This is a genomic window from Terrisporobacter petrolearius (assembly GCF_020748185.1).
Taxonomy (GTDB): domain Bacteria; phylum Bacillota; class Clostridia; order Peptostreptococcales; family Peptostreptococcaceae; genus Terrisporobacter; species Terrisporobacter petrolearius.
Genome location: NZ_JAHZMO010000020.1, coordinates 1 through 55,705, shown reverse-complemented (window position 1 = coordinate 55,705; position 55,705 = coordinate 1). Strand labels below are relative to the sequence as shown.

General features: G+C 28.2%; 55 protein-coding genes and 1 pseudogene. 47 read left to right on the top strand and 9 right to left on the bottom strand.

Going from position 1 to position 55,705, the window contains the following annotated elements; genetic code table 11:
* Positions 1 to 354 precede the first annotated feature (354 nt).
* Both K0040_RS12335 and K0040_RS12330 read right to left on the bottom strand, forming a co-directional pair.
* A complete protein-coding gene (locus tag K0040_RS12335) occupies positions 355 to 1,722 on the bottom strand; it encodes a YjiH family protein (RefSeq protein WP_228109088.1) in 1,368 nt (455 codons plus the stop codon).
* A 13-nt stretch (positions 1,723 to 1,735) separates the two neighbouring features.
* The gene (locus tag K0040_RS12330) at positions 1,736 to 2,671 is read right to left on the bottom strand and encodes an L-lactate dehydrogenase (RefSeq protein WP_228109087.1); all 936 of its coding nucleotides are present in this window, start codon (positions 2,669 to 2,671) and stop codon (positions 1,736 to 1,738) included.
* Positions 2,672 to 2,849: 178 nt separating this feature from the next.
* On the opposite strand from K0040_RS12330, the gene K0040_RS12325 reads away from it, so the two are divergent.
* The 13 genes and pseudogenes from K0040_RS12325 (at position 2,850) to K0040_RS12265 (ending at position 15,258) form a co-directional block, all read left to right on the top strand.
* Positions 2,850 to 3,632 carry an IclR family transcriptional regulator gene (locus K0040_RS12325; RefSeq protein WP_228109086.1) on the top strand — a complete coding sequence of 261 codons (783 nt, stop codon included), beginning with the start codon at positions 2,850 to 2,852 and terminating at the stop codon, positions 3,630 to 3,632.
* 264 nt (positions 3,633 to 3,896) lie between these two features.
* A complete protein-coding gene (locus tag K0040_RS12320) occupies positions 3,897 to 4,280 on the top strand; it encodes a VOC family protein (RefSeq protein ID WP_228109085.1) in 384 nt (127 codons plus the stop codon).
* A gap of 25 nt (positions 4,281 to 4,305) precedes the next feature.
* Complete coding sequence (locus tag K0040_RS12315) at positions 4,306 to 4,614, top strand: DUF1905 domain-containing protein (protein ID WP_228109084.1); 309 nt, start codon at positions 4,306 to 4,308, stop codon at positions 4,612 to 4,614.
* 12 nt (positions 4,615 to 4,626) lie between these two features.
* Positions 4,627 to 4,764 (top strand): annotated as a pseudogene (locus tag K0040_RS21490) (YdeI/OmpD-associated family protein); the annotation flags it as partial.
* A gap of 323 nt (positions 4,765 to 5,087) precedes the next feature.
* Positions 5,088 to 6,956 (top strand): sensor histidine kinase, encoded by a 1,869-nt coding sequence (locus K0040_RS12305; protein ID WP_228109083.1) that lies wholly within the window; start codon positions 5,088 to 5,090, stop codon positions 6,954 to 6,956.
* A 257-nt stretch (positions 6,957 to 7,213) separates the two neighbouring features.
* Positions 7,214 to 9,172, top strand: coding sequence for a hypothetical protein (locus K0040_RS12300; protein WP_228109082.1), 1,959 nt, complete (start codon positions 7,214 to 7,216; stop codon positions 9,170 to 9,172).
* 242 nt (positions 9,173 to 9,414) lie between these two features.
* Complete coding sequence (locus tag K0040_RS12295) at positions 9,415 to 9,846, top strand: MarR family winged helix-turn-helix transcriptional regulator (RefSeq protein ID WP_228109081.1); 432 nt, start codon at positions 9,415 to 9,417, stop codon at positions 9,844 to 9,846.
* A 113-nt stretch (positions 9,847 to 9,959) separates the two neighbouring features.
* The gene (locus tag K0040_RS12290; protein ID WP_228109080.1) at positions 9,960 to 10,436 is read left to right on the top strand and encodes a glutathione peroxidase; all 477 of its coding nucleotides are present in this window, start codon (positions 9,960 to 9,962) and stop codon (positions 10,434 to 10,436) included.
* A 15-nt stretch (positions 10,437 to 10,451) separates the two neighbouring features.
* Positions 10,452 to 11,324: an NAD(P)/FAD-dependent oxidoreductase gene (locus tag K0040_RS12285; RefSeq protein WP_228109079.1), complete on the top strand. Its 873-nt coding sequence runs from the start codon at positions 10,452 to 10,454 to the stop codon at positions 11,322 to 11,324.
* Positions 11,325 to 11,350: 26 nt separating this feature from the next.
* Positions 11,351 to 11,665: a thioredoxin gene (gene trxA / locus K0040_RS12280; protein WP_228109078.1), complete on the top strand. Its 315-nt coding sequence runs from the start codon at positions 11,351 to 11,353 to the stop codon at positions 11,663 to 11,665.
* Between the two features lie 234 nt (positions 11,666 to 11,899).
* Positions 11,900 to 12,619 (top strand): response regulator transcription factor, encoded by a 720-nt coding sequence (locus tag K0040_RS12275; RefSeq protein ID WP_228109077.1) that lies wholly within the window; start codon positions 11,900 to 11,902, stop codon positions 12,617 to 12,619.
* Positions 12,620 to 12,621: 2 nt separating this feature from the next.
* Complete coding sequence (locus K0040_RS12270; protein ID WP_228109076.1) at positions 12,622 to 14,019, top strand: sensor histidine kinase; 1,398 nt, start codon at positions 12,622 to 12,624, stop codon at positions 14,017 to 14,019.
* Between the two features lie 213 nt (positions 14,020 to 14,232).
* On the top strand, positions 14,233 to 15,258 hold the full coding sequence (locus tag K0040_RS12265) for a helveticin J family class III bacteriocin (protein WP_228109075.1): 1,026 nt from the start codon (positions 14,233 to 14,235) through the stop codon (positions 15,256 to 15,258).
* Between the two features lie 202 nt (positions 15,259 to 15,460).
* Here the strand turns inward: K0040_RS12265 and K0040_RS12260 are convergent, their stop codons facing one another.
* Entirely contained in the window at positions 15,461 to 15,970 is a 510-nt protein-coding gene (locus tag K0040_RS12260) for a hypothetical protein (protein WP_228109074.1), read from the bottom strand.
* 506 nt (positions 15,971 to 16,476) lie between these two features.
* Between K0040_RS12260 and K0040_RS12255 the strand changes: the two genes are divergently transcribed.
* Positions 16,477 to 16,782: a DUF1540 domain-containing protein gene (locus tag K0040_RS12255; RefSeq protein WP_228109073.1), complete on the top strand. Its 306-nt coding sequence runs from the start codon at positions 16,477 to 16,479 to the stop codon at positions 16,780 to 16,782.
* A gap of 100 nt (positions 16,783 to 16,882) precedes the next feature.
* Here K0040_RS12255 and K0040_RS12250 read toward each other — a convergent pair whose 3' ends face one another.
* The gene (locus K0040_RS12250; protein ID WP_228109072.1) at positions 16,883 to 17,563 is read right to left on the bottom strand and encodes a Crp/Fnr family transcriptional regulator; all 681 of its coding nucleotides are present in this window, start codon (positions 17,561 to 17,563) and stop codon (positions 16,883 to 16,885) included.
* A gap of 427 nt (positions 17,564 to 17,990) precedes the next feature.
* Here K0040_RS12250 and K0040_RS12245 point away from each other — a divergent pair, with 427 nt between their 5' ends.
* From K0040_RS12245 to K0040_RS12140, 22 genes are all read left to right on the top strand, one after another.
* A complete protein-coding gene (locus K0040_RS12245) occupies positions 17,991 to 18,803 on the top strand; it encodes a class I SAM-dependent methyltransferase (RefSeq protein WP_228109071.1) in 813 nt (270 codons plus the stop codon).
* A gap of 11 nt (positions 18,804 to 18,814) precedes the next feature.
* A complete protein-coding gene (locus tag K0040_RS12240; RefSeq protein WP_074919427.1) occupies positions 18,815 to 19,339 on the top strand; it encodes an FmdE family protein in 525 nt (174 codons plus the stop codon).
* 43 nt (positions 19,340 to 19,382) lie between these two features.
* The gene (locus K0040_RS12235; protein ID WP_228109070.1) at positions 19,383 to 20,480 is read left to right on the top strand and encodes an iron ABC transporter substrate-binding protein; all 1,098 of its coding nucleotides are present in this window, start codon (positions 19,383 to 19,385) and stop codon (positions 20,478 to 20,480) included.
* A 4-nt stretch (positions 20,481 to 20,484) separates the two neighbouring features.
* Entirely contained in the window at positions 20,485 to 21,555 is a 1,071-nt protein-coding gene (locus K0040_RS12230; protein ID WP_228109069.1) for a FecCD family ABC transporter permease, read from the top strand.
* Positions 21,555 to 22,310: an ABC transporter ATP-binding protein gene (locus K0040_RS12225; protein ID WP_228109068.1), complete on the top strand. Its 756-nt coding sequence runs from the start codon at positions 21,555 to 21,557 to the stop codon at positions 22,308 to 22,310. Before K0040_RS12230 ends, K0040_RS12225 begins: the two co-directional genes overlap by 1 nt.
* A gap of 762 nt (positions 22,311 to 23,072) precedes the next feature.
* Complete coding sequence (gene adhE, locus K0040_RS12220; RefSeq protein ID WP_228109067.1) at positions 23,073 to 25,745, top strand: bifunctional acetaldehyde-CoA/alcohol dehydrogenase; 2,673 nt, start codon at positions 23,073 to 23,075, stop codon at positions 25,743 to 25,745.
* 457 nt (positions 25,746 to 26,202) lie between these two features.
* Positions 26,203 to 26,367: a hypothetical protein gene (locus tag K0040_RS12215; RefSeq protein WP_175487696.1), complete on the top strand. Its 165-nt coding sequence runs from the start codon at positions 26,203 to 26,205 to the stop codon at positions 26,365 to 26,367.
* A 416-nt stretch (positions 26,368 to 26,783) separates the two neighbouring features.
* Positions 26,784 to 27,899, top strand: a complete 1,116-nt coding sequence (locus K0040_RS12210; RefSeq protein WP_228109066.1) for a hypothetical protein — start codon at positions 26,784 to 26,786, stop codon at positions 27,897 to 27,899.
* 194 nt (positions 27,900 to 28,093) lie between these two features.
* Positions 28,094 to 28,420, top strand: coding sequence for a hypothetical protein (locus tag K0040_RS12205; protein ID WP_228109065.1), 327 nt, complete (start codon positions 28,094 to 28,096; stop codon positions 28,418 to 28,420).
* Positions 28,421 to 28,451: 31 nt separating this feature from the next.
* Positions 28,452 to 28,688 (top strand): hypothetical protein, encoded by a 237-nt coding sequence (locus K0040_RS12200; RefSeq protein WP_228109064.1) that lies wholly within the window; start codon positions 28,452 to 28,454, stop codon positions 28,686 to 28,688.
* A 165-nt stretch (positions 28,689 to 28,853) separates the two neighbouring features.
* The gene (gene acpS / locus K0040_RS12195; RefSeq protein ID WP_228109063.1) at positions 28,854 to 29,237 is read left to right on the top strand and encodes a holo-ACP synthase; all 384 of its coding nucleotides are present in this window, start codon (positions 28,854 to 28,856) and stop codon (positions 29,235 to 29,237) included.
* 181 nt (positions 29,238 to 29,418) lie between these two features.
* Positions 29,419 to 30,396: a beta-ketoacyl-ACP synthase III gene (locus K0040_RS12190; protein WP_228109062.1), complete on the top strand. Its 978-nt coding sequence runs from the start codon at positions 29,419 to 29,421 to the stop codon at positions 30,394 to 30,396.
* A 143-nt stretch (positions 30,397 to 30,539) separates the two neighbouring features.
* Positions 30,540 to 30,761: an acyl carrier protein gene (locus tag K0040_RS12185; protein WP_265588877.1), complete on the top strand. Its 222-nt coding sequence runs from the start codon at positions 30,540 to 30,542 to the stop codon at positions 30,759 to 30,761.
* Between the two features lie 24 nt (positions 30,762 to 30,785).
* The gene (gene fabK, locus K0040_RS12180; RefSeq protein WP_228109060.1) at positions 30,786 to 31,721 is read left to right on the top strand and encodes an enoyl-[acyl-carrier-protein] reductase FabK; all 936 of its coding nucleotides are present in this window, start codon (positions 30,786 to 30,788) and stop codon (positions 31,719 to 31,721) included.
* Positions 31,714 to 32,664, top strand: a complete 951-nt coding sequence (fabD, locus tag K0040_RS12175; protein ID WP_228109059.1) for an ACP S-malonyltransferase — start codon at positions 31,714 to 31,716, stop codon at positions 32,662 to 32,664. Before fabK ends, fabD begins: the two co-directional genes overlap by 8 nt.
* A gap of 25 nt (positions 32,665 to 32,689) precedes the next feature.
* On the top strand, positions 32,690 to 33,430 hold the full coding sequence (gene fabG, locus K0040_RS12170) for a 3-oxoacyl-[acyl-carrier-protein] reductase (protein ID WP_228109058.1): 741 nt from the start codon (positions 32,690 to 32,692) through the stop codon (positions 33,428 to 33,430).
* 9 nt (positions 33,431 to 33,439) lie between these two features.
* Positions 33,440 to 34,675: a beta-ketoacyl-ACP synthase II gene (gene fabF, locus K0040_RS12165; RefSeq protein ID WP_228109057.1), complete on the top strand. Its 1,236-nt coding sequence runs from the start codon at positions 33,440 to 33,442 to the stop codon at positions 34,673 to 34,675.
* 13 nt (positions 34,676 to 34,688) lie between these two features.
* Positions 34,689 to 35,189: an acetyl-CoA carboxylase biotin carboxyl carrier protein gene (gene accB, locus K0040_RS12160; protein WP_228109056.1), complete on the top strand. Its 501-nt coding sequence runs from the start codon at positions 34,689 to 34,691 to the stop codon at positions 35,187 to 35,189.
* The gene (fabZ, locus tag K0040_RS12155) at positions 35,190 to 35,612 is read left to right on the top strand and encodes a 3-hydroxyacyl-ACP dehydratase FabZ (protein ID WP_074919416.1); all 423 of its coding nucleotides are present in this window, start codon (positions 35,190 to 35,192) and stop codon (positions 35,610 to 35,612) included.
* Positions 35,613 to 35,620: 8 nt separating this feature from the next.
* Complete coding sequence (locus tag K0040_RS12150) at positions 35,621 to 36,973, top strand: acetyl-CoA carboxylase biotin carboxylase subunit (protein WP_228109055.1); 1,353 nt, start codon at positions 35,621 to 35,623, stop codon at positions 36,971 to 36,973.
* On the top strand, positions 36,966 to 37,838 hold the full coding sequence (gene accD / locus K0040_RS12145) for an acetyl-CoA carboxylase, carboxyltransferase subunit beta (protein ID WP_148557212.1): 873 nt from the start codon (positions 36,966 to 36,968) through the stop codon (positions 37,836 to 37,838). Before K0040_RS12150 ends, accD begins: the two co-directional genes overlap by 8 nt.
* Complete coding sequence (locus tag K0040_RS12140) at positions 37,828 to 38,628, top strand: acetyl-CoA carboxylase carboxyltransferase subunit alpha (RefSeq protein WP_074919413.1); 801 nt, start codon at positions 37,828 to 37,830, stop codon at positions 38,626 to 38,628. Before accD ends, K0040_RS12140 begins: the two co-directional genes overlap by 11 nt.
* A 176-nt stretch (positions 38,629 to 38,804) precedes the next feature.
* Here K0040_RS12140 and K0040_RS12135 read toward each other — a convergent pair whose 3' ends face one another.
* The gene (locus K0040_RS12135; RefSeq protein WP_206925323.1) at positions 38,805 to 39,860 is read right to left on the bottom strand and encodes an NAD(P)H-dependent flavin oxidoreductase; all 1,056 of its coding nucleotides are present in this window, start codon (positions 39,858 to 39,860) and stop codon (positions 38,805 to 38,807) included.
* Positions 39,861 to 40,032: 172 nt separating this feature from the next.
* On the opposite strand from K0040_RS12135, the gene K0040_RS12130 reads away from it, so the two are divergent.
* From K0040_RS12130 to K0040_RS12115, 4 genes are all read left to right on the top strand, one after another.
* On the top strand, positions 40,033 to 40,455 hold the full coding sequence (locus K0040_RS12130) for a DUF1284 domain-containing protein (RefSeq protein WP_228109054.1): 423 nt from the start codon (positions 40,033 to 40,035) through the stop codon (positions 40,453 to 40,455).
* Positions 40,456 to 40,675: 220 nt separating this feature from the next.
* Positions 40,676 to 40,990 (top strand): hypothetical protein, encoded by a 315-nt coding sequence (locus K0040_RS12125; RefSeq protein ID WP_148557216.1) that lies wholly within the window; start codon positions 40,676 to 40,678, stop codon positions 40,988 to 40,990.
* Positions 40,991 to 41,118: 128 nt separating this feature from the next.
* The gene (locus tag K0040_RS12120) at positions 41,119 to 42,258 is read left to right on the top strand and encodes a DUF362 domain-containing protein (RefSeq protein ID WP_228109053.1); all 1,140 of its coding nucleotides are present in this window, start codon (positions 41,119 to 41,121) and stop codon (positions 42,256 to 42,258) included.
* Positions 42,259 to 42,437: 179 nt separating this feature from the next.
* Complete coding sequence (locus K0040_RS12115) at positions 42,438 to 43,565, top strand: DUF5808 domain-containing protein (RefSeq protein ID WP_228109052.1); 1,128 nt, start codon at positions 42,438 to 42,440, stop codon at positions 43,563 to 43,565.
* Between the two features lie 98 nt (positions 43,566 to 43,663).
* Here K0040_RS12115 and K0040_RS12110 read toward each other — a convergent pair whose 3' ends face one another.
* Entirely contained in the window at positions 43,664 to 45,238 is a 1,575-nt protein-coding gene (locus K0040_RS12110; protein ID WP_228109051.1) for a BCCT family transporter, read from the bottom strand.
* A 284-nt stretch (positions 45,239 to 45,522) separates the two neighbouring features.
* Between K0040_RS12110 and glyA the strand changes: the two genes are divergently transcribed.
* Positions 45,523 to 46,764 carry a serine hydroxymethyltransferase gene (glyA, locus tag K0040_RS12105; RefSeq protein ID WP_074919407.1) on the top strand — a complete coding sequence of 414 codons (1,242 nt, stop codon included), beginning with the start codon at positions 45,523 to 45,525 and terminating at the stop codon, positions 46,762 to 46,764.
* A gap of 80 nt (positions 46,765 to 46,844) precedes the next feature.
* On the opposite strand, the gene K0040_RS12100 is transcribed toward glyA, so the two are convergent.
* Positions 46,845 to 47,531 carry a lysoplasmalogenase gene (locus tag K0040_RS12100; protein ID WP_228109050.1) on the bottom strand — a complete coding sequence of 229 codons (687 nt, stop codon included), beginning with the start codon at positions 47,529 to 47,531 and terminating at the stop codon, positions 46,845 to 46,847.
* A 66-nt stretch (positions 47,532 to 47,597) separates the two neighbouring features.
* On the bottom strand, positions 47,598 to 48,215 hold the full coding sequence (locus tag K0040_RS12095) for a GNAT family N-acetyltransferase (protein WP_228109049.1): 618 nt from the start codon (positions 48,213 to 48,215) through the stop codon (positions 47,598 to 47,600).
* 227 nt (positions 48,216 to 48,442) lie between these two features.
* Here K0040_RS12095 and K0040_RS12090 point away from each other — a divergent pair, with 227 nt between their 5' ends.
* The 3 genes from K0040_RS12090 to K0040_RS12080 are packed head-to-tail and all read left to right on the top strand — an operon-like array spanning position 48,443 to position 51,804.
* The gene (locus tag K0040_RS12090) at positions 48,443 to 49,258 is read left to right on the top strand and encodes a hypothetical protein (protein WP_228109048.1); all 816 of its coding nucleotides are present in this window, start codon (positions 48,443 to 48,445) and stop codon (positions 49,256 to 49,258) included.
* A gap of 12 nt (positions 49,259 to 49,270) precedes the next feature.
* Positions 49,271 to 50,398, top strand: coding sequence for an ATP-binding protein (locus K0040_RS12085; protein ID WP_228109047.1), 1,128 nt, complete (start codon positions 49,271 to 49,273; stop codon positions 50,396 to 50,398).
* 2 nt (positions 50,399 to 50,400) lie between these two features.
* On the top strand, positions 50,401 to 51,804 hold the full coding sequence (locus K0040_RS12080) for a vWA domain-containing protein (RefSeq protein ID WP_228109046.1): 1,404 nt from the start codon (positions 50,401 to 50,403) through the stop codon (positions 51,802 to 51,804).
* A 61-nt stretch (positions 51,805 to 51,865) separates the two neighbouring features.
* Here K0040_RS12080 and K0040_RS12075 read toward each other — a convergent pair whose 3' ends face one another.
* Complete coding sequence (locus K0040_RS12075) at positions 51,866 to 53,074, bottom strand: MFS transporter (protein WP_228109045.1); 1,209 nt, start codon at positions 53,072 to 53,074, stop codon at positions 51,866 to 51,868.
* Positions 53,075 to 53,210: 136 nt separating this feature from the next.
* On the opposite strand from K0040_RS12075, the gene K0040_RS12070 reads away from it, so the two are divergent.
* From K0040_RS12070 to K0040_RS12060, 3 genes are read left to right on the top strand one after another with little or no spacing between them, the layout of a single operon-like run.
* Positions 53,211 to 53,864, top strand: coding sequence for an ABC transporter permease (locus tag K0040_RS12070; protein ID WP_331476303.1), 654 nt, complete (start codon positions 53,211 to 53,213; stop codon positions 53,862 to 53,864).
* A 32-nt stretch (positions 53,865 to 53,896) separates the two neighbouring features.
* Positions 53,897 to 54,814 (top strand): glycine betaine ABC transporter substrate-binding protein, encoded by a 918-nt coding sequence (locus tag K0040_RS12065; RefSeq protein ID WP_228109044.1) that lies wholly within the window; start codon positions 53,897 to 53,899, stop codon positions 54,812 to 54,814.
* Positions 54,815 to 54,827: 13 nt separating this feature from the next.
* Entirely contained in the window at positions 54,828 to 55,559 is a 732-nt protein-coding gene (locus K0040_RS12060) for an ATP-binding cassette domain-containing protein (protein WP_228109043.1), read from the top strand.
* Positions 55,560 to 55,705 lie beyond the last annotated feature (146 nt).

Here is a 55,705-nt window from a genome sequence, read left to right as displayed (position 1 = left end):
TTTCTTTTTTATTTTTCATTTTAATACCTCCAAAAGTTTAATATGAATATTATTCCAAACTTACCAGTTTTACATACAAAAAAGACTGTAGGTAAGTTTGTTTTACACAAATCTACCTACAGTCCCTAGGATAAAGACTAATTTCATATTAAACATAAGAAGAGTATATCCGACTATTTTTAGTGAGATATACCCTTCTTATGTTTAATATGAAATTATTGATTTTAAATGCCTTGTAGTTACTTCTAAATTATTATGGGTATTTATAGCAAGGAACTACATTGCTCATTTAATTTAGATGGATATATACCAACAGTAGAAATCTTTGAAATATCTACTCTAGAATTGTTATTATTATCTAAATATAAGCTTTGATACTAATATTACTATTGGAAGTGATATTAGTGTTCTTTGTAAAAATATTATTAAAATATCTTTAAATTTTTTAACTATATTATTTGAAATCAATAATGCACCTATTTCAGACATAAATATAAGTTGAAGTATACTCATTGCACCTACAATAAATCTAACTTCAGTAGAAGTAAGTCCTTTAGCTAATATTATAGGTAAATAATTATCTGCAAAGCCAGATAATATGGCTGGAGCTGCAACAAAAGCATCTGGTACATTAAGTATATTCATGATTACACCTATTGGGTAAGATAGCCACTCTAATATAGGTGTATAACAAGATAATATAAGTGCTACTGTGCCCCAACAAATAATAATTGGTTGAAGAGAAATAACATAAGATAAAGCATTTGGAATTTTATTTGTAAAATTCTTATATGAAACAATTGAGGCTCTGTCACAAGCTAAATCTAGAGCTTTATCAAAATTTGATTTGGAAGCTAAATCAGATTTAGGATTTTTATCTTGAGTTGATCCATCTACATATACATTTGGAATTTTGCTTATTGGTCTTAGCCTAACTGTGATGAAAGCTACAATTGCACCCGTTGCACAAATTGTAAAGTAAAACAAACCAAAAACATCCATAAGACCTAAAACATTAGCGACTAAAACAACCCAACCTATACTTGATATAGAGAATGATGTAGATATTATAGCAACTTCACGCAAAGTAAAGAATCCTTCCTCAAATAGTTGCTTTGTTCCTATGATAGCAGCATTACCTGGTCCAACCCAAGCACTTATAATGTTAACTGCAGCAAATTCTGAAAGTTTGAATAAAGGTTTTACTATAAATCCAAATAAACATCCCACAAACTCCATTATTCCAAATTCAAGTATTAATACTTGTAAAAATAACATTGGAGGAATAAGTATGGATAACTGAGTAGATAAATCAAGCATAGTACCACCAGTATCTAATGAAATTATAAACTCTGGACCCATATTAAAAAAACATAATATAGCGATTAAGCCACCAATTAATCTATTACCTACATAAAATGGTGTTGTTGAAAACAAAGACTTTAACGTTTTATTTTCCAGTATAAATTTAGGTTTAAATAGTAAAGTAATAAGTGAAACTATACCACTTAATGCAACTACAGAAACTACAGTAAATGTTAGTACATTTCCTAAGGATGATTTTAATAGTTTTAAATAATAAAATGATATTGTATCTACAGTACCATTAAAATTAAAAGGTATTACTACTAATAAAAATCCAAGTATTGTTGCTATAGCAAATTTTAATATATTTACTAAATTTGTATTACTTTTTGTTGCTGTATTTTTAGCTGCATACATAAATATAATCCCCCTATATATCTAGTTGATCTATTAAAGATTTCATAATAGATGCAGAATTTTTAAAACCATTAAGTTCATTATCTCCAAGAGGAAGATCTAAAACTTTTTTAACCCCATTTTTACCTAAGATAGATGGTAGACTTAAAGAAACATCTTTAGTACCATACTCTCCTTCAATAATTGTTGAAATAGGTAATATAGTTTGCTCATTTCTTAATATAGCCTCTGTAACAGTTTTTATAGCATTAGCAACACAGAAACAATTTGGCCCTTTCATTTCCCAAACATCAAAAGCTGTTTGTTTAACTTGAGCCTCTATATTATCTTTAAAATCATTAGATAACTCATATCCAATAGCATTGCAGTATTCTTCTATAGATACGCCTGCTATAGAAGTTTTACTCCAAGCAGCAATTTGAGAATCGCCATGCTCCCCAATCATATATCCATTTATACATCTACCATCTAGATTAAACTCTTTACCAAGTAAATATTTGAACCTAGAACTATCTAAAACGGTTCCTAGTCCGATAACCTTAGATTTAGGTAAATTAGATATTTTATAAGCCACATATGTAAGTATATCAACTGGATTAGTAACCATTAATATTTGTGTATTAGGACTGTACTTCAAAAGTTGAGGGATTACACCCTTTAATATATCTGTATTTTTTTGTAATGGTATTAATCTAGATTCACCTACTACTTCTGGAACACCAACAGTTATTACAACTATATCTGAATTTTTAGTATCCTCGTAATCACCAGCATAAATATTAACAGGTTTTAATAATGGAAGACCATGTGCAATATCTAGTGAATTACCTAAAGATTTATTTTTATTAATATCAACTATAACTATTTCATCTGCAATAGCGTTTTCCGCCAATGAAAATGCAGCTGTAGATCCAACTGATCCTGCTCCTACGATTGTAATTTTACTCATTTTTAAATTTCCTCCCTATATACTGTTATGAAACGGTGTTTCATTTGATAATATTGTATCAATAGGATTAATTCATGTAAAGTATTTTTTGAAATTAAATAAAACTATTTTATTTAAATAAAAAAATGGGTTAATATAGTTACAATAAACTTAAAATAAGATTTAAGGAGTGTTGATTATGGATAAGAATTTAAAAGTTGCAGAAAGGGATACAAGCTATATAACGATGGTTGATAGAGCGTTTGCTATATTAGACTACATATATAAATGTGGAAGAAGTGTAGGAATATCAGAAATATCAAGAGAATTAGATATTCCTAAAGCAAATACATTTAGATTAATAAAAACTTTAGAAAAATGGAGTGCTGTAGAAAGAGATGAAGATGAAAAACTATTTTTAGGGAAAATATTAATAAAATATGGTGATAAATCTAAAGAATCGATAGATATTATAAGTAGTTGTACGCCATACATGAGATCTCTAGCTAATGAAATAGGTGAGACTGTAAATTTAGGTATAAAGCATGAAAATAATATTCTTATTATTCATACTGAAGAAGGAGAAGCTTCTATATTAGTATCAAGATTAGTTCCAATATCCCCAATGTATTGTTCTTCTATTGGAAAAACTTTCCTTGCTAATATGGATAATAATGATATTTGTATGTACTTTGAAAATGAAATTTTAAATGCTAGGACGATAAATACTATTACAACTAAAGAACAATTTATGAAAGAAAAAGAAAATATACTTAACTCAAACATTGCTTATGATAATGAGGAATATGAGTATGGTTTAATGTGTTTAAGCTCTCCTATTTACAATAAAGAGAAAGATGTAATTGCTGGTCTTAGTATATCAGGACCAAAGAGTCGTTTGGAATTTAAAGGTTTAGAAAAAATAGAAAAGCATTTGATTGATGCAACTAAAAATATTACTAATAGCTTAGAAATATTATAATAACATGTTGATTCGATATTATTAAACGATATTGTATCTAATAATATCGAATCATCACTGCAAATAGGAATAATAACAGCATTTATAATTGATACATTAGTTTCAACATTATAAACTTAATTAAATGAGACATTTGAATAAACTTGATACATGATAGATGATATAGATAAGATTGTCTTAAATTATAATGATAACAAAAAATTAGAGAATATTTATATCAGTACTGTAAAAAGCTAGTAATAAGAAAATTTTAGGAGGCAAACAATGATAAACAAAATAGGAAAAATAACAATATATGTGAACAATCAAGAAGAAGCCAAAGATTTTTGGACTAAAAAGATGAACTTTGTTATAAAATTAGAACAACCAATGGGCCCAAATATGACATGGTTAGAAGTTGGACCTAGTGAAGACGAGTTCACTTCTTTTGTAATATATGAAAAACAATTAATGTTAGCTCAAAAACCAGGTGCTAATGTGTCTCACCCAAACATAATACTAAGTACCAATGATATAGAAACTACTTATAATGAATTAAAATCAAAAGGTGTTAATGTAAAAAATTTAATGATAATGCCATATGGAAAGATGTTTAATTTTGAAGACCAAGACAAGAATGAGTATTTAGTTAGAGAAGATAAATATTAAAAAGTTATAATTAGAGGAGTACAACATGAGTTACGAATTTGAAGCCATAATAAAAAAAGTACCAGATAAAGATGCAGCCTTTATTGAAATTCCTTTTGATGTAGAAAAAGAATTGGGAGCAAAGAGGGTAAAGGTAAAAGTTAAGTTTGATAATATTGATTATAGAGGCTCTATTGTAAGAATGGGGCAGGAATGTTATATGATAGGCATAACTAAAGACATAAGAAATCAAATGGGGAAAGGTCCAGGGGATAAAATATTTGTCCAAGTAGAAAAAGATGAAGACGTTAGAGCAGTTGAACTACCACAAGATGTTAAAAAAGAGTTGAATTAAAATGAAAAAGCTTTAAAGTTTTATAATAGTTTATCATATTCAGCCAAACGAAAATATTTTCAATGGATAACAAGTTGTAAAAAAGAAGAAACAAGAAGAAAAAGAATTTCTGATGCAATTTTAAAATTAGAATCTAATACTAAATTGTAAACAGACTAAAAGAAATTTGCCACAATTAATCAATAATTATAAAAGAAGCCTATTCTGAAAACGACAGATTAGGCTTCTTTTATCAAAAAATTGCAATATAATTATTTATTTTTGTTTTATATTTTAGAAATTTGAATTAAAATAAAGGTAAGGAAATATTATTAAAATTTAATAAAAAACTTTAATTATTAAGACATTTAAATTAAAAGTAATAGCCTGAATCAATTTAGGTTATTACTTTTATTTGATATAAATTCAAAATACAAACACATTAACAGTAGTATAGAAGAGGAAATATATTAATTTATGGTATGGAGGAGTATATGTTGGAGGAAATATATAGGGATATAATTGAAGGTAGTCGAGATGCATATGTTTGTTTTGAAGTTAAAAATAGCAATGAAATGCTAGACAGAATAAAGATTATAGACATGAACAAATCCTATAAAAAATTGTCAGAACAGTATGAAATAAATATATTAGACCTATTGCCGTGGGAATGTAGGTCAATTATAGATTCTGGCAAGACGTTTGACAAATCTAGTTTAAGTAAAAAATATTCATACGAACACTACATTGGTAAAAATGAATTGTTCATAAATATAGACTTATATAACGGTGAAAATAATAGGTTTTACTTAAGGTTTAGGATATTAAGAACATTAAATATAGGAGAAGTAAGAATTTCAGATATTATTAGAACCGCACCATTTTTTGCATGGATAAAAGATAACGATGGCAAATATGTTGATGTAAATAATAAATTTATAGCCTCAACTAAACTAACATATAAAAACATAATAGGAAAAGGGGACGATGATATTTGGCCTAAGGGTACGGCACATAAATTTATACAGGAAGATAAGGAAGTAATTGAAAAAGAGGAAAAATGTGATTTTGAAAGTCAGGTTATACTGGCAGAAAATAAAGTACAATATCTTCAAACTGTAAAGTGGCCTATCATAGGTGAAAATGGAGAAATTAAAGGGACTATGGGGTTGGGGTTAGATATAAATGAAAAAGTACAGCTAAGAGATGATATAAGAAAGAATGAACAGTTTTTTCAAGAAATATCCAATAATATAGATGATGCAATAGTAATAAGAAATAAAGAAAAGTGTATTTATATAAGTAATTCATTTGAAAAAATATTTGGATTTAATCCAGAGCGTTTATATGAAGATATAACTTTATGGCATGACGAGTGGGAAAATATTGAATTAATAGATGGAAGTATAGACTATAACAATTTAGAAATTACTTCAAATATAGCTAGAGTTAGAAATGGTAAATTTGATAAATGGATACAAAGTAGATTTGTACCTGTATTAGGTGGTAACGGCCAAATAGTTGAAAAAATAGGCATAATAAGTGATATAACTGCACGTAAGAAACTAGAAGATAAACTAGAATCCTTACGAATGGATTTTTTTGCAAATGTATCCCACGAAATAAGAACACCAGTCACCTTAATATTAAGTTGCATACAATTACTATCCAGAAGAATTAATATGTTAGAGAGTGAAGATCAACAATACTTTTGTAGATACACGAATATTATGAAGCAAAATAGTTATAGGTTATTAAAATTAGTAAATAATTTAATAGATACAACCAAAATTGATAGTGGTAACTTTACATATAATCCACAAAATCACGATATTATTAGCTTTGTTGAGAATATATGCATGTCTGTATCACAATTTGTAAATATGAATAATATGAATATAGTTTTTGATACAGATACGGAAGAAAAAATAATTAGTTTTGATCTAGATAATATGGAGAGGATTATACTAAATTTACTATCTAATGCTATAAAATATAATAAAGCTAATGGAAATATTGAAGTGAATATAAGTTGCAAGGAAAATATAAAAATAAGTATAAAAGATAATGGAATCGGAATACCTAAATCAAAACAGAATCGAGTGTTTGAAAGGTTTGGGCAGGTAAAAAATAAAATGAAAACAGAACATGAGGGAAGTGGGATAGGTCTTTTCTTAGTAAAATCATTAGTTGAATTAAATGGTGGGAATATAAGTCTTAATAGTGAGTTAAGCAAAGGGAGTGAATTTGTAATAAGTTTGCCAGATAGGGTGGAAAATGATGAAGGAGTTGCTACAAAAACAAATTTTACCCAAGCTAAAATTGACAGAATGAATATTGAATTCTCAGACATATATGTATAAATAATTTGTAATAGTAATAAAAAAGTGAGTATCTAAAAAACTATCAAGTTCGTTGCTTGATAGTTTTTTTATAATAAATATCAAATAATACATAAAAAAATACTTAAACAACTAAATTCGACAGTACAAGACAAGGGAAAATGCTATTATTGAAAGAAGATGAATCAAATATTAGAATACAAATAGTCAAAATATAAACCACTATAAAGATTCTAGTAGAATACAAATAATTGTATTAAAATGAAGGAGTTATCAGCATGGATTATAAAAAGAATGTTATAAAAACAATCAGCTACTTATGGATAATAGTTGCGTTTGTTTTTTGTGCAATAAATCATTTATTTGAATTTAAGATAATGAACGAGTTTATTATAAATGCTTATATGCTAAGAATATTGATAGTTATGATTATAATACCAATAATTGTTTTATTAGAAATAACAATTAAAGAAGAAATAGAAAGGAGAGAAAAAGAAACTAATTTGAAGTTAAAAATTGGAGTTATAATTACAATCATATCTTTAATTAGTTTTATATTTATATCTACGTCATATTATGAATGGAGTCATGGAGGCTTAGGTATCTCAACCTATGGAATGAATTTTATGGGGATACTGTGTGTAACTGTCTTTACTATAGGAATAATCTTAATTAAATCACCAATTAAAAAATTAAATAGTAAGTTAAAAACAATAATATTAAAAGAAGAAGAACAAGCTAAGCTTGAAGAAAATCAAGCTTCTTGGTATGGTGTAGAGAAATTAAAAAACTGTTGTCAAATGGAAATAGACCGGATATCTAAAACTAGAAGTTTGTCTTCAGATATTTCATATAATCAAAAAGAATATATAAAACAAGAAGATAAAAGACAAAGTATAAATAATGATAAAACAAATTTAAGTGGGGATTTAATTGAAAATGAAAAGCGTTTTAAAAGGTTACAGGGTGAATTATCAAAAGCCGTAATTTCAAATGCAATTTCAAAAGAAGAAATTTTTAGTGGTATAGAAATAATACAAACAAACTTGGAAATTAGTGAAACAGGAGCTATAGAAATAACTGTAAAAGTAAAAAATAATACAATTTATCATATAGACGGGAGTATAAGGGCTATTTTCTATGATGAAAATAATAAAAAAATAGGAATCGCCAATTTAGTTCTGACACATTTAGGTATAGTTGATGAAGGATATGTGAAGGGTATTTGTATAGACACTGAGGTAAATCATAAATATAGTGTTAAATATGAGGCAAATAATTTATGGGTAATCCAGTCACTGCCTAATGTTCATGATGAAAATTTAATGGAAGTATTAAGAAAATTAAAAACTAAAAAGATAGATTTATCTTGGGCTAAAATTAAAGACACTAAAAATATTAAAAAAATTATATATGAAGATAGAAACATATACTATGATAATATAGTTGATTTAGGCAATGTGGAATACTCAAACCATTTAATTAAAATATTTAAAAATATAGAATTAGTTGATTTAGACAGTAATTATGATATGAGAAGAGAATTGGCAAATGTATTAGAAATTAGTGATATTAACTTTTCAACTGCATACAATCAATTAAAAAAATCTAATGCTATTAGAATTGAAGATGGGTTTATAAAAGTAGTTAAATGGGATATAGAAATGACTGAAGAAGATTTCTATAATCTAAAAAGTAAAATAAAATCTATGAGTTATGAGAAATTAGCAAAATCAAATAATAAAATGAGAAAAATGCGTGATCGAACAGGCTCAAAATACAAATCAGGTAGACGAAAGTATGATTTAATAAGGTTTAATTATATTGGTAAGAAGATACAATTATCAGATAAATATGGAGTGCCAAATAAAAATGGTGTTTATGAAATAAACCAAAAATCTAGTTTAATTAATTATTTAAATAAGGAGATTACTGATGGTGATAGTCTTTACTTCTTTTTAGAAAGAATAAAGTCCAATGGTATTGGTGTTAGACTAGCTCCAGAAGTAGTTAAATTAAGAAAGGAAATAATTGAAGGTTCAATGACATCACAGGAGGAACAAATTAAAATAGATGAAATAATGATGAAGTTTAATTTTAAACAAATACCAAAAGTAAATGAAAATAACAACTATGAGAAAGCTAGTCAACAACAATTTAGAAACTTCGAATCATTATTAGATGAGGGGAAAATAACACAAGAAGAATTTAATAATAAGAAAAAAGAAATACTATAAGAATTATACTTATATGTAGTTATCTACGAAGGAGCTGTGATGCAATTTATATAAAATTGTTTTTCACAGCTTTTTTTAATTTTAATCATTATATAAAATCAGTACTATTATTAAAAGAGACAGTTAAAAATATTTATACTAAAAAACTAATAAAGAACCTTGACACACAGAAAATATAAATATATAATAAAAATATAAATCGATTGAGTTAAATTAAATTGATATAAATTGGAGTTGGTAATTTGGATAAATATGAATCAATAAAATTAGATAATCAACTATGTTTTTCTCTATATGCACTATCAAGAGAAGTTATAAAACGATATAAACCATTACTAGATAAGCATGGACTAACTTATACACAATATGTAGCAATGTTAGTAATGTGGGAAGATGAGGAAATAGGATTTAAAGAATTAGGAAAGAGGTTACATCTAGATTCTGGCACACTTACACCTGTAGTAAAAAAATTAGAATCCATGGATTTAGTGAGAAAATATAGAAATAAAGAAGATGATAGAGTCGTTACAGTAGAGTTAACAGAAAAGGGAAGATCAATGAAAGAAGAAATACTTCATGTTCCAGAAGAAATACAAGCTCTATGTTGTGGTAAAGAACTAGATTTATCTTGTGTAAAAACACAAATAGATAAAATGCTAAATATGTTAGACTAAAGTTACCAAGAATAATAGTGAGTTAAATTCAAAAAAGAATTTAACTCTAAAATATAAAATAATTGATTGAACTAAATTAAATTTGGGTAAATTACAAATAGGGGAAATTAATAATGGAATTTTACAATTTTAAAGCAAATAAGATGAATGGGCAAGAAGTAAGTATGAGTGGTTATAAAGGAAGGGTTGTATTAGTTGTAAATACAGCAAGTAAATGCGGATTAACTCCACAGTTTGAAGGTTTAGAAGCATTATACAAAGAGTATAAAGATCAAGGATTAGAAATTTTAGGATTCCCTTGTAATCAATTTGCAAACCAAGAAAAAGGAAGTAATGAAAAAATACACGAATTTTGTCAATTAAATTATGGAGTAAGTTTTACAATGTTTGAAAAAATAGATGTAAATGGTAAGAATGCACATCCTTTATATAAATACTTAAAAAATGAAGCAAAAGGACTTTTAAGTAAAGAAATAAAATGGAATTTTACTAAGTTCTTAATAGATTTAGAAGGTAATATAGTGAAAAGATATGCACCAACAGTAGAACCATTAAAGATCAAAGATGATATAAAAAACTTATTAAAATAATCAGGAGGTACAAAAATGAGCGATAGAATAGATATAGCAATAATAGGAAGTGGGCCAGCAGGTGTATCTGCAGCTTTGAATGCAAGTATAAGAAAAAAAACATTTAAAATATTTGGTAGCAAAGAAATAAGTCAAAAACTAGTAAAGGCTCATAAAGTCAATAACTACCTAGGATTTTATGGTAAAAGTGGATTAGAAATAAGAAATGAGTTTGCCAAACATTTAGAATCAATGGACATAGATATAACAGAAGATAAAATAAATAACATATATTCAATGGGCGATCATTTTGCTCTAATGGGAACAAATAATAACTATGAAGCAAAGACTGTAATACTAGCAACAGGCGTAAACTTTGGTAAACCTTTAAAAGGAGAAGAAGAATTTTTAGGTAGAGGAGTAGGATACTGTGCAACATGTGATGCTCCTTTATACAAAGACAAAGTAGTTACTATAATTGCTTATAACAAACATGAAGAGTCAGAAGCCAACTTTATAGCTCAAGTAGCCTCAAAGGTATACTACATACCTATGTACAAAGAAGAAATAGAGGTAGATTCTTCTATAGAAGTGATAAAAGACACTCCAGTAGAAATAGTAGGAGAGAAATTCGTAGAAAAACTAATATTAAAAGATAGAGAAATAGAAACTGATGGTATATTTATACTTAGAGATAGTATATCTCCAGATCAATTAGTACCAGGTTTGCAATTAGATGGAAATCATGTAGACGTAGATAGAAAAATGAGTACAAATTTAAAAGGGTGTTTTGCAGCAGGAGATATAGTTGGTACACCATATCAATATATAAAAGCGGCAGGAGAAGGTAATATAGCAGCCCTTTCTGCAGTATCATATTTAGACGAACTAAGAAGAAATAATAAATAAATAATAATAAATGGGAGAGATGAAAAATGGCTAAAATAGTTAACTCAAATGAATTTAAGGAAGCAATAAAAGAAGAAGGAGTAGTAGTAGTAGATTTCTTTGCAAATTGGTGTGGACCTTGCAAAATGCTAGCTCCAATATTTGAAGAATTATCAAATGAAATGAAAGAAAAAACACAATTTATAAAAGTCGATGTTGACCAAAGTGTGGATATTGCAAGTGAGTATGGAATCCAATCAATACCAACAATGGCTATCATAAAAAATGGACAGCCAGTAGAGACAATGGTTGGTTTCTTACCTAAAGATGTAATCAAATCAAATATAGAAAATTATCTATAAAACTAAAATATGCCCCCAAAAGATTTTAACCCCCTTTTTAAAATCTTAATATATATAAAAAACTACTAAGTTGATAACTTAGTAGTTTTTTTAGGAATTACATTTGTATTCACAGTGGTTCTTTAGAGTTTAACTAAAAAATATTTTTAAATGAAATATAATTATAGAATAGAAAAGATTTTGTTTTTCTCTTTTTTGGTATACTAAATATAATAAAAAACTGTGGAGGGGAAAATGGATAAAAATATAAAAAATAGCAAAATACTTATAGTAGATGATGAAGTTGAAATATTAAACTTACTAAAAATGGTCTTAGTAAAAGAAGGTTTTGAAAAAATATATACTGCAGAAAATGGTAAAATGGCTATAAATCTTTATGAAGAGATAAATCCAGATTTAGCGATACTAGATGTTATGTTACCAGATATGGAAGGTTACGATATTTGTAAAATAATAAGAAAAACATCTAATATACCTATATTATTTTTATCAGCAAAGGGAGAAGAATTGGATAGAATAATGGGTCTTGCCATAGGTGCAGACGACTATATTACTAAGCCATTCAGTCCAAAAGAGGTAGCTCTTAGAGTGAAAATTCAGCTTACAAAAAACATGATGATAAACAATAGTAAGCCTGATAGGTATGAGAAAATAACTGAGCCTCCTTTTGAAATAGACGAAGAAAAAATGGAAGTAAAGAAAAATGGAGAGCAAGTAGATTTAAAGCCTAAGGAATATAAAATGTTTTTATATATGATAAAGCACAAAAACCAAATAATAAGTAAAGAAAGATTTTGTGATGAAGTATGGGGAGAAGATTTTATAGGATTTGATAATACAATTATGGTCCATATAAGAAAGCTTAGAGAAAAGTTAGAAGAAAATCCATCTAAGCCAGAATATATTCTAAATGTAAAAGGGTTAGGTTACAAACTTCAAATAAAGGATAAATAACTATGAAAATAAAATTAACTTTTAGATATGTTTTAAGTATAGTAATAGTTGCAATTTCAGTAGTTTTGATTAATATTATTGTACTTTTTACATTATTATTTAGTAAAAATATCACTACACCAAGCAATTATGATATATCAGAATTTGTTAGGAATTTTCAGCAATATATTGAGGTAGAAGGTAATGCTCATCCATATATAAGTAAAAAGGGCCAAAAACTATTAAATGGAAAGGATGCTTGGATACAAATATTAAATGAAAATAATAAAGAAGTATACAATTATGACAAGCCTGAAGAGATAAAAGATAAATATAATACTATAGAAGTAATAAATGGATACAAGTATGCCGGTGGTCTAGGAGATCAGTCTCAAATATTAGTTGGATCTAAAAACATAAATAATACTACATATACATATATAATAGGATTTCCTAGGAAAAACATTCAGAAATATATTTTTATAACAGAAACAGATACTATGATAAATTATATAAAATATGCAATGATAGTAGTGTTAGTAGTGGATTTTATAATGGCAATAGTTTTTGGATATATTTTTAGCAAATCACTTACCAAACCAGTAAATAACATTATTGGTGCAGTAGACGATTTGCATAAAAATAATTACGAAGTTAACTACACTGAAAAAGGGTTGTATTCCAATGTTTTTAAAAAACTAAATAGTTTATCAGATAAGTTGAATGAAAATGAACTGGAAAGAAAGAAAATAGATAAAATGAAAGAAGATTGGATAGCTAATATTTCTCATGATATAAAAACACCTCTTTCATCAATAAAAGGATATGCAGAGTTTTTAGAAGAAGATTATAATTTTTCCAATGAAGATATAAAATCTTATGCTGGCATTATAAACAATAAAGCAGAATATATAAAAGAGCTTGTAGATGATTTAAACTTAAATATAAAGCTAAAAAATAGTAAATCAATATTAAAAAAAGAAAATGTAAATATAGTGAGTTTAGTCAAAAACTTAGTTATAGATATATTAAATGACTCAAAATATAGTGAAAGATATATTGAGTTTGAAAGTAAAGATGAAACAATAATTATGAATCTAGATAAATTACTTATGCAAAGAGTAATAAATAACTTATTATACAATGCTTTAGTTCATAATGATGAAGATGTTAAGATTTTAGTTAAAATATTCAAAGAAGGTAAAACTCATATAGTGATAAGCGATAATGGTAAGGGAATAAGTGAAAAAGATTTAGAACATGTTTTTGACAGATATTATAGAGGAACTAATACGGGAGAAAATCACAAGGGATCAGGTTTAGGAATGGCAATTGCCAAGGAAGTAATAAATGCACATGATGGTGAGATTGCAATTAATAGTAGATTAGAAAAGGGAACAGATATAGAGATTATAATATAATATATTTGATTATTAATAATAGTAAAAAGAACTACTAAACTATAAGTTTAGTAGTTCTTTTTATATACTAAGGATTTATAACTAATCTAAATTGCCAATTATTGATGATATTACATTCCTAATAAATAATTAAACCATCAATAGAGCAAAATAGATCTAAATCAAAATTTGATGATTTAGATCTATTTTAAAATAGGCATCTAGAGGTGAATTATGAGAAAATCAAAAAATAATATTTATACTACAATAATAGTTATTGTAGGGTTTTTTATATATTTGATAATGCTTACTAATAACATATATTCTCATACAGTTAATGATAAAACTGTAGATAAAGTAGTTGAAATATCAGGATTAGTTAGCAAAAATGCTTTGCAAAACTTTGATTTTGGAAATAAAAATGAGGTATTTGTAACTCAAAGAGAAAGACAACATACATATCTTTCTAGATGTATAATATCTGGAAAGAAAGCATATGTGAAGGATTATATAATCTTAGAAAACTACGGACATGGCGAGTCCATTGAAGTAATAACACATAAAAATAAAACTTATATATGGATAGGAAATACAGTAAATAAAAGACAAAATTCAAATGGGAAAATTTATTACTGGTCCAAGGATATATCAAGAATAGAATACATAGTAGATTCTAGTTGCCCAACAGGGGCAAGGGTTGGTGAAATGAAAACTATAACAAATATAGAAAATATTTCAACAAAACCAAAAGGAAAGGCATTTAGAAGTGCAGTAGCAATCTCAGACAAGAGTAATCGAATTTGTTTTAGAACGCAGATAGATGATTTAAATAAAACTACTTATTATGGTGTATATAAACTTGATGAAATTAATCATAGATTAAATTCAAAATCAATTGATAAAATGGATATAAATAATTTTAAATCATCTCAAGTAACTTATTTTATAGATTTGCAATGTCCTAATGGATCTTTTCAAGGATTTGATATTACAGAATCAAACTCACATTATATATATATTTATGGCGGTGCTGAAGGAGAAACACCTACCATTTATAAATACTCATATACTAATAATGGAGATTATAACCATGAAAAAACTATAAAAATAAAAGATGATTATGTTGGAAAACCTGAAGCAGAGGGAATAAAGGTTAGAAGTAATCCTAATAGGAATGAAAATAAAATATATATAAGCTTTAAACCGTCAAAAGATTATAATAAAAAGCTTAAGCCTTTCGTAATATATTTATGTGAATAACATTATATGAGGATGGAAAACTAGGTCTTAGTGGTAATAATAATGCAAACATATTAGTTAATAAATTTGATTTATGCACATAAATACATAATTTTACCATTGGTATTGGGGATAAATAAACAATAAAAAAATATGACTTGTGGATAACGTTATCCTAAATAGGTATGCAAAAAAATAAGCACTAAGTTTATATACTTAGTGCTTATTCTTCGTTTAGTTGATCTTCAATCCATAATAACATAGAATCACCAAAAGACTTATTTGTATAATAATATTGTAAAGCTTTACTTTCAGAAGAAGAATCAGTAGCTTCTATAACTGATAACAAATATGAAAGCGACATACTATAAAAATTCAATGAATTTAAAAGTGCTGCTGATATAGGAGTTTGTTCTATATCTCCACTTTCTGTTTTATGATAATCTAATAACTCTAGTCTTAATTCTTCAATTTGAGATTTTATAAAAGAAGCATCTTTTATAAGGGGAGTTTTATCCTCGTTACTGGTTATTTTGTCCAATATGTTTGCAGCAAGTATATCTAATTGGTTAGAAATACTTTGTAGTTGAGATAAATATCCTTTTTCTTTATTAACTGGTGGTTGATTACTAGATTCAAGTATAAAATTTTGACCATAAACTTTATTAAGGTTAAAACCCATACTTGTAAAAGTTATAGAAAAAATAAGCAGGCATATAATTGCTTTTCTCATTGTTAATCCTCCATAATAAAAAAGTTTATTATTAATATTATCCATAATAATAGACTTATTAACCATGTATAAATTTACCTATTTACATGTGAATTCCTTATTAACTATTTCAATCATTTTGCTTAAAGTTTTTTCAACAATAAGCTTACCTTTTTTAGTACTTGTTCTAACAATAGATAAAAGTCCAGACTTAGGCACTAAATCTTTTGGAATAGGATAGACTTAATATGTAGGAACTTCTTAAATTTTTTCGTGGATCAATCTATCCATATGAATAAAATCAGGTCTAAATTTTAATAATAAGGAACTTCTTGTAATAGCAGCATGCTCAAGTGCCATCATGAAAACTCGACTTCATCAAATATTTTATCGATAGTATTTTGAGTTATTAAATCTCACCAGCTCATAATTTTTGTTTTATGTGACAGGAGTATTACATTTGAATTAGAATTTTCTTTTGATCTTTTGGAAATAATATAAAGAAATATATATAAGGAGGTAAAAGAATGCAGAGTGGAGATTTAAGCTGTAATGTAACAAATTGCGCACATAATTTTGGACATGAATGCAAGGCGGGTGCCATTAATGTAGGCGGACGTAGTGCAGTAGAAAATTTAGATACTACTTGTACAACCTTTGTAGATAAAGCTAAAAGTAGCTTTGTGAATAGTATAGATGCTTTAAATACAGATGTATGTAATATAAAATGTGAGGCATATAACTGTGTACATAATGAAAATAAAGGTTGTCATGCAGATAATGTTCAAATAGATGTTCAAAATGCATGTTGTAATACATTTGAATGTGAGTAACAAAATAAAAGTATTATCAATTCTATTATTGATAATACTTTTATCTTTTTTATATAAGTTTATAATATATTTAATATTTACTAAAATGGTAAACAATCAACTATTTTAAAATAGTAAAAGTTTTATCATTTAACTCAATTAAGCCATCATTTTTCATATTAGACAACTCTCTCATTAGTGAAGATCTATTTACACCCAAATAATCAGCAAATTTGGATTTGCTAAATGGAATTTGAACTTTGCTAGAATGACATTTTTCTGATTCATTAATTAAATATGTCATTATTTTTTCACGAATACTTTTCTTTGATAAGACTTCAAGTTTATTTATAAATAATAGATTATTTTTAACAATTTGGTTGAGTAAATTTTCTCTAAACAAAACTCTACACTCACAAGTATTTTCACAATTATTAGTGCTATATTTCTTATGAAAAGGAAGACATAGAATTTTACATTTTGTAGAGCATTTATAAGTATATGGACTTGTGGAAGGTGTGTCTAGGACCATTTGTTCACCGAAAGAATTCCCTGAATAGAAATCTAGCATATATGTATTATTTCCAAAGATATCCACTTTTTCTATGGAAACACTTCCTGACATTATTATGCATAGAAAATTTATTTCATCTCCTTGAAAATAAATAACCTCATTTTTTTCATACCACTTATAATATGCGCCACAACAGCTTAAAAGATGTTCTAACTGATCTAATGGAAATTTTGAAAATATATTAAATTTAGTCAGCAAATTTATATCTCTACATACATCAATCATCATATTCACCACCTATTCGATTAAATGTCTTACTAATTTAAATCTTATATTAATTTTCATTAAAAAACATCAATTTTTTGGGAAAATGATAAAAGTGTTACATTTGCAACATATAAACTTAAATAGTTAAATTATTATTAATATTGAATGATGTTATTTAAAAAAGATAATGTAAAAATTTAATGATGAGATAATCTTTAGCCTGAAGGCTAAAAGAACTGTTATGAAGACGCTAATTTAATGGCGTCTTTTTTTATATGTAAGGAAATTATAGTTGAATTTACGCTGTAATAAGCTCTGGAATTAAGCTATATCAACTTATTTAAAAAGTGTAAAAAATGTATTTTTGAGCAAGGTCGTTGCCTAAAATTTCATAGCGCTCACGCAGTGACCTAAGCGAAGCGAATTTTTTATTATATGGAGGGGCTAAATGGAATTAAATAATATTCGTAATAAATGGAAAAATAGAGGTTTCAATAAAAAGGCAAGTGTGGATTTGTGGGATTGTATGGCACAAAGTTTTAATAAGTTTACAGTACCTACAGTAGAAGATAGCCAATTTTTAAAATTAATATTAAACAATAATATGATAAATTCTGATTTTCAAGTTTTAGATGTGGGTTGTGGTAGTGGAAAGTATTCCATGGCTTTATCTAATTTGTGTGAAAATATTATAGGAATTGATTTATCACCAAAGATGATTGAAAACGCAAATAATAATAAAGAAATATACAAAGCAAACAATGTGAAGTTTTACTGTCAAGACTGGAGTAACATTGATTTATCAAAGCATGGATTTAAAAATAAGTTTGATTTAGTTTTTGCTCATATGACACCAGCTATAAATAGTGCAGAAACTTTTGAAAAGCTATCAAAGGCTAGTAAAAAATATTGTGTATTGTGCAAGCCTACAAGAAGAAATGATCCAGTGTCTGAAAAAGTAAAAGAACTTGTAGGTATAAGTAAAAACAAAGAAAGCTGTGATATGGACATTGCCTATGCATTTGAAATGTTATGGCTACAAGGATATGAGCCAAAGGTGGAATATGAAAGACAAGTATGGCATATGAAAAAAACACTTGAAGAAGCTTTTGGATTATATATAAACAGAGTTAAATCATACAAGGACATCACTTTAGAGGAAGAAAAAATTATAAAAAAATATTTAGAGTCAATATGTAAAGATGGACTGGTTGTTGAAAAAGTAAAGACAACTATAGCAACTATATATTGGCAAGTATAGGAGGATATAAGATGAAGAAAGAATTATGGGAAAAAGCAGTAGGTTTTCATGGACATGAGTGTCCAGGTCTTGCAATAGGAGTAAGAGCGTGTGATGCAGCAATGGAAAAAATGGGTATTGGATGTGCGCAAGATGAGGAAATAGTTTGTATTACAGAAAATGATGCTTGTGGTGTAGACGCAATTCAATCTTTATTAGGGTGTTCCATAGGTAAAGGAAACTTGATTTATAGAGGAACAGGAAAACAAGCATTTTCATTTTTTAATAGAAAAAATGGTGAAAAATTACGTCTTTATTTTAAAGGAGTAAGTCATACAGATGACAGACAAGAAAAGCAAAAATTTATTTTAGAGGGACCTATAGATGAAGTATTTGATTTTTCTGTACCCAAATTTGATTTACCAGAACAAGCACGTATTTTTACTAGTGTAGAATGTGAATGCTGTAAAGAAAAAGCACCAGAGCATAAAATGCATTTACAAGGTGGTAAAACAGTGTGTGAAGATTGCTTTAATTCATATAACAGAGGATGGTAAAGGTTAAAATATACAAACAAAAGAGATAAATAGGGGGAGAAAAATGAAAATTATTAAACGTATTTTACCTATGTTACTTATATTAATGTTGTCAATTACAGGATGCAGTCAGACTTCCAATGAAAAAGAAAAAGATGAGGCTAAAACAAAAAAAGTAACAGATGTTTCAGGAAGAGAAGTTGAAATACCTAGTAAATCAGATTCTATCATAGCTTTAGGTGCGGGAGCCCTAAGAATGGTAAGTTATATGCAGGGAACTGATAAGGTAGTAGGGGTAGAAAATTTAGAAGGCGAAGTTAGTATAGCTAGACCATATAGTTATGTTTATCCAGAACTTGCTAAATTACCTGTAGTAGGTGAAGGAGGAAGTAATGGTAGCACTGCCTATCAAGAAGAAATAATAAAAGCAAAACCAGATGTTATTATAGCTGCTTATGATAAAGATATGGCACAAGATCTTACTGAAAAAACTGGAGTGCCTGTAGTTACAGTTTCTTATAACGGCATATTTGATAAAAATATGGATAAATCATTGGAATTAATAGGTGAAGTTATTGGTAAACAAGATAGAGCTAAAGAATTAATTACATATATGGATGAATTAGAAAAAGATTTAGATGATAGAACTAAGGATATAAAGGATAAAAATAAACCAACAGTATACACTGGTGCAGTAAGTTTTAGAGGAGAGCATGGATTTGAAGGAACTTACGGAAAATATCCTCCTTTTGAGGCAATAAATGCAAAAAATGTAGTAGATGAAACTAAGAAAGAGGGTGCTTTATTGGTGGATTTAGAAAAAGTGTCTACATGGGACCCAGATATAATATTTTTAAATCCTCAAAATATGAAATTAGTAAATAAAGATTATAAGAAAAATCCTGATTTTTATAATTCCTTAAGTGCTGTAAAAAATAAGAAAGTTTATTCTCAACCATCTTATAATTGGTATACAACTAATGTGGAAATTGCCATTGCAGATGCTTACTACGCAGGCTCTATAATATATCCAGAACAATTTAAAGATGTAAATGTTAAAGAAAAAGCTGATGAAATCTACCAAAAGTTCTTAGGTAAAAAGTTATATAGTGATTTTGAAAAAGAAGGATTAGGATTTAGGCCTATTACTATTGGAGAGTGATTAGATGTTAGCAATTAAACAACATCGAGTATTAAATGACTATAATCAGTATGTTTATAAAAAAAGGTTAATATTATTTATTATATTTTTACTTACTGCTGGGATGGGACTATATGCAATTAGTGTTGGTTCATCTAATTTGTCTGTAATTGAAGTAATTAAAACTCTTATAGGACAAGGTAGCAAACAGAGCAATATGCTTTTATATAATATAAGATTACCACGAGTTGCTATGGCAATAGTATCAGGAATAGGATTGGCTATTACAGGATGTGTCATGCAAAGTATTCTAAAAAATCCTTTAGCATCAGCGTCAACATTAGGAGTATCTCAAGGTGCAGCCTTTGGAGCAGCTTTGGCTATTGTATATTTTGGAGCAGGTTCTATACAAAGCAATACAGCAGATGCTGTAGCAATAAGTAATCCTTATATGACAAGCATATGTGCTTTTATAGGATCTATGGGAGCCACAGTTGTTATTTTACTACTCTCTAGATTTAAAAAAGTAACACCTGAAACAATGGTACTTGCAGGAGTTGCCATAAGTTCATTATTTTCTGGAGCTACAGCTTTAATTCAGTATTTCGCAAATGATGTTCAAGTTGCAGCCATAGTATTTTGGACTTTTGGAGATTTAGGTAGGGCTTCCTGGAGAGAAATATTAATTGTAACAGTAGTATCTGGGCTGGCACTTATATATTTTATGTACAATCGTTGGAACTATAATGCGTTAGAAAGTGGAGAACAAACAGCAAAAGGATTAGGAGTAAATGTATCAACTATGAGAATTGTAGGTATGGTAATAAGTTCTTTAACAGCATCAGTTATTGTGTCTTTTGTCGGAATAATTAACTTTATAGGTTTAATAGCACCTCATATAATGAGAAAATTTGTAGGAAACGACTATAGATATTTAATACCTGCATCAGCCATATTGGGAGCATTCTTATTGTTATTTAGTGATACTATAGCTAGGATGGTTATATCTCCAATTATTTTACCAATAGGAACTATAACATCATTTATGGGAGCTCCACTATTTTTATATATTTTATTTAAAGGAGTTGAAAAATAATGATGAAAATAGATTCCTTAAAATTTTCATATAAAAATAATGCTAATATTTTAGATGACATAAAATTTGATGTGGAACATGGAGAGTGCATAGCAGTACTTGGCAATAATGGAGCAGGAAAAAGCACTATGTTAAAATGTTTAAACAGAATTATTTCTCCACAACATGGAAGTGTTTATGTGGAAGGTGAAGATGTGCTTCAGTTAAAACAAGGAGATATTGCGAAGAAGATAGCCTATGTAGCTCAAAAAAATGAAGCCACTAAATTTACTGTATTTGATGCTATATTATTGGGGAGAAAGCCCTATATAAAAGTTAGTGAAACTAAAGAAGATATAAAGATTGTTGAAGATATAATAAAAAGAATGGGATTAGAAAATTTTTCATTGAGATATTTAGATGAGCTTAGTGGAGGAGAGTTACAAAAAGTAATGTTAGCTAGAGCTTTAGCACAACAACCCAAAGTGTTATTACTAGATGAGCCAACAAGTAACTTAGATTTAAAAAATCAACTTGAAGTACTAAAAACGGTTAATGAGATTGCCCATGAAAATAATATATCCGTAATAATTGTAATACATGATTTAAATTTAGCTTTAAGATATTGTGATAAATTCATATTTTTGAAAGACAGAAAAATATACAACTATGGAGGAATAGAGATAATGTCTCCTAAAAATATTGAAGAGGTATATAAGGTACCTGTAGAAGTAAAGACTTATAATAATAAAAATATAGTGATACCTTTAATATAAAGGTTAAAATTTAATTATTTTATAGGTGAAATAGTAAATGGAAATAAGCTGAAGGGTTATGCCTTTGGCTTTTTTTTATGAAACAAAAATAAATTAGAGGAATTCTATAAGAAAATAATAAAAATCAAAATATATCTAAATAAACATCTTATAATAATGTTAAATTTCATTTACAAAGTTGTTAATTGATATAAATTTATTATGAATAACATCATAGATTTTATTAAGATGTATACAATATAATCTTTTTTTTAACTATCAAAATAAAAAATATACACAGAATAAAACACAAAGTAGTATGTAGGTTTTATTTGTAGTTATATAAATAAACTAATAATTGTGTAAAAAAAATTAAATGAAAAATATATAGAAAATATTGATTTATGACTAAAAAAATAATAAATAAAAAACTAAATCTTAATATAAATTATGTTTATGAAAATAATAAAGCATATTATTAAACTGGCAAAATGAATAAAATTAAATCCATTATTCAAATAACTTAAAATTTAATATATAGAAGTAATATAATTTAGAAAAATTTTTCGTATAGATCTAACATGAATTTTAACCAATAAATGTTAAATATTTATTAGTACATATAATTTATTATTTATAAAATATAATGACAGAATATATTGAATTGTTAAAAAATAGTTCTGAAAAATTGTTTTTATTAGTTTGAAATTGTGCTAATATCAAATTATCAGCAATAAATTAATCAACAAGAGCCAAAAAAAATAAAAGGAGAGTTTTTAATTTATGGTGGTAAATAATGTTGAAACATTAAAAGAAAAAATGGAGCAAGTAAGGAAAGCTCAAGCACAATTTTCTCTGTTTACTCAAGAGCAAGTTGACAAAATATTTTTTGAAGCTGCAATGGAAGCGAATAAACAAAGAATACATCTTGCAAAAATGGCAGTTAAAGAAACTGGAATAGGTGTTGCAGAAGATAAGGTTATAAAAAATCATTATGCATCTGAGTATATTTACAACGCTTACAAAAATACTCAAACTTGTGGAGTAATAGAAAAAAATGAAGGTTTCGGAATTACAAAGATTTATGAACCAGTAGGAGTATTAGCGGGTATAATTCCAACTACAAATCCTACATCTACAGCAATATTTAAAAGTTTAATAGCATTAAAAAGTAGAAATGGAATAGTATTTTCTCCACATCCAAGAGCAAAAAATTGTACAATTGAAGCTGCTAAAATTGTACTAAATGCAGCTATAAAAGCTGGAGCACCGGAAAATATAATAGGCTGGATTGATGAACCATCAGTAGAGTTATCTGGAGAAATAATGAAAGAAGCAGACATGATATTAGCTACAGGAGGACCAGGAATGGTTAAAGCAGCTTATTCTTCAGGAAAACCAGCTATGGGTGTTGGCTCGGGTAACACACCAATAATACTTGACTCTTCTTGTGACATAAAAATGGCAGTGTCCTCTATAATACATTCGAAAACATTCGACAATGGTACAATATGTGCATCAGAACAATCAGTTATAGTTGATTCTTCAATATATGATGAAGTTAAAAATGAATTTATAACTAGAAAAGCTTATATACCTGAAAATAAAGAATTAGAACAATTAAAGGAAATAGTACTTGGACCAGCTGGAACTATGAATGCTAAGTTGGTAGGTAGGTCAGCTACAGAAGTGGCTGAAGAAGCAGGATTTGAATTACCTGGAGATACAAAACTAATCATAGGAGAAGCTACATCAACAGACATATCGGAACCATTATCCCATGAAAAATTATTCCCACTATTAACAATGTATAAAGCAAAAGATTTTGACGATGCAGTTCAAAAAGCAGATGACCTTGTAAAAGGTGGAGGTATTGGCCATACAGCAGGAATTTATTTAGATGTTGTAAACAACAAAGAAAAACTTGAAAAATTCCAACGAGAAATGAAAACTTGTCGTATATTAGTTAATACTCCATCATCTCAAGGTGGTATAGGAGATTTATATAACTTTAAACTAGCTCCATCATTAACATTAGGCTGTGGTTCTTGGGGAAATAACTCTTTCTCTGGGCAAGTTGGGCCACTTCAACTACTAAATACTAAAACAGTGGCTGAAAGGAGAGAAAATATGCTTTGGTTTAGAACACCAGCCAAAACTTATATTAAAAAAGGATGCTTAGGTGTGGCTATACAAGAACTTGGAAAACAATATTATGATTGTAAAAAAGTATTTATAGTAACAGATGAATTTTTATATGGTAATGGATATACAAAACCAGTAACAGATGAATTAGATGCTATGGGTATTAAGCACACAACATTTTATGAAGTTAAACCAGACCCAACATTAAGCACAGCTAAAAAGGGTGCTGAACAATTACAAGCATTTAGTCCAGACTGTATAATTGCAATTGGCGGAGGCTCAGCAATGGATGCAGCTAAAATTATGTGGCTTATGTATGAACATCCTGAAATTGATTTTATGGATTTGGCAATGAGATTTATGGATATAAGAAAAAGAGTATATGAATTCCCTAAAATGGGTCAAAAGGCTATGATGGTATCAATACCAACTTCTTCAGGGACTGGGTCAGAAGTTACTCCATTTGCAGTTATAACAGATGACACAACAGGTCACAAATATCCGCTTGCAGATTATGAGTTAATGCCAACTATGGCTATAGTAGATGCGGATATGATGATGAACCAACCAAAGGGATTAACTGCAGCCTCGGGGATAGATGCTCTAACACATTCACTAGAGGCTTATGCAGCTATGCTTCAAACTGAATTTACAGATGGATTAGCCCTACAAGCAACTAAATCTATATTTGAATATTTGCCAAGAGCTTATGAAAATGGTGCTAGTGATCCTAAGGCAAGAGAAAAAATGGCTCATGCTTCAACAATGGCAGGTATGGCATTTGCAAATGCATTTTTAGGTGTTTGTCACTCTCTTGCTCATAAATTAGGAGCATTCCATCATATACCACATGGCGTATCAAACGCATTATTAATAAATTTAGTATTAGACTTTAATGTTAACTCAGCACCAAGAAAGATGGGTACATTCCCACAATATGAATATCCAAATATGTTAAAAAGATATGCTGAAGTAGCTACTTTTATAGGGATAGAAGGAAAAGATGATCAAGAAAGATTTGATAAATTACAATTAAAAATAAAAGAACTAAAAACTAAGGTAAATATACCAGAAACTATAAAAGAGTTTGGTATAGATGAAAAAGCATTTCTAGAAAACTTGGATATAATGGTAGAGCAGGCATTTGATGATCAATGTACGGGTGCTAACCCAAGATATCCTTTATTCTCAGAAATAAAAGAAATGTACTTAAAGGCTTATTATGGCGAAGTTTCATACTCTAAATTAAAACATGATGAAGATATATTAGAGGATATAGAAAAGCAAGTAGCAGAAACTTGTGAAGAATAAATTACCTAATTACTAGATAACATATAGAAGGCTATCTTAAAATGATTAAAAATATTTTTAGATAGTCTTCTTTTTATTTGGTGAAAAATAGTAAATAGAACTTGGGTTTGGATATTTAGAATTTGGTTAAACTTTTACCACATTATCAGGAAGAGAAGAATAGATACTAAAATTAGCAAAGGAATTAATAGATAACAAGGAGAAAAATAACCTATATATAATTGATGAACCGACAAAAAGATGCATCCTATTGATGTGGACAATTTTATAAAGCTATTAAAAAAATAGTTTATATGAGAAATACAGAAATAGTAGTAGAACATAACACACAAGTTATAAGAAATTTTGATTATATTAGACATTTTTATAAAATGATTTTTAATTAGTTAAAATTAACTTTATATAACTGTTTTTTCTACAAATAATATATTTAAATATATAAATAAGGAGAAAAAATATGGAAAATAAAAAAAAGAATGAATGTAACAACCAATGGGCAACATCAAATATATCTTGGACAAGTAAAGCAGAGGTAAAAGAAAAAGATGAACGAAATAACGAATGGACATCTACGCTTAAGAAAAGCCCCGATATGAACCAAGAAGATAATTATCAAGATTAAATAATTTAAAGCTACCAATCTATCTTAATTAAAATAGATTGGTAGTTTTGTTTTATCTATAGAAAAGTATTATAAATATCCTTTATATAGAAATAAATAATTAGGATGATATAAAGATTATTTTGTATAGCAATGGTATCATCAATATTAGTAGATGTAATTAATACTTGAAAATCAACCAGAATCTAGAAATTATGACTATACTAAACTTAATATTTTATTAAGATTTAGTTAATAAAATATTAAGTTTAATAATGCAAAATAAAAGCACGTTAATTATGAAATATAGTTATAATTAATACTTATAAATAAAAAAGTGTAATATTTAACAGTTCTACGTGTACTGCAGAATATTATATAAGGAGAGACAATATGAAACATAAGACGAAGATTTTTTTAGAACAACTTTATTGATTTTGCTATTAGGAATTATAGGTGTAATAGGGTTTAATAAGCTGTTTAATACAGAATATAGTTCGCTAAATAATATGGATAAGAGTATGATAAAGCAACTTTCACAAATTTATGAAACATATAATAATAATTCGGGTGAAATATGGAAAGAAGGATATAACTTTAATAATATACCACTTGTATTAACTCCAGTAAGTAAGGATAGAGGAATGTTACATGCATACTCATATATTGTGGGAGTTGATAAACTGGAGAACTCAATATTATCTAAAAGAATAGAAGTTCCTAAAGAGATGAACTTGCCACCTATTTATAGAGTATCTCTTTTATCACCATCATTGTTTAAGACATGGTTACCGATAAATTTTACTTTTTCAGATATAGGAACTCAGCATGTTACTTTATTTAAGTATAATCCTTCGAATGCCACGAATATGAATACAGAAAAGTCATTTAAATATTTTTTTATGCATGAGGTGTTTCATGAATATAGGCAAGTACCTTTGTGGAAAAATGTAGATAACTTATCTTCTAGTATTCTTATAGATAAAAGAAATAAAGATCAGTATCAACTTTTATTATTAGAGTGTTCTATTTTGGGCAAAGCTAATGAAATAAGTAATAGAGATGAATTAATAAATGTTTTAAGTGATTATGTTACAGCAAGAGAATATCGTTATAATAAATTTCCAGATATGAAGCAAGAAAAGCAAGTTGAAACCTTGGAAGGATGTGCTCAATATATAGAATATGGCTATGCTAATTTAGTGGGAGATACTGTGAAGCTACCACTCACTGTAAATGGAGAAGTAGTAGAATTTAAAGATATATTTACAAAAGAAACGTTAGAGAATTTTGTAAAAGAATCTGGCCTAAATGGATTCATGGATAAAAATTTATATTACTATGTAAGTTCATTAGAAGGAATGCTTTTAGATAAGTTACATATTAATTGGAAAGATAGAGTAGAAAGTAATGAATTGATTTATGATGTCATGAAAGACGAAATATATAAACTGTCAAATGGCAAGGTAGACAACATCAATGAAATTAAAAACAAATATGATTATAATAATTTCAGGGATGAAGTAGAAATTATTATAAATAATTTAAGTTAATGTCTATAGTTCGTAGATACAGGTTTATTTTATATAGTAAATAAAAAATTAATAAGCTAAAGGTTCATACCTCTGGCTTATTTTTTATTTCACAGAAAACTAATTTTCAAAAAATGCATTTATTAAATAGAGAAACAACGATGTCAATAGGATACCCAGAGGAGATATAGGATGAATATTTTTTAAGTACAAATATGTATAAAGCAAATCAGCTGGATGAAGCATTTAATATACTGGAAAATATTCAATACGAAGATATGGGAATAGAGCCATTTACAGAATTTCATGATAATGAATTAAATAGTTCATATATTGCGTATCATCATAATAATTGCAAAATACACGGCAAAGAAATGATGATTAACAACTCTAAAATAAATTTAGAAGAATTGAATGAATTATCTAAAGATTATAATGCCAATATAGTAATAGAAAATGCTGACGTAATATCCAATCAGAATATGTTGTTTGATAAGGAGAGTTTATTAAGATTTGCAGAGAAAGTAATCATGATGTATTAATAGACATTGGTCATGCTTTTGTAAATGGGATTTGGAGTATGTTATTAGAGAATTAAAAGATAAAATAGTATCTTATCATTTACATAATAATGAAGATAAAGACAACCATGATTCAATAAGTTATGGAAAGTTAAGTATGGAAAAGTTTATTGAAGCATACAAAAAATACACTGATAAAGCAGATTTAGTATTAGAATATAACAAAAATTATAGAGAGAAGGTTGATATTTTAATTGGAGATATAGATTATATAAAATCTAAAATTTAATAATAAATGGAAAGGTATTGTTAAACGACAATGTTTTTTTTGTACGAAGTGAATTTAGTACAATATATTTAATAATTTTACAGTTCATGTAAATTTAGTGATAGAATGTATAAATAATACAATTATAATCAAAAATAGAAATCATATTTATTAATGGAGGATATTATGAATATTTTAGATATAGGAATAGATATTATAGAAATCGAAAGAATAAAAAAAGCATTAGTAAAAAGAGAAAACTTCTTAAAAAAGCTATTTACAGATAAAGAAATAGAATTATTTGAATCAAAAGGATATAGAGCAGAAACTATAGCTGGAAATTTCGCAGCAAAAGAAGCGGTTAGTAAATCTTTGGGATTAGGTATAAGGGGATACAATTTAAAAGATATAGAAGTATTAAGAAATGAATTAGGAAAACCTATAGTAAAAACACATAACAACTTAGAGCAAATATGTAAAAATCATAATGTTTTAGAAATAAAGGTATCAATATCTCATGGCAAAGATTACGCTATTGCCAACGCTATGACTATAATAAGAGAAAAATAACAATTAATTACAAGAGAAAAATTTATGTAAAAGAGGTTGACTTATTCATTTGGATGTAATATAGTTTGAATATCAAAATAAAAGCTAAATTATTAATTAATTAATAAATTTAGGTTATTTTGAATATTATATTTTGATAATCAAGATATTTTAAATTCAAAGATAAAAGAAGGAGAAATCTATGAAAGAAGTAATTATAGAAGGTCTAGGAAAATACACACCTTCCAATTTAGTTACTAATGATCAGTTAAGTGAAATCATTGATACTAGTGACGAATGGATTTATTCACGAACTGGCATAAAAAGTAGATATATTTCTAAAGGCGAGAATACATCTGATATGGCAGCAAAGGCTGGTGAAAAAGCTTTGGAAAATGCAAATATAAGTCCATTGGATGTGGATTTGTTAATAGTTGCAACTTGTACACCAGATATGTTTACTCCATCTACTGCATGCATAGTTCAAAGTATTATAGGTGCAGATAATGCCCTTGCCTTTGATATAAGCGCTGCTTGTTCTGGATTTATATATGGATTAGATGTGGCAAAAGCTATGATAGGATCAAATAATTACAAACACGCTCTAGTTATAGGCGCTGAAAATCTTTCAAAGTCACTTGACTGGGAAGATAGATCTACGTGTGTATTATTTGGTGATGGTGCAGGAGCAGCTGTTTTATCAAAAAGTGATAATATAGGACTTATGAGTTCTTTTTGCAAATCAGTAGGAGAAAAATATGAATGTTTAACAATTGGAGGCAATGATGTAGATAGTCCATTTGTAGAAAGCAAAATCATTAGAGATTCTAAATTAAGAATGGACGGTGGTGAAATATTTAAGTTTGCTATCTCTGTTATAGTAAATTCAATTAATAAAACACTGGAAGAAAATAATTTAGATATTAATGATATTGATTATATAATTCCGCATCAAGCAAATGTAAGAATTATTCAATATGCTGCTAAAAAATTAAAAGTAGATATAGATAAGTTTTATATGAATATGGAGGAGTATGGAAATACTTCAGGAGCATCTATACCCATTGCACTTAGTGATATGAATGAAAAAGGATTATTAAAAAAAGATAGTAAAATTATATTAGTCGGATTTGGTGCAGGCCTTACTTATGGAGCAACTTTAATAAATTGGGCTATTTAATTTGAAAATAAATTAAAATTTAGGAAATTTAAAATTAACAAGATTAACTAAGATTAAAGAACTAACTAAGATAACTAAAGTAACAAAGTAAATTAAGATTACGAAAATAATAAAAAATTATTAAATTTATGGAGGATAAAAAAATGATATTTGAAAAATTACAAGGAATAATGGAAGAAAATTTATCGATAGAGAGAGATGAAATAAAATTAGACAGTACTTTTGCATCTTTAGGAATAGACTCATTAGACACATTCCAATTAATAATAGAGATAGAAGAAGAATTTGGTATAGAAGTAGAAGCACCAGAAAGTATGAAAACTATAAAGGACGTAGTTAACTATATAGAAGAAAAGGCAAAATAATAAGATATGGTTGCAGGAGGAAATATGAAAACTTCAAGGATAACAGAATTACTTAATATAGAATATCCAATAATTCAAGGTGGTATGGCTTGGATATCAGATGCTACTTTAGCAGCGTCAGTTAGTGAAGCAGGAGGCCTAGGAATTATAAGTGGAGTGGGCGATACAGAAGATGTTAGAGCTGAAATCAGAAAAACTAAATCACTTACTAAAAAGCCTTTTGGCATAAACATAATGCTTATGAGAGACAATATTGACGAAATCGCAAAGTTAGTATGTGATGAACAAATTGCTGTAGTAACTACTGGTGCAGGAAGTCCTGGAAAATACATTGAAGATTGGAAAAAACACAATGTGAAAGTAATACCTGTTGTCCCTTCTGTAGCAATTGCAAAAAGAATGGAAAAATTCGGTGCAGATGCAGTTATAGTAGAAGGGATGGAAGCAGGAGGTCATATTGGTCAATTGACAACTATGAGTTTAGTACCACAAGTTGTGGATGCAGTGGATATCCCTGTAATAGCAGCAGGAGGTATAGGTGATGGAAGAGGTATAGCAGCATCATTTATGCTTGGAGCTTGTGGAGTACAAATGGGAACTAGATTTTTAGTATCAAAAGAATGCAAGGTTCATGAGAATTATAAAGATAGAGTTTTAAACGCAAAAGATATAGATACTGAAGTTACAGGAACAAGTACATCTCATCCAGTTAGAGTTTTAAGAAATAAACTTACTAGAGAATATATAAGACTTGAAAAAACTAATGCTGACCCAGAAGAAATAGAAGCTTTAGGAAAAGGAGCTTTAAGAAAAGCTGTAGTAGATGGTGATGTTAATAACGGTAGTGTTATGGCAGGTCAAATAGCAGGGCTTGTTAGTAAAAAGCAAACTTGTAAAGAAATTATAGATGAATTAATAAGTGAACTAGATTTAGTACTTGGGAGGGTTTGCAATGAGTAATAAAATAGCATTTCTTTTTCCAGGCCAAGGATCCCAATATATAAATATGGGAAAAGATTTATATGAAAATATAGAAAGTTGCAAAAACATATTTGATAAAGGTGAAGAAATTCTAGATATGCCTATAAAGGATTTAATTTTCAATGGTTCTATTGAAGAATTAACTAGAACTAAAAATAGCCAGCCTGCAATAATGCTAACATCTCTAGCCTGCCAAAAAGCTCTGGAGGAGTCAGGGGTTGAAGCTGACTATGCTTTAGGATTATCTTTAGGAGAATATGGAGCTTTAGTATATGGTGGAATGCTTTCTTTTGAAGATGGGATGAAACTTATAAAGACAAGAGCACAGATTATGGATTCAGAGGTAAGCACAGAAGAAGGAACTATGGCAGCGGTACTAAAGCTTGATAATGACAAAGTTGAAGAACTTATAAAAAGAGCTAGTGAGTTTGGACTTGTGGAAGGTGCAAACTATAACTGTCCTGGTCAAGTTGTAATATCAGGGGAGCACAAGGCAATAAAAGCTAGCATAAAAATAGGAAAAGAACTAAAAGGAATGGTAGTACCTTTAAAAGTAAGTGGACCTTTCCACAGTTCTATATATGAAAAAGCTAGTTATAAATTTTATGAAGAATTACAAAAAGCAAATATAAATAAATTTAAAAAGACAGTTTACTCTAATGTAAAGGGAAGCCCTTATGAAGAAGGTGATGATGTTAAGGAGTTATTAAGACAACAAATAATGTCATCAGTACTTTTTGAAAAAAGTATAAAAGATTTAATTGACAGAGGAGTTAATACTTTTATAGAAGTAGGTCCAGGTAAAACTTTAACTGGATTTGTAAAGAAAATAAATAAAGATGTAAAAATCTATAATGTAGAAGATTTGAAATCTTTAAGAGAAACAGTTGAAAGTTTAAAGCTTGATAAAATTAATGCTTAAGCTTTGAATAACAGGAGGTAAGTTAATGTTACAAGGAAAATGTGCAGTAATTACAGGTGCTTCTAGAGGTATAGGCAGAGAAATTGCTATAAAATATGCCAAAGAAGGCGCTAATATAGTGCTTAATTATAGAAATAGTGAAACAGAAGCTCTTCAGTTAAAAGAAGAATTAGATAAACTAGGATCTGATACTTTGATTATCAAAGCAAACGTAAGTAATTTTGAAGAAGCTGAGAAATTAATAAAAGAAGCTAAAGAAGTTTTTGGAAGAGTAGATATACTAGTTAATAATGCTGGTATAACAAAAGATAACTTAATAATGAGAATGAAAGAGGAAGATTTTGATAGTGTTATAGATGTTAATTTAAAAGGAGCATTTAATTGTCTAAAAGCAGTGACTCCAATAATGATAAGACAAAAATCTGGAAAGATAATAAATATGTCTTCAGTAGTTGGTGTTATAGGTAATGCAGGACAAGTGAATTACTGTGCATCAAAAGCAGGTCTTATTGGAATGACAAAATCTTTAGCACGTGAAATTGGAGGCAAAAATATAAATGTAAATGCCATTGCTCCAGGGTTTATAGATACTGATATGACAAAAGTATTAAGTGAAGACCAAAAGAAAAACATAATGTCTCAAGTGCCTCTTAAAAGATTAGGTCAAGCAGAGGATATTGCTAATTTAGCATTATTTTTAGCTAGTAATCAATCGGATTATATAACAGGTCAAGTCATTCATGTGGATGGCGGCATGGCAATGTAGGAGGTTTTTATGAATAAAAGAGTAGTTATTACAGGAATAGGTGCTGTTACTCCAATTGGAAATAGCGCTGAAGAATTTTGGACTAATGCTAAAAATGGAAAATTAGGAATCGACTTTATTAAGTCAATGGACGTTGAAAATCTAGATGTAAAAATTGCTGGAGAAGTCAAAGACTTAAAAATAGAAGATTATTTAGATAAAAAAGAATGTAGAAGACTTGATAAGTTTACACAATATGCGCTTATAGCTAGTGAAGAAGCCATAAAACAGTCAGGTATTAATATGGATGAAATAGATAAAAATAGAGTTGGTGTAATGGTTGGTTCAGGTATAGGAGGTTTCCATACTCATGAAAATGAATTTGGAAATTTATACAAAAAAGGACCTAAAAGAATATCTCCAATGTATATCCCTATGACTATAATCAATGCAGGTGCTGCTAATATTGCTATTAAATATGGTGCGAGAGGAACCTGTACATCAGCTGTAACAGCTTGTGCTACAGGAACTAATAATATAGGAGATGCATTTAGACATATAAAACATGGATATGCAGATGTAATGATAAGTGGAGGATGTGAAGCATCTATCACGACTATAGCCATAGCTGGGTTTAGTAATATGAAAGCTCTAAACTCTAAAAATACACCTGAAAGAGCATCAATACCATTTGACAAAGATAGAAGTGGATTTGTTATGGGTGAAGGGGCAGGTATATTAGTTATTGAAAGTTTGGACCATGCACTGAAAAGAGGAGCGAATATACTATGTGAAATAGTAGGATATGGGTCAACTTGTGATGCATATCATATAACTTCTCCAGATCCAGAAGGAACAAGTGCATCAAAATCAATGAGAGATGCCATTGATGAAGCTGGTATCAATCCAAGTGAAGTTTCTTATATAAATGCTCATGGTACATCAACACCATACAATGATTTATTTGAAACTAGAGCAATTAAAAAAGTATTTGAAGAAGATGCAAAAAACATTCCTATTTCTTCAACTAAATCTATGACAGGTCACTTGTTAGGTGCAGCAGGAGCAATAGAATCCATAGCTTGTATAAAATCTTTACAAGAAGGATTTATACATCCAACTATAGGTTATAGTGAAAGTGAAGAAGAATTGGATTTAGACTATGTTCCTAATGTGGGAAGAGAGAAAGAGCTTAAATATGCTCTAAGTAACTCACTAGGATTCGGTGGTCATAATGCCTCACTATTATTCAAAAAGTGGGACTAAATAGGAGGATAATATGAGATTTGATGAAGTAAAAGAACTTATTGAACTTATTAACAGCTCCAATTTATCTTATTTTGAAATGAGAGATGAAAAAGAGTTTATAAAAATGGATAAATCAATTACAAGAAATTATTCATCTAATAATAATGATTTATGTGATAATAATTCAAAGAAAATAGACATTAATAATTCTAGTAATGATGATATAAAAATAGAATTTAAAGAAAATGTTGAAGAAAATAATGCTTCTCAAAACAATGATGATGCTACTGGTATGGAAGTAATAGCTTCACCAATAGTTGGAACATTTTATGAATCTATGTCACCAGATGATGGTCCTTTTGTAAGCATAGGCCAAAAAATAAGCAAAGGTGAAGTAGTTTGTATCGTTGAAGCTATGAAACTTATGAATGAAATTAGTGCAGAATTTGATTGTGAAATAGTTAGTGTATTAAGCGAAAATGGAAAAATGGTTCAATATGGAGAGCCATTATTCAAAGTAAGGAGAGTATAAATGTTAACTGTTAAAGAAATAAAAGATATTTTACCTCATAGATACCCATTTTTAATGATAGATAGAGTTGAAGAAGTAGTAGAAGGAAAAAGTGCAAAAGGATATAAAAATGTAACTATAAATGAGAACTTTTTCAATGGACATTTTCCAGACTATCCTGTAATGCCAGGAGTATTAATCTTAGAAGCATTGGCTCAAATGGGGGCAATCTGCATACTTTCACAAGAAGAATTCAAAGGTAAAATAGGATTTTTAGTTGGAGCAGATAAAGTAAGATGGAAAAAGCAAGTAACACCAGGAGATAAACTAAATCTAGAAATAGAAATAGTAAAGTTAAGAGGAAGTATTGGTGTAGGAAAAGGTAAAGCTACTGTAGATGGAAGTATAGTTTGTGAAGGCGAAATAATGTTTGCTATTGGGTAGGTGATATTATGTTAAAGAAAATTCTTATAGCTAACAGAGGTGAAATTGCAGTAAGAATAATTAGGGCTTGTAGAGAGCTTAATATAAGAACTGTGGCTATTTATTCTGAGCAAGACAAAAATGCCCTTCATACACAAATGGCAGATGAAGCTGTTTGTGTAGGAGGACCGCTTAGTAAAGATAGTTATTTAAATATGACAAATATTTTAAGTGCATGTGTTTTAACAGGATGTGAAGGTATACATCCCGGTTTTGGATTTTTATCAGAAAATCCTAAGTTCGCAAAAATGTGCAGAGAATGCAATATAAAATTTATTGGACCAGATTATGAAACTATTGAACTAATGGGTGATAAAGCAAGAGCTAGAGAAATAATGAAAAAAGCACATGTTCCTGTTGTACCAGGATATGAAGGTGAAATACTTTCTTATGATCATGCCCTAGATATAGCTAAAAATATAGGATTTCCACTGATGATAAAAGCCGCTGCTGGTGGTGGAGGAAAGGGAATAAGAATAGTAAGAGATATTAAAGAATTTAAACGTAATTTTGAAGCTGCCAAATTAGAATCAAAAGCTTGTTTTGGCGAAGATAAGGTATATATTGAGAAGTTTATAGAAAATCCCAGACATATTGAATTCCAAGTATTGGCCGATGAGTATGGGAATGTAATTCATTTAGGTGAAAGAGAATGTTCATTGCAAAGAAATAACCAAAAAGTTTTAGAGGAGGCCCCATCTGTGTTTCTAAATGATGATTTAAGAGAAAAAATGGGGAAAGTTGCAGTTAAAGCAGCTCAGGCTGTTGATTATAAAAATGCAGGAACTATAGAATTTTTAGTAGATTATAGTGGTGAATTCTACTTTATGGAAATGAATACAAGAATTCAAGTTGAGCATCCTATTACAGAAATGGTTACAAATATAGATATAGTAAAAGAACAGTTAAAGATAGCCTCAGGTATGAAGATGGAAATTGGCCAGGAAGATATAAAAATATCTGGCCATGCTATAGAGTGCAGAATAAATGCAGAAGATCCAAAGAATAATTTTAGACCATGTCCAGGTGTAATAACAGAATTATATACTCCATCAGGTTTAGGAGTTAGGGTTGATAGTGCTATTTATTGTGGATATGAAATTCCACCATATTATGATTCAATGATAGGAAAGCTTATAACTTTCGGAGATGACAGAGAAACTGCCATAATTAAAATGAAAAGAGCCCTAGATGAATTTGCCATAGGTGGTGTTACAACAAATATAGATTTTCAATATGAAATACTGGAACATGAAGATTTTATAAATGGAAATTATAATACTTCTTTTATAGAGAATAAGTTGGTGAATAATAATGCTTAAAAATTTATTTAGAAAAAGAGAATATGTGACAGTAAGCACTAGAAACTTAGAAGATAGTTCCCATACTCCAAATATACCTAATGGAAAATGGACTAATTGCCCTAAATGTAAAAACATACTTTATAAAGAAGATTTAGATAGAAACTACAAGGTATGTATAGGATGTGGGCATCATTTTAGTATTTCTGCAAAGAATAGAATAAATCAAATATTTGATAAAAATACATTTGTGGAACTATTTAAAGAGATAGAAACTAAAAACCCTTTAAGTTTTGAAGGATATGAAGACAAATTAGAACTAAATCAAGCCAAATCTGGCCTAAAAGAAGCTGTCATAACAGGAACTGGAGAAATTAATTCTCTAAAGGTAGCAACTGCCATTATGGATAGTAACTTTATGATGGGTAGTATGGGATGTGCTGTAGGGGAAAAAATAACATGTATTGTAGAGTATGCAACAAAGAATAGACTTCCTCTTATTATTTTTACAGCATCTGGTGGAGCTAGAATGCAAGAAGGAATATTTTCACTTATGCAAATGGCCAAAACTTCTTTAGCAATATCAAAGCATAATGAGGCAGGACTTTTATATATTAGTGTAATAACTCATCCTACAACAGGTGGTGTTACAGCTAGTTTTGCCATGGAAGGTGATATAATCATAAGTGAGCCAAATGCAGTAATTGGATTTGCAGGAAGAAGGGTAATAGAAAATACTATAAATGAAAAGCTACCAGAAGATTTCCAAAGTGCAGAGTTTGCTTTGGAAAAAGGATTTATAGATTCTATTGTTAAAAGAAGGGATTTAAGAAACTATTTATACAAAGTTTTAAAATTACATGGGGTGAGAGAAAATGCAAAATAATGAAAACATAATATGGGATAAGGTTAATCTTGCAAGACATAAAGATAGACCAAATGCTAAATTTTATATAGAAAACATATTTGATGAATTTATTGAACTTCATGGTGATAGATCTTTTAGAGATGATAGGGCTGTAATTGGTGGAATTGGTAGTATAAATGATATAAATGTAACAGTTATTGGAATTAACAAAGGAAAAACCACAAAAGAAAATATAGATATGAACTTCGGTATGGTTCATCCAGAAGGTTATAAAAAAGCATTAAGGCTAATGAAGCAAGCAGAAAAATTTAAAAGGCCTGTAATTTGTTTTATAGATACTCCTGGAGCATTTTGTGGTATAGGAGCGGAAGAAAGAGGCCAAGGTCATGCTATAGCTCAAAACTTACTAGAAATGAGTAGTTTGAAAACTCCTGTAATATCAATAATTATAGGAGAAGGAGGTAGTGGTGGAGCATTAGCTCTTGCTCTAGGTGATAAAGTATATATGATGGAAAACTCAATTTATTCCATTTTATCTCCAGAAGGATTTGCATCTATACTATGGAAAGATGTAAGTAAGGCAAAAAAGGCGGCTTTAGCCATGAAGATAACTTCTCATGACTTAAAAGATTTTGGCATAATAGATGACATTATTATGGAGCCAGAAAATGGTGCTCAAGCAAACCCGCTTCAGGCAGCTGAAAATATAAAAGAATATATATTGAAGGATTTAGAGAATTTAATTCATATAGATTCTCATGAATTATTAAATAACAGATATGACAAATTTAGAAAAATGGGAAATTAAAATAATAAAAATGGAGGGGATACGATATAATCAGTAGATCCTTCATTTTTTATTGTTTAAAATTATTGATACAATACATTTATTAAGCAATTAAAAATAGGAGGTAAAATAATAAATTACGTTCAATAAAAACTGGCTAATTCCAATAGAGTTAGCCAGTTTTTATTATTTATGGTTTATATGTTATAAGTTAATTCATCAATAACTTCTTTTACTGATTTTAATTCATTTATTTTGTATGCGTCTGCTCCACAAAACAATAGAGCATCATCCACATTGCCTTTTACTGCATTTATCAAAGCAGTTGAAATACAATAAGGTGTGTCCTTAGGATTACAAGGGATCAAACAATTATAGCACTTTGTAATTTTAGGTCTTGAACATGATACCTTATCAATAAATTTATTTTTTATTGCTCTTCCAGGAAGTCCAACAGGACTTTTAACTATTTGAATATCTTCTTCCTTGGCATTAACAAAAGTTTGTTTAAAGTTATCATGTGCATCACATTCATGAGTAGCAACAAATCTAGTACCTACTTGAACACCACTAGCACCTAAATCTAAATATTTTTTCACATCAAGTCCGCAAGATATTCCGCCAGCAGCAATTACTGGTATTTTTTTATTGTATTTTTCTTCATATGTTTTTGTGATATCTAGAATTTTAATAAATTCATCATCATAATTAATTGATTTTATATCATCTAATTCATCATTACTAAAACCTAAATGACCACCAGCTTTAGGACCTTCCACAATTATTAAATCAGCTGTTGTCTTATCCTTTTTATCCCACATTTTTAGGATAACTTGTGCTGCTTTAGATGATGATACAATAGGAGCTATTTTAGTTGCACTATTTTTTACTAGTTTAGGCAGCTGTAAAGGTAGCCCAGCTCCAGAAATTATTAAATCACAGCCAGACTCTATTGCTGTTTTTACATGTTCTTCATAATAATTCATAGCTACCATTAAATTAACACCAATAATACCATTATTGGATTTTTCTTTAGCTATTTTAAGGTGCTTTTTTAAAGCTCTTAAATTTGCTTGTAAAGTGTTATTTTCAAAATCATCTTCGTCATACCCAATGTTAACACCTGATATAACCCCGATTCCACCAGCATTACTAACGGCAGATGCTAAAGATGATCTAGACACACCAATACCCATGCCGCCTTGTATTACAGGTACTTTTGCAATTAAATTTCCTATTACTAATTCTTTCATAAATTTCCTCCTATATAATGGGGAAATTTAAAATTAAAACTAACTAAGATTACTTAATATTATACTATAAAACTTAGTATTTTCATACTATAATAATCTTATGAGTACCTGGAAAATACAAGGTTTTGCATATATAAATTTAAATTTTGAAAGGAGGTCTAAAAGTAAGTTTATGTTAAGAATAAGACCACATCATTTACTTTGTATGAGAGCTTACAGTGGAAATGGATACAGTGAAGATTTTAAGGTTAAAATGGAAAATATTATAAAAAAAATTAAAGCTTATAATCAATTTCTTAAAGTAGAAAATATAAGGCAAGAAATAAATGAAGTAGAATTGGTTTTTTATACAGATAGTATTTGTGAGAAATGTCCGAATAAATTAGATGAAAATCTTTGCTCATCTCAATACAAAGTAAAATTGCTTGACTTAAAGGTTGTCAGATATTTTAATTTAAAAGAAGGATTTTACAATTATAGTGAATTAGAAGCATTAGTATATGATAATATGACAGAAGATATATTTGATGATATTTGTAAAGAATGTGAGTGGTATGGAGTTACTAATTGTAAGGATTATATAATTAATAAATAGTGTTGAAAATACAAAGAAAATGTCGTTGAAAATAGATTGTATATGATGTATAAATCACATATAATGTACTTAATGCTAGAGTCAAAAATGTAAAAATAATAAAATCTAATAGCAATGTATATAAATCATGAATTTTTATATTAATTAAAATAATTAATGTATCTTCATGGTTTTTGTTTAGTTTGGACAAATCTTTTATGCTTTTATTTTTATAATTTTATTGAAAAACTATAATATTATGGAAGTTGGTGTACCTATGGAAGAAATAAAGATGATAAGTAATGTAGGATATGATATTGGAGAAAAAGCTGAGTTACATGAATTAGAAATATTAAAATTACTTGAAATGATTAAATATGATCAGTATCATGATTTTTATAATAGAATTTTAGTTATTGCTAAATCTGTACAAGTTACTTTGCCAGATGAGCTATTTAAACATGATTATGATACATTTGAGATTTATATAAATGCATTATGGGAAGGCATAATGAAAAGCTGCCCTACTTTTAAAAATCAAAATATACTAAATTAGATATTAAAACTTCTGAGAAATAAAAAACTTCTATTTCTCAGAAGTTTTTTGTTTTATAACCCCTTATCATGAAATGATATAATTAATTAAGTAGTTAAAAAAGGAATATTATAAAAAGGAGATATAATATGAAAGAAGTGTCACTAAGAAGTTGTGATAGTTATAAATATGAAGAAGTAAAATCCCAATTAAAAAAATTGTTACATGATTTAGGTGGACTTGAAAAGTATGTAAAGAAAAATAGTACAGTATTTATAAAAATGAATCTTGTTGCAAAAAAATTGCCAGAAGAAATGGCAACTACTCATCCTATGATATTAAAAATTATGTCTGAACAACTTTTGGAGCTTGGATGCAAGGTAATAGTTGGGGATAGTCCAGGAGGACCTTACACAAAATCATCTTTAAAAGGTGTATACAAAGCTTGTGGTATAGAAAAAGTATGTGAAGAACTTAATATTAAATTGAATTATGATACTTCAGAAATAAAAGTAGAAAATAACAATGGAAAAATACTAAAATACATGACAGTAATAAAACCTATAGTTGAAGTAGATCATGTTATAAATATTTGCAAATTAAAAACTCATGCCATGGCAACTTTTACAGGAGGGGTAAAAAACTTATTTGGAGTAATACCTGGGGTGAAAAAGGCTGAGTATCATTTTAAAATGCCTGAAGTTAAGGATTTTACAGAATCATTAGTTGATATATGTGCTTTTGTATCACCAACTCTTACTATTATGGACGGCGTAGTTGGCATGGAAGGTGAAGGTCCAACTGCAGGTGTGCCTAGAAAAATAGGTGTATTACTAGCCTCTCCTAGCCCTTATGCTATAGATGTTATTGCCTGTAAACTTATAAATTTAGATCCACTTAAGGTTCCAACAGTACAAAGATCCGTTGAGCGAGACTTAATAGAAAAAGACTTTTCGGATATTTGTTTATTAGGAGAAGAATTAGAAGATAAAGTAGTTAAGGATTTTAAAATACCTTCAAATAAAAGTATTAGTTTTCTAAGAGGTAAAGTACCTAGAAATATTGAGATTTTTATAAATAAAAAATTGGCAGGGAAACCAGTAATAAATTATAAAGAATGCGTAAAGTGTGGAGTATGTAGCAGGGTTTGTCCTCCTAAAGTTATAGAAATGAAAGAAAATGGTCCTAATATAAATTTAGATAATTGCATAAGATGTTTTTGTTGTCATGAACTATGTCCTAAAAAGGCTGTGGATTTGAAAAGGCCTTTTATTTTTAGATTTTTATAAGAAGACCTAAATGTAACTTATGCATAAAAAACCATACTTTAGGAAAAGTAATTGATATTTTATTTCAGGTTCCTATAATATAAAACATATAAACAGAAAATTTAAATATTCATATTCTATTTATATACAAGTTTTTTGGACAGTAAATTATAATTAGCATAAAGACGGAGGGGGAGCTTATGTTTTTTCTAAACTATATAGTATTTATACTTATAATATTATTTACACATTTAATAGCTTTAAGTACACAATCATTAAGTAGTAGGAAATACTTTTTTGGAGTATACATAAACGAAATAATTATAGAAGAAGATTTAAAAGTTAAGATAACTAAAGATTTTAAAAGAAAATTAAATGTATCACTGTTTTTAAGTATCATGGTATATTTAATCCTAAAAACTATATTTGATTTAAATATAGGTGCTAATATTATAATTTCCACTACCGTATATCTTACTTTATTCTTTTTAATTTTAACAATAGAATATAAAAAAGTTAAATATGTAAAAGATACTTATTTAGCTAATTTACAGCTATATAATAATGATAATAAAGAACAAGTACCTATAAGAGTAATCATAAAAGAAGATGAAATTCTTGCAAATGAAAAGAAAAGAATAATAAAGAAATTTAAAATACTATTTGGAATATGCATAATATTATCTCTTGTATCATTTGTATACGTATTATTAAGCTATAAAAATATGCCAGACACTATAATCACACACTGGGGAGCATATGGTAAACCAAATGGGTACTCTAAAAAAAATATACTAAACGTATTTTTTACTAGTTTTATAGATATATCCATGGTACTATTATTTGCTGTAATAGGAATAGGAAGTGTAGCTGGAAATACTTATATAGACAATAAAAATTTAGAAGTAAATAGAAAGAAAGCTGTAAAATACTTAAATGGCATAGGATACTCTTTTCTTACTTTAACTCTTAGTATTCAGTCTATTACATCTACAATACCAATATTTATGGTACAAGAAAAAGATATGCCCATGTGGCTAACTATAGGATCATGTATAATACCAATTTTTATAGTAGTTCCTGTAATTTACTTTTACCTTATGTTAAGTAGTATAAAACCCAAGAGTAGAAATATATATACCATTGAAAATGACGATGAAAAGTGGATCTATGGTTTTATTTATTATAACAAAGAAGATCCAAAACTTATGGTAGAAAAAAGATTAGGTATGGGGTGGAGTATTAATATGGCTCATACTTTAGGAAAAGTGATTACAATTATACTTGTGCTAATAACAGTTGGAAGTTTATTAATTTGTTTTATATAAAAAATCATATTTTTAATAAAATAAAAAAGTAGTTACTAATCCTAAATAAAATGGCTAGTAACTACTTTTTAAAGTAATATACTAGAAAGTTAATTTTATTAGCATATTTCTTTACACTCATTATTATCTGATTTTAATTTATTCAAATACATTTCTTTTGTATTTATATTATTTTTTGAAGGTTTTTCATTATTAACTGATTTTTTATTACTAAATTCTTCACTTAATGCTTTTTTAATAGATACAATACTAATAAGCATTACGATTGCAAAAGGGAATGCAGATACTATAGACACCATTTGTAATGTTTCTAATCCACCGGATATAATTAAAGTTATTGCTAATAAGGCTTGAATTATTCCCCATGCAATTTTGTTTTTGTTACTAGGGTTCAAATCACCGTCAGATGTAAACATTCCTAATACATAGGTAGCTGAGTCGGCAGAGGAAATAAAGAAGGTACATAAAAGTATCATAGCTATTACAGATAATACTCCTCCCATATTATAATTTGCCAAGACTTTAAATAATGCTGTTTCTGTAACTGTAATTGAACTTGTAGCAAAATCCAAACCTAAATCCATACCTAATGTTCCAAATACTGAAAACCAAATCATACATGCTAATGCAGGTACGATTGTTACGCCAATTATAAATTCTCTTATTGTTCTACCTTTTGATATTCTGGCTATAAAAATACCAACAAAAGGAATCCATGCTATCCACAATGCCCAATAAAAGACCCTCCAGTTAGCTATCCATGTTCCGTTTTTATCTATAAACAAACTTTGAGAAATAAATGTTTCTAGATATAAACCAGTCCCATTTAAAAAATTTTTCATCATATTAGATTGAGAACCAATTAGTATTGCTCCACATAAAAATAAAAATGACAAAGTTAAGTTAATATTTGATAATAATTTAATTCCTTTATCTAAACCACTTGTAGAACTTTTTATATATAAAAAAGTAGCTATAGTAATTATAAGTATTTGTATCAAAATAGTGTTTTTAATATTAAATAAATATTCTAATCCACCAGCTATTTGCATAGTACCCATACCTAAAGAGGTGGCAATACCAGTAACTGTAGTGAATACTGCTAAAATATCAATAAACTTACCTATTGGACCTTTTACACCATCTTCACCTATGATAGGTAAAAATATACTACTTATTAATCCTGGTGCACCTTTTCTGAACTGAAAATATGCTAAAGCAAGTCCCATTAATGAATAGGCTGCCCAAGGTGTTATACCCCAATGCATAAAGGATTGTTGCATTGCAAAATTTATTGCTTCAGTGCTTCCAGGTTGAGAATTAATAGGATTCACAAAATGTTTCATGGGTTCAACTGCACTGAAAAATATTAAACCTATACCCATTCCTGCTCCAAATAACATGGAGAACCAAGATAAATTATTAAATTCAGGCCTGTCATCATCTTTACCGAGCCTTATATCACCATATTTACTAAAAATCAAAAACAATGTAAAAATAACTATTAAAAACATTACTACTAAGTAAAGCCAATTGAAGTTAATAATTACTATATTATATAAGTTTTTAGATATCTGTTTAAATAAGTTTGGGGCTATTAAGCCAAATCCAATTATCAAACTAGTGAACATTATAGAGATTATAAAGACACTATTTTTATTTTTTATATTCATAATATATCCTCCTAACTAAGTTATGATATAAAAACAACTTATAAAAAAAAATAAGTTGTTTTATAACAACCTGATTATAACATGATGTTGTCACTTTTGCAAATTCATGTATTTATACATAAACTAGATATTATAGGGAATTTAGATATTATACAAAAGAAGTATTTTTATAAGTTAGAAAATTTATATATTATATTATGTGAAAAAAATGCTATATTTATAGTAGGGGAAATTACAGATTTATTATTTGTCAACAGTAGGTTATAAATGAAAGGATGATGACTATGTTTGAAAATTTAAAACAAGCTGACATGGAAGTTTATAACAGTATGAAGAAAGAACTACTTAGACAACAAAGAAATATAGAGTTAATAGCATCGGAAAATATAGTATCAATGCCAGTAATGGAAACTATGGGAAGTCATTTGACTAACAAATATGCAGAGGGATACTCCGGTAACAGATACTATGGAGGATGTGTACATATTGACGAAGTTGAGACTTTGGCAATAGAAAGATTGAAGAAAATCTTTGGAGCAGAACATGCCAATGTACAACCTCACTCTGGAGCAAATGCAAATATAGCAGTTTACTTTGCTATATTAAAACCAGGAGATAAAGTAATGGGAATGAATTTATCTCAAGGCGGTCATTTAACTCATGGTTCTCCAGCAAATATATCTGGACAATATTTTGAATTCCATGAATATGGAGTAAATAAAGATGGATTTATTGACTATGATAATGTAAAAAAAGTTGCTCATGAAGTGAAACCTAAGCTAATTGTGGCAGGGGCAAGTGCTTATCCTAGAGCGATTGACTTTAAAAAGTTCAGAGAAATAGCTGACGAAGTGGGAGCATTGTTAATGGTTGATATGGCTCATATTGCAGGTTTAGTAGCAGCGGGACTTCATGAAAATCCTTGCGAAGTGGCAGATTTTGTAACAAGTACAACTCATAAAACTTTAAGAGGACCTCGTGGAGGAATAATTCTTTGTAAGGAAAAATATGCAAAAGCTATAGATAAAGCTATATTCCCAGGGACTCAAGGAGGACCATTAGAACATATAATTGCCTCCAAAGCTGTTTGTTTTAAAGAAGCATTAAGTGATGAGTTTAAAGAATATCAAAATCAAGTTGTGAAAAATTGCAAGAAATTAGCTGAAGAACTAATGAAAAGAGATTTTAAATTATTAACTGGAGGTACAGATAATCATTTAATATTACTTGATTTGACTAATAAAAAAATAACAGGAAAAGAAGCTGAAAAGAGATTAGATGAAGCTTATATCACTACAAATAAAAATGCAATTCCTTTTGATCCAAATGGAGCAAATGTAACTAGTGGAATAAGGGTAGGTAGTGCAGCAGTTACAACTAGAGGAATGAAAGAAGAGGACATGGTAGTTATAGCAGAGGCTATAGACTTATGTTTAACTTATGATTTAGAAGATAAGGCTAAAAATCTAGTTACAGGACTTACAGAAAAATATCCGTTATATGAAGAATATAATTTGATGGACTAATAATTTTAAGATAATATTAGGAAGTTATAATATTGAAGGGACATATCAATAAAGATATGTCCCTTGTTATGTTCAAAATATTAAAAGAACAACAAAGTTGAAGCGATGAGAAATTGACCAGTATAATAAGTAATTAAGTTTACTGCAGATAAATACTTTTTATGATGTTTATTAAATAATATAAAAGATAAGACTATATCTGAGAATATGAATAACAAGGCACCAACTAGCAGTAAACATGTTCCCATATTAAATTTTAATAAAAATACTAGTTTTATAGATTCAAAAGTCATTAAGCAAATAATAAAAGAATAAATACTTGCTGGTACTAGCATATTTTTAAAGTCTATATTTTTATTGGATTTTAATACTGAAATAGCAACAAAGGCTAAAAGTAAAGCTACTAGTAAATCAATAAAATTAAAGAAACTTAGATGAACAAAAGCAATGATATACATTATATGAGTTAGTGAAAAACTAACAACTCCATAAAGGAAGTACTTGTTCAAAGAACCATCTTTATGATTAATTTTAAGTGCAAGGAACATATCTCCAAATAAAGAAAAAATCAGACCAATAATTATTAATAAAAAATAATAATTATCTCCTGGTGACTTCATATGACATATTATCCCTGTAGAGATAAACAAAATACTAGTAATAGTTTTAAAAATAAATGCGTAATTCTTCTTTGGTTTGTAGATGAAGTAAATTAGTGTAAATAATGATATGAAAAATAATATTAAATTTATATAATAAGTTAACATGATACTTATTCCCCCTTTAATATTATTATAATATGATTTGCTACGATAAATACTTATTTAATTGTATCAATAAAATCCTTTTACTAATTTAGGCAAATATTCTTTCTTCAATTTCAAATAATCTGATTTTGTTAGTTCAAACCTATGAGATATTTGGAGGTTTCTTTTAGGCTTGTATGTCTTAACATATTTAAATCCTAAGTTGTTTAGAGATTTTGGTGTATACTTATTTTCAGAATATGTTAATGCCACCAATTTATCTAAATCTAATAGTTCAAAGCCTGTAATTAGAGTTATTACTGTCAATTCTGTAGAATAATCATTACCCCAATATTTAGGATTTATACAAATTCCTATTTCACCTTCTTTTGATTTAGTTCTTATATTGTTAATCCCTATATTTCCAATTACTTTTTTATCATTTTTATGATAGATAACATAATTACCTACTTTACCTTGTTTATAATTATTTATAAAAAATACTTGAACAAATCTTTTTGTATCATTAATAGTTTTATGTGCATTAAAAGGTAGATATTGTACTACTTTCTCTTTGCAAAGATATTCATAAATATCAGGTACGTCCTGTAATGTTGCCGGTCTAAGTATAAATCTAGGAGTTTCAATAATTTTCATCTGACTATATTGAGAGTTAGAAATTTTATATCCAAATATATTATCCATAATTTTCACCTCTTAATTTTGGATTTACTTTAAATTATGAATTGGGTATCAAATATGTTAAATTAACAAAGTTTATAATTATAAAAGTTAAAATCTAAATTAGTTATTTTTTCTAATTATTTCCATAATTATACTGTTTAAATTGACTTTAAAAGTATATAAACTATAATGAAAAGTAATTATGACTTTAAAAAACAAAACAATAGTAATAGATGAGGTGGTACTATATGGAAGAATCAAGACTTATTGAAATGATAAAGAGAAATCCTTCTATTATAACAACTATAAATGATCCAACAGATGAGATGAAATTGCTAGCCTTAGAAAGAAAGGGGCTTTTATTAAGAAATATAAAAAATCCAACAGATGAAATGAAAGAAGTTGCTTTAGAAAATAATGTGAGAGCAATTCAATATATAGATGATCCAAGTGAGAAGATGATGATAAAGGCTGTAAATGAAGGGTGGAGTATTTTAGATTATATAAAGAACCCTACTGACAAAGTAATAAGACTAGCTATAGATAAGTCAGGATGGGCAATTCAGTATATAAAAAATCCCAGTGAGGAATTACAATTACTTGCAGTAAGAAAAAATTATGATTCAATAAAATATATACAAAATCCCAGTGAAAAAGTGCAAGAAGAATCAGTGAAAATTAGTTATGATGCACTAAGATATATTAAATTGCCAAGTTTTAATGCTCAGTTATTAGCTGTAAAAAATAATGAGTCAGCAGTAAGGCTTATGCATGATATAAATAGGAATAAAGCTATTGAATTTTTAAAAATAAATATTTTAGTGATCAAACATATACCAAGGGATATTCAAAAAGAAATAAATTTAGAAGATTTACAAGAAATACTAAAAGAAGTATTAAGCAATGAAAATGTTGAAGAAAAATACGTTAGAGATTTTCTAAGATGTACTGTTATAGACAGAGATAGTGAGACTTTTCCAATGGACAAGATTTTGTTTATTTATAAATATGGAAGTAAAAAAGCAAAGAAAATAGCTGTAGATGAAAAGTTAAAGATAATGTAGGAGAGAGAGACTATGAATTTTATAGATACATTAAAAAGTGTTGAGTTGGTATTATCTACTGGAGAAGTTCCTTTAGTAGTAGGAGAAAGTGGAATAGGAAAAACGGCTTTAGCTAAAAAGCTTGCAAAGGATAAGGGCTGGACATTAGTTACTATTGACGGGAACCTACTTAAAGAAGGTGAAATAGGAGGACTTCCAACAGTTGAATCTTATGAGAGTATGGATGCTAATGGAAATAAAATTGAAAAGAAAACTACTATTTATGCCATCCACAATAAATTAAGAGAGATTGATGAAGAAATAAATAATGGAAGAAGTGTGCTTTTATTTATAGATGAAATAAATCGTTGTGAACATACAGTTCAACAAGAACTTATGAATTTAATATTAAATAGAGAAATAAACGGATATAAATTACCTGAAAGTGTGAAGATACTAGCAGCAATGAATCCATCAAGCAAATATGGTTCTGATTTTGATTATCAAGTTGTTGATATGGATGCAGCACAAGAAAATAGATTTGTTTGGTTAAATATGGATCCAGATCATAATGGATGGATAAAATGGGCAATAGGTGCAGGCATAGAGACTAAGGTTATAGAGTTTATTTCCACATTCCCAGAGTATTTACACAAAATAAACGATGAGGACGTTAGAGCTACTCCAAGAAGTTATGAAAGAGTTTCAAAAACTTATAAAATGTATAAAGAGCAACAAGATATTATACCAAGATCAGTATTTGTAAATGTTATAAAAGGTAATGTGGGAAAAGTTATTGCAGAAGAGTTTGTAAGCTTTGTAGAGTCTAATTGCAGTCCATTAATATCCTTTGATGATGTTTTTTCTAAAGAAAATCTAGATGAAAATGTAATAGAAAGAATAAAAAATGAAAGTCACACAAGACTTTATATAACTGCCATGAACATATTAAAAACACTAGAAAATAAAATAATAGAAGACAAAAATGATAAATTTCTTGTAAATAGATTTGTTGAATTTTTAGGGAAATATCCAATAGATTTAATGGTAGGAGTTATGAAAGATATGAAAACTAGTTATAATGAGGTATACAAGAAAGCCATAGAAAATGAAAATTTTGTGGACGTGTATTTTCAAGCTTATAATTCAATAAGGAGCTAATTATGGGAACTTATTTTGAAAAAGAAAGAAAATACCTTTATGGAAAAGCTATGGAGGTAGTTAATGCAACTGAAATGTTAAAAGTTTACCGTAAGGGTGAAAAATATGAAGTTACAATGGAAGAAGAATACAATAGGGAATTTTTTGGTCTTGTTGACAAGGTAAATTTAAGTTTAATGGAAGATAAAGATAATTTTTATGGTTACTTTTTATTTCAGATGGAAAAAATCATAAGATTTGATATGACAAGTGCAACTTCTGTTAGCTTTAAAGGTGCAAAATATGTAATTTACTTTAATCCAATTATTTTCTTGGAACTTAATATAAAACAAATGGAGACTACCATAAAACATGAAATACTTCATATAGTATCTCAACATCTAATTAGAGGGAAAGATTTAAAAGATAAATACTCTACTTTGGCAATTAATCTGGCAATGGATGTGGTTGCAAATCAATATTTGGATTACTTACCACCCTATGCAATTACATTAGAATATATAAATGTGAAATATAACTTAAAGCTGGATCCTTATAAAACTTTTGAGTACTATTTGGAAAAAATTCAAACGGAGCTAGATTTGCAGGAAGAAGATGATGAAGGTGAAGAAATAGATAGCAATAAAAATGTGGCTGTAGAGTTTGATATAGAACAAACCCACGATTCTTGGAATGAGTCTGATGAAATAGATGAGAAAACTTTAAAAGAATTCACAGAAAAAATAGCTGGCGATTCACAAAAAGGAAGTATTCCAAACTACTTGGAAGAAATGATAAAATCTTTAAAAAGTAACAAAGGAGAACTTCCTTGGAATTTGTACTTAAAAAAACTAATGGGAACTGTTGAAGCTAATAAAAAGAAAACTATAACAAGAAGAAATAGAAGACAGCCCAATAGACTAGATCTTAGGGGAGAGCTTAGGGGTCATAAAGCAGAAATTGCTGTAGCTATTGACATAAGTGGAAGTATAAGTGATGAAGAATTTAAACAAGCTATTAAAGAAGTCCTTAGCATTGTAAAAAATTACAATCAAGAAATTACCATAATAGAGTGTGACAAGGAAATTAGAAGAACATATAAAGTAAAATCAGTAAGAGATGTTAAAGACAGGATGGCTACAGGTGGAGGAACGGAATTTTCACCAGTTTTTCAATATGCTAACAATAAAAAGTTAAACTTATTGGTATACTTTACTGACGGAAAAGGCGAAGAAAGACTTAGAGTAGTACCAAAAGGATATAATATTTTATGGGTTATATCTGGTAGAGGAGATGAGCTTTCTCTACTTAAACCTTATGGAGCTGTGAAAAAATTAAGTAAAGTTGAAGTGAAAGAAGAAATCATAGATATGGGTGATATTAGAAGTGATGGATACTCTATGAATAATCAACAGCCAATATTATAAATAATAAATAGGATGTTTTAAAATACTTGATAATTTAAAACATCCTATTTTGTTGGAATTTTTAAAAATTAGCTTTTCTATGAAAAATAAAGTATATTAGAGAAACAATAAGAGATACTGCCAGTAAACTTAAAAATAAAAAAGAATGATTTATATTGTAAATAAATGCAGACACTAAAGGGCCAACGGCATATCCTAAAGATTCACATCCTCCTACAAAACCAAAAACAATTCCTTTTATTTTAGGAGAATTTCCAAATTCACTTAGAGAGCTTTGAAGAGCTGCATTTAAGAAAGTAGCACCTAAAAAATATACAATAATTACTAAGGTAAAAATAGGTACATTTTTAACAAAGATAAGTCCTAATAAAGTTATGTTCATGACAAAGAATGATAGAATAAGTTGTTTATTATTGCCTATTTTATCTGCAATAAAACCAGCTATAGGTGCACCAATACCAAAAACTACTAAGTAGATTGAAATAATAGCAGAAGAGTAAGCTATAGAAGTATTAAGTACACTCTTTGCATAAAAATGAATTAACGCTACAACACATCCATAAATATAATCACCTAAAAAGGCTATGCTACCAAGAACTAAAATTTTGTAGTATAGTTTATATTTTTTTATTTCATGTAGCATATCTTTAAACTTTATCTTATTTGTAGTAGTTTTGTTTTTTAAACATCTTTGATTATCATCTTTAATTTTAAAAATTATATAAATGGCAGTTAAAAATATTCCGGCAGAAGATAAGTAAAAAGCTAGATTGTAATTATTAAATTTAGTAACAATGAAACCACCAATAGCACTACCTATACCTCCTCCTAATGTGAAAACAGCGGCTGCAAGGCCTGTACATTCACCTCTTTTTTTCTCATCAAGAGAGCGAGATAATATGGAATAAGTAGCAGGTGCTGCCATGCCAAGTACGCCACCTTGAATTATATAAAGATAGCTTGCAGCTTGTCCTGTTTTAAATAGAGTATAAGCAAAGGGTATTGAAGACATTAACAAAATAGCTAATACCAAGGTAAATTTATCTCCCAATTTATCAGAGATTACCCCAAAAGGCATTTGAATTAATGTTTTTGATACTCCATATAGAGATAAAACAGTTCCTACCATAACAGTGGCAATTCCAAATGAATTTAAGTAAAGTGGGATAATGGGAATCATAACAGAGTAAAATATCCCAAATAATAGTCTGTATGTACAAAAACGCCTCAATTCCTTCCTAGTAAAAAGAACGCTTTTATCAAATATCATAAGTTTCTCCTATAAAAAATAATAAGTATAAATTATAACTAAACATAGTTTTCAACTAAATATCAAATCTATTCCTCATATCTATATGAAAAAACTCATAAGATTATGTATGAGATGATGCTAAATACTAAAGTTGGTGGTGGTAAAAATATTAAAAGAAGTATTTCAGTTATATATAGATAGAAGTGATTTTTTTTTAGAAATTCTTTTACAGCATATAATGATTTGTGGAATAGCTATTGCAATAGCCTCAATTATAGGAATTTCACTTGGAATAATTATTAGTGAATTCAAAAAAACTACATCTCCTGTTCTCTCTTTAGTAAACTTTATTTATACAATTCCATCCATAGCCTTACTAGGATTTTTTATACCTATATCAGGCATAGGTGATAAAACGGCTATTATAGCTTTAACAATATATGCCTTACTTCCTATGGTTAGAAGTACATATACAGGAATTGAGACTATAGACCCTGCCATAATAGAATCAGCAAAGAGTATGGGAAGTACAGATTATCAAATTTTGTATAAGATAAAACTTCCTCTAGCTACAACAGTTATATTGTCTGGTCTTAGAAATATGGTTGTTATGACAATTGCACTGGGAGGGATTTCGTCATTTATTGGTGCAGGAGGACTAGGAGTAGCAATATATAGAGGAATTACAACTAATAATGCAGCACTGACTTTCGCAGGAAGTTTATTAATAGCAGTATTAGCACTATTAGTGGACCTAATTATTGGACTAATAGAAAAATTTATAAAAAGAAAATGGAAATTAAATTAAAAAGGATATAAATTTAAAGTTGGGAGGAAAAAATGAAAGTTAATAAATATTTGAAAAAAATATCTATGATTTTAATGATTTTTGCCATAAGCATGACTACAGGAATATCTTGCACTAAAAAAGAAAAATCTGAAGGTACTATAAAAATAGCCACCAAGCCAATGACAGAGCAGTTTATTTTAAGCGAGATGATAGGTTTGTTAATAGAAGAAAATACAGACTTAAAAGTGGAAATTACTAAAGGTATTGGTGGAGGGACAAGTAATATTCAGCCAGCCATGGAAAAGGGAGAATTTGATTTGTATCCAGAATATACTGGAACAGGATGGAGTTTTATACTTAAAGAAAAAGAAATTCCAGATGATGAAGTTTTGTTTAAAGAATTGCAAAAAAAGTATAAAGAAAAATATAATTTTAAGTGGGTTGGACTATATGGATTTAATAATACTTTTGGATTAGTAATAAGAAAAGATTTAGCAGAAAAATATGATATTAAGACCTACTCAGATTTAGCTAAATATGCGCCAAAACTTAACTTTGGAGCCGAATATGATTTTTATGAAAGAGACGATGGATATGATGCTTTGTGTGAAACTTATGGATTGAAATTTAAAGATGCCAAAGACATGGATATAGGATTAAAATATGATGCAATAAATTCAAAAGAAATAGACGTAATGAATATGTTCACAACAGATGGTCAACTATCAGTTTCAGATGTGACTGTTTTAGATGATGATAAACATTTCTACAATACTTATTATTGCTCAACTGTTGTAAGAGAAGAAGCTCTAGATAAATATCCTGGGTTAGAAAAAGTGTTGATAAAAATGGATAATATTATTGATGAGGGTGAAATGGCTAAATTAAATTATGAAGTAGAAGGAAAAAATAGAGATGAAAAAGAAGTAGCCAAGGAGTTCTTACAAGAAAAAGGACTTATAGAATAGGCGGTGAAGTGCCATGGAAGATAATATTATAAAATTTGAAAATGTAAGTAAAATATATAAAGATAAGGTTGTATTAGAAAACTTTAACTTAGATATAAAAAAAGGCGAATTTTTAACAATAATAGGTAGTTCAGGATGTGGGAAAACTACAGTGCTTAAATTAATAAATGGCCTCATATATGCTGAAAAAGGAAAGGTAATTGTTAATGGCAATGATATTTTGCAGACTAATCAGATTCAACTAAGGAGAAATATCGGATATGTAATCCAAGACATAGGGCTTTTCCCTCACATGACTGTAGAAAGAAATATATCCTATGTGTTAAATTTATCAAAAATAAAAAATAAGAAATTAATTAAAGATAAGGTAAATACAATTATAAAAGTAGTTGGTATGGATTATGATATATTAAAACGATATCCTAGTGAATTATCAGGAGGACAAAAACAAAGAGTAGGTATAGCTAGAGCCTTAGTTTCAAGTCCTAAAATTTTGTTAATGGATGAGCCATTTTGTTCAGTAGATGAAATTACAAGAAGAATATTACAAGAGGTAATAACTGATATTTATAAAAATTTAGGTGTCACCATAATCTTTATTACTCATGACATACAAGAAGCATTAAAATTAGGAACAAAAGTAGCCGTTATGAATGAAGGCAAAATAATTCAATATTCTTCACCTTGTTATATTAAGGAAAAACCAAAAACCGATTTTGTTAGAGATTTGGTAAAAGGTTATTAATTAAAATGTAGTTACTAATTATATTAAAATGGACCCTTTGTCAAGGACACTAGAAAAAACGACTGGCTAAGCCGTCATTAAAAGTTGACTTCTATACTTATTAGGAGTCAGCTTTTTTAAATTCCATTGACATCTATAATTATTGT

Excerpts from the sequence above, each read along its gene's own strand:
- K0040_RS12335 (WP_228109088.1), bottom strand. The coding sequence starts at position 1,722 with ATGTATGCAGCTAAAAATACAGCAACAAAAAGTAATACAAATTTAGTA.
- adhE (WP_228109067.1), top strand. The coding sequence starts at position 23,073 with ATGGTGGTAAATAATGTTGAAACATTAAAAGAAAAAATGGAGCAAGTA.
- fabD (WP_228109059.1), top strand. The coding sequence starts at position 31,714 with ATGAGTAATAAAATAGCATTTCTTTTTCCAGGCCAAGGATCCCAATAT.
- K0040_RS12250 (WP_228109072.1), bottom strand. The coding sequence starts at position 17,563 with ATGATGATTGATGTATGTAGAGATATAAATTTGCTGACTAAATTTAAT.
- K0040_RS12225 (WP_228109068.1), top strand. The coding sequence starts at position 21,555 with ATGATGAAAATAGATTCCTTAAAATTTTCATATAAAAATAATGCTAAT.
- K0040_RS12235 (WP_228109070.1), top strand. The coding sequence starts at position 19,383 with ATGAAAATTATTAAACGTATTTTACCTATGTTACTTATATTAATGTTG.
- K0040_RS12130 (WP_228109054.1), top strand. The coding sequence starts at position 40,033 with ATGTTAAGAATAAGACCACATCATTTACTTTGTATGAGAGCTTACAGT.
- K0040_RS12110 (WP_228109051.1), bottom strand. The coding sequence starts at position 45,238 with ATGAATATAAAAAATAAAAATAGTGTCTTTATAATCTCTATAATGTTC.
- glyA (WP_074919407.1), top strand. The coding sequence starts at position 45,523 with ATGTTTGAAAATTTAAAACAAGCTGACATGGAAGTTTATAACAGTATG.
- K0040_RS12065 (WP_228109044.1), top strand. The coding sequence starts at position 53,897 with ATGAAAGTTAATAAATATTTGAAAAAAATATCTATGATTTTAATGATT.
- K0040_RS12190 (WP_228109062.1), top strand. The coding sequence starts at position 29,419 with ATGAAAGAAGTAATTATAGAAGGTCTAGGAAAATACACACCTTCCAAT.
- K0040_RS12140 (WP_074919413.1), top strand. The coding sequence starts at position 37,828 with ATGCAAAATAATGAAAACATAATATGGGATAAGGTTAATCTTGCAAGA.
- fabG (WP_228109058.1), top strand. The coding sequence starts at position 32,690 with ATGTTACAAGGAAAATGTGCAGTAATTACAGGTGCTTCTAGAGGTATA.
- K0040_RS12315 (WP_228109084.1), top strand. The coding sequence starts at position 4,306 with ATGAGTTACGAATTTGAAGCCATAATAAAAAAAGTACCAGATAAAGAT.
- K0040_RS12150 (WP_228109055.1), top strand. The coding sequence starts at position 35,621 with ATGTTAAAGAAAATTCTTATAGCTAACAGAGGTGAAATTGCAGTAAGA.
- K0040_RS12075 (WP_228109045.1), bottom strand. The coding sequence starts at position 53,074 with ATGATATTTGATAAAAGCGTTCTTTTTACTAGGAAGGAATTGAGGCGT.
- K0040_RS12320 (WP_228109085.1), top strand. The coding sequence starts at position 3,897 with ATGATAAACAAAATAGGAAAAATAACAATATATGTGAACAATCAAGAA.
- K0040_RS12215 (WP_175487696.1), top strand. The coding sequence starts at position 26,203 with ATGGAAAATAAAAAAAAGAATGAATGTAACAACCAATGGGCAACATCA.
- trxA (WP_228109078.1), top strand. The coding sequence starts at position 11,351 with ATGGCTAAAATAGTTAACTCAAATGAATTTAAGGAAGCAATAAAAGAA.
- K0040_RS12120 (WP_228109053.1), top strand. The coding sequence starts at position 41,119 with ATGAAAGAAGTGTCACTAAGAAGTTGTGATAGTTATAAATATGAAGAA.
- acpS (WP_228109063.1), top strand. The coding sequence starts at position 28,854 with ATGAATATTTTAGATATAGGAATAGATATTATAGAAATCGAAAGAATA.
- K0040_RS12115 (WP_228109052.1), top strand. The coding sequence starts at position 42,438 with ATGTTTTTTCTAAACTATATAGTATTTATACTTATAATATTATTTACA.
- K0040_RS12060 (WP_228109043.1), top strand. The coding sequence starts at position 54,828 with ATGGAAGATAATATTATAAAATTTGAAAATGTAAGTAAAATATATAAA.
- K0040_RS12270 (WP_228109076.1), top strand. The coding sequence starts at position 12,622 with ATGAAAATAAAATTAACTTTTAGATATGTTTTAAGTATAGTAATAGTT.
- K0040_RS12135 (WP_206925323.1), bottom strand. The coding sequence starts at position 39,860 with ATGAAAGAATTAGTAATAGGAAATTTAATTGCAAAAGTACCTGTAATA.
- K0040_RS12090 (WP_228109048.1), top strand. The coding sequence starts at position 48,443 with ATGGAAGAATCAAGACTTATTGAAATGATAAAGAGAAATCCTTCTATT.
- K0040_RS12205 (WP_228109065.1), top strand. The coding sequence starts at position 28,094 with ATGTATAAAGCAAATCAGCTGGATGAAGCATTTAATATACTGGAAAAT.
- K0040_RS12325 (WP_228109086.1), top strand. The coding sequence starts at position 2,850 with ATGGATAAGAATTTAAAAGTTGCAGAAAGGGATACAAGCTATATAACG.
- K0040_RS12305 (WP_228109083.1), top strand. The coding sequence starts at position 5,088 with ATGTTGGAGGAAATATATAGGGATATAATTGAAGGTAGTCGAGATGCA.
- K0040_RS12275 (WP_228109077.1), top strand. The coding sequence starts at position 11,900 with ATGGATAAAAATATAAAAAATAGCAAAATACTTATAGTAGATGATGAA.
- K0040_RS12285 (WP_228109079.1), top strand. The coding sequence starts at position 10,452 with ATGAGCGATAGAATAGATATAGCAATAATAGGAAGTGGGCCAGCAGGT.
- K0040_RS12330 (WP_228109087.1), bottom strand. The coding sequence starts at position 2,671 with ATGAGTAAAATTACAATCGTAGGAGCAGGATCAGTTGGATCTACAGCT.
- K0040_RS12245 (WP_228109071.1), top strand. The coding sequence starts at position 17,991 with ATGGAATTAAATAATATTCGTAATAAATGGAAAAATAGAGGTTTCAAT.
- K0040_RS12085 (WP_228109047.1), top strand. The coding sequence starts at position 49,271 with ATGAATTTTATAGATACATTAAAAAGTGTTGAGTTGGTATTATCTACT.
- K0040_RS12230 (WP_228109069.1), top strand. The coding sequence starts at position 20,485 with ATGTTAGCAATTAAACAACATCGAGTATTAAATGACTATAATCAGTAT.
- K0040_RS12265 (WP_228109075.1), top strand. The coding sequence starts at position 14,233 with ATGAGAAAATCAAAAAATAATATTTATACTACAATAATAGTTATTGTA.
- K0040_RS12260 (WP_228109074.1), bottom strand. The coding sequence starts at position 15,970 with ATGAGAAAAGCAATTATATGCCTGCTTATTTTTTCTATAACTTTTACA.
- K0040_RS12300 (WP_228109082.1), top strand. The coding sequence starts at position 7,214 with ATGGATTATAAAAAGAATGTTATAAAAACAATCAGCTACTTATGGATA.
- accD (WP_148557212.1), top strand. The coding sequence starts at position 36,966 with ATGCTTAAAAATTTATTTAGAAAAAGAGAATATGTGACAGTAAGCACT.
- K0040_RS12100 (WP_228109050.1), bottom strand. The coding sequence starts at position 47,531 with ATGTTAACTTATTATATAAATTTAATATTATTTTTCATATCATTATTT.
- K0040_RS12080 (WP_228109046.1), top strand. The coding sequence starts at position 50,401 with ATGGGAACTTATTTTGAAAAAGAAAGAAAATACCTTTATGGAAAAGCT.
- fabF (WP_228109057.1), top strand. The coding sequence starts at position 33,440 with ATGAATAAAAGAGTAGTTATTACAGGAATAGGTGCTGTTACTCCAATT.
- fabK (WP_228109060.1), top strand. The coding sequence starts at position 30,786 with ATGAAAACTTCAAGGATAACAGAATTACTTAATATAGAATATCCAATA.
- K0040_RS12185 (WP_265588877.1), top strand. The coding sequence starts at position 30,540 with ATGATATTTGAAAAATTACAAGGAATAATGGAAGAAAATTTATCGATA.
- K0040_RS12240 (WP_074919427.1), top strand. The coding sequence starts at position 18,815 with ATGAAGAAAGAATTATGGGAAAAAGCAGTAGGTTTTCATGGACATGAG.
- K0040_RS12095 (WP_228109049.1), bottom strand. The coding sequence starts at position 48,215 with ATGGATAATATATTTGGATATAAAATTTCTAACTCTCAATATAGTCAG.
- K0040_RS12290 (WP_228109080.1), top strand. The coding sequence starts at position 9,960 with ATGGAATTTTACAATTTTAAAGCAAATAAGATGAATGGGCAAGAAGTA.
- K0040_RS12255 (WP_228109073.1), top strand. The coding sequence starts at position 16,477 with ATGCAGAGTGGAGATTTAAGCTGTAATGTAACAAATTGCGCACATAAT.
- fabZ (WP_074919416.1), top strand. The coding sequence starts at position 35,190 with ATGTTAACTGTTAAAGAAATAAAAGATATTTTACCTCATAGATACCCA.
- accB (WP_228109056.1), top strand. The coding sequence starts at position 34,689 with ATGAGATTTGATGAAGTAAAAGAACTTATTGAACTTATTAACAGCTCC.